This window comes from Kitasatospora sp. NPDC053308 (genome assembly GCF_055585785.1).
In genome coordinates this window covers 1-52,703 of record NZ_JBVJJY010000029.1, presented here as the reverse complement: position 1 = coordinate 52,703, position 52,703 = coordinate 1, and the positions used below count along the sequence as shown (strand labels likewise).

Sequence of the window (52,703 nt, the reverse complement as noted above, 5' to 3'; positions counted from 1 at the left end):
GGCCTGACCCACACCTCCGCGCTGGAGACCAGTCCCCTCCTTCCCCCCCCCCCCCCCCCCCCCACCTCCCCCCCCCCCCCCCCCCCCCCCCTCCCCCCCCTCCCCCCCCCCCCCGCCCCCCCCCCCCCCCCCCCCCCCCCCCCCCCCGCCCGTCCGGCCCTACTCGGGCCGCCCGAGCAGACCGGTCAGGTGCTCCGGCGTCGCCACCGGGCAGGCCTTGTGCACGAAGTCCCGCCGCAGCCCGTGGTACGGCTCGCCCGCCCGGTAGAAGTTGGCGTGCATCCGCCGCAGTTCCTCGGCCCGGTACTCCGCCAGCGGCTTCACCGCCTCGTCGGCGGCGCGGCGGCGCTTCTTGTCCACCAGCCGTCCGGTGAGCTCCGGCGAGGCGGCGATCCCGGCCGCCTCCCGGGCCACCCAGCGGCGGAAATCCGCCGCGTCCCCGCCGAACGCCCGGTCCACCAGGCCGATCCGGCGGGCGTGTTCGGCCCCGACGGGCAGCGCCTCGGTGGTGAGCCGCTCGGCCTGCTCGGCGCCGACCCGCTTCGGCAGGGTGTACGTCCAGTACTCGGAGCCGTACAGGCCCATCAGGCGGTAGTGCGGGTTGAGCACCGCCGAGTCGCGGCACCACACCTCGTCCGCGGCGAGCGCCATCATCAGTCCGCCGGCCGCCGCGTTCCCCGCCAGGGCCGCGACCGTCACCTTGTCCGTCGTGGTCAGGACGGCCTCGACGAAGTCGTCCATCGCGTTGATGTTCTCCCAGGACTCCAGCGCCGGGAAGGCCGAGCCCTCGATGACGTTCAGCTGGATCCCGTTGGAGTAGAAGTCCCGGGGCGCGCCGAGCACCAGCACCGAGGTGGGCCGGTCCGCCGCCTCGCGGTAGGCGGCGAGCAGCCGGCGGCACTGCTCGGTGCTCATCGCCCCGCCTGGGTAGGTGAATTCGAGGTAGCCGACCTCGCCCTCCTCGCGGTAGCGCAGCTCCGACCAGGTCTCGCGACGGGCGGCCGCCGCCGGGCTCACCGGCACCTCGCGGACCCGGTACAGCTCGTCGGCGAGCACCGTGGCGGCCGGCAGCTTGAAGGTGGCCGGTCCGCCCGGGGTGCGGCGCGGGCGCAGCTGCGGGATCCACACCGCGCCGTCCACGGTGGCCCGGCAGATCGCGCCGTCCCGGGTGGCCAGCACCGCGCCGGGGCGCGGGCCGCGCAGCTCGTCCTCGGGGTGGCCGCCGTGCAGGAAGAACTCCCGCCCGTACAGCTCGTCCAGCACCCCGGGCTGGGAGTCGGCGGCGCGCAGCTTGCGCAGCACGGTGGCGGTGTCGTCCTGCTCCCAGTCGATCCGGCGGTTCTCCTGGCGCAGCAGGGGCCGCAGCTCGCCGCGCACGTCCGGCCGGCCGTAGTCCAGCGGTTCGGGGGTGAACAGCCCGCCCTCGTAGCGCCGGACGGCCAGCAGGACGGCCTCCACGGCGGCGTCGGCGACCTCGCCCCGGTACAGCTCGCTCTTGCCGCAGGCGGGGACGGGGAACTCCACGGACGCCCAGACGTCGCCGGCGTCCATCTCCTCGACGGCCTGCAGCACCGTGACGCCCCAGCGCTCCGCGCCCTCGGTGATCGCCCAGTCGAGCGAGGAGGGGCCCCGGTCTCCGACCGGACCGGGGTGCACGATCAGGACGGTCCGGGTGGACCAGATGTCCTCGGGGACGGCCTTGGTGAGCATCGGGCAGATGATCAGCTCGGGATCGGTGCGGGCCACCCCCGCCCGCATCTGCTCGTCACCGAGGGCGAGCTGCACGGCGACCTGGTGGCCGCACTCGCGCAGTTCGGTGTGGACGCGCTGGGTCAGGCTGTTGAACGCACTGGCGATCAGGAGAATGCGCAAGGGGGCCTCCGGCGGTACAGGGGTCGCGCGGAGGCGATGAAACCACGGCATGGACACGTAACGATTACGTTCCGTACCTCGACGCCCTACCCTCACGCACCCCGCACACCTGTGGTCCCGGCGTGGTCCCCCTTCGCCCGATCTCCCCAGCTGTTTCCCACAGTTGGGCTGGCGCGGCGGGCCCGGAGACCCTACCCGCCGCCGCGGGGCCTACCGGGGGAACGCCCGCCGGGCCCGCCAGGTGGTGTGCTCGCGGGAGACGGCGTCCTCCGCGTCGGCGGCCAGCCGGGCCCAGCGCGCCTCGGCGTCCGGCGCCCTGACGTCCAGGTCGGAGAGCTGGTTGCCGACGTTCTCCAGCTCGCGCGCGGCCAGCTGGTACGCGGCGGCCAGCGGACGGAGCTGCTTGAGCTGCGTCCAGGCGATGATCGACGCGGCCGCGGCCGAGCTGGCGCCGAAGACGTGCACCTGCAGCGCACCGGTGGCCTGGGCGACGGCGGCCGCCGCGCCGAGGATGATCAGCGCCGCGATGCCGAGCCCCCAGGAGACCGCCTGCGAGTCGCAGGCCTCCGCCCGGGAGCGGTACCAGGTGCGCTGCCCCTCGACCCGGGTGCGCAGGTAGAGGGTGCGCCGGGCGGTCAGGCTCTCGGCCCGCAGCCGCCGCATCTCCGGCGTGATCTCGGCGACCGTCTCGGGCGGCACGATCTCCGGGTCCTCGAAGGCCCGCAGCACGTCCTCGACCTGCAGCAGGTAGCCGCGGTCCACGTCCGCCGACTCCGCCTCGCCGTCGAACGGGCGGGCCCGGACGGTGTACTTCCAGGCCAGCGTCTTGACCGACTCGGCCGCCGCCCGGGCCTCGTACCAGCGGCCCTGCGGGTTGCTGCGGCGCAGCCGGGACCAGAAGTAGCCGGCCACCAGGAAGGCGGCCACCGAGAACAGCGGCCAGACGTCGAAGTCGCCGTCGTGGTCCGGACCGGGGAACGACCCGATCACCGCGGCGATCACCAGCATCGCGATCAGGCCGCGGTACCAGCGCAGCGTCTCGCGCTGGCCGTCCAGCGAGGCCTTGTCCGCCGTCCGGAACAGCTCCGGGAGCAGCTGCGCCTCGACGCCCCCGGGCGGATCCTGTTGCACCATCGGTCGAGTCCCCTCCCCCTTCTCCGTCCAGCCAGTATTCCCACCGTCAACTGGCCTACACGGGCGCCTTTTTGACACCTTCCGACCGCGGCCGATTGCCCGACGATCCGGCAACCGGTAGAACCGGTTACATGCCGCTGCACTGGAAGCTCGTCATCGACTGCGCCGACCCGCACCGCCAGGCCGCCTTCTGGGCCGCCGCCCTGGAGTACGCGCTGGAGGACCACGGCCCGCTGGTCGCCCGCCTGCTCGCGGCCGGCGCGATCGGCCCGGAGGCCACCGCCGAGGTGGCCGGCCGCCCCGTCTGGCGCACCCTGGCGGCCGTCCGCCACCCCGAGGACCCGTTCGACCCCGCCTCGGACACCGGCCTCGGCCGCCGGATCCTCTTCCAGGCCGTCCCCGAGCCCAAGCGGGACAAGAACCGGCTGCACCTGGACCTCCACCCCGGCCCGGAGGCCCGCGCGGCCACCGTCGCCCGCCTGGAAGCCCTCGGCGCCACTGTCCTGCGCGAGGTCGACGAACCGGGCGGCCGGTGGACCACCATGGCCGACCCCGAGGGCAACGAGTTCGACGTCCAGTGACCGGGCGCCCGGCCCCCGGAAGCCACTGAAAGCACCGGAGAGCACCGAGAAGCCCCGCGGCCCCGCACCCGGGTGGGTGCGGGGCCGCGGGGGCCGGGCGGGGTCAGAGCAGGCCGAAGGCCGGCATCAGGTAGTAGAAGGCGAACACCGCGGCCACCGCGTACAGCGGGGCGGGCACGCCGCGGCCACGGCCGGCGGCCAGGCGCAGGACGCAGAAGGCGATGAAGCCGAAGCCGATGCCGTTGGTGATGCTGTAGGTGAACGGCATCATCACGATGGTCAGGAAGGCCGGGATCGCGATGGTGTAGTCGGCCCAGTCGATCTCCTTGACCGAGTTGGCCAGGATCAGGAAGCCGACCGTGACCAGGGCCGGGGTGGCGGCCTGGGCGGGGACCATGGTGGCGAGCGGGGTCAGGAACAGCGCCACCACGAAGAGCAGGCCGGTGACGATCGACGCGAAGCCGGTCCGGGCGCCCTCGCCGACACCGGCGGTGGACTCGACGAAGCAGGTGTTGGCGGAGGCGGAGGTGGCGCCGCCGGCCGCGGTGGCGATGCCGTCGACCATCAGGACCCGGTTGATGCCGGGCAGGTCGCCCTTGGCGTCCAGCAGGTGGGCCTCGTCGGCCACGCCGAGGATGGTGCCCATCGCGTCGAAGAAGCACGACATCAGCACGGTGAAGACGAACAGCACGCCGGTCAGCACGCCGACCTTCTCGAAGCCGCCGAACAGGCTGACCTTGCCGACCAGCCCGAAGTCCGGTGCGGCGACCGGGTTGCCCGGCCAGGTCGGGACGGTCAGGCCCCACTTGGCCGCCGGGACGTCGGCCACCTTGTCGAGCACCACGGCGAGCGCGGTGGAGATCGCGATGCTGATCAGGATCGCGCCGGGCACCTTGCGGATCACCAGGACCAGGGTGAGCAGCAGGCCGACGACGAAGACCAGCACCGGGAAGCCGAGCAGGTGCCCGTTGCCGCCGAGCTGCAGCGGGACGGTGGTGTGCGCGGCGTCCGGGATGCGGCTGACGAAGCCGGAGTCGACCAGGCCGACCAAGGTGATGAACAGACCGATACCGATCGCGATGGCCTTGCGCAGACCGAGCGGCACGGCGTTCATGACCCGCTCGCGCAGGCCGGTGGCCACCAGCAGCATGATCGCGAAACCGGCCAGCACGACCATGCCCATGGCGTCCGGCCAGGTCATCCTGGGCGCGAGCTGGAGCGCCACGATGGTGTTGACGCCGAGGCCGGCCGCCAGGCCGATCGGGACGTTGCCGACCACGCCCATCAGCAGGGTGGTGAGACCCGCGGTGAGGGCGGTGGCGGTGACCAGCTGGGCGCTGTCCAGGTGGGCCCCGGTCATGTCCGTGGCGCTCGCCAGGATGATCGGGTTCAGCACCAGGATGTACGCCATGGTGAAGAAGGTGGCGACACCGCCGCGGATCTCCCGCGGCAGGGTGGAGCCGCGCTCGCTGATCCGGAAGAAGCGGTCGACCGCGCCCACGGGGGGCTTGGGCGCGGCGTCGGCGGGTTCGGGCGACTCGGTGGCCGGCTGGACCACAGGCATGCGTGCGTCCTCTGTGGGGGAGCTGAGGAGGGGGAGTTGACACCCGGGGCGACGGTGGCCGGGCTCAGAGCCTTCAGTATGGTTTCCGCATCGCACACGCGCTATCTTCGCGCGTAGAGCCCGGCCGGGGCCCACGCAACCGCGACCGGCCCCCGCCGCACCGTACGCTAGTCCCCATGCCCAAGACGCCGCTGCACCCCTCCCCCCCTCCGTTGGAGGCCAATGACGTCGCCATCGTCGGCGGCGGCACGGTGGTGTGGTTCGTCGCCTTCCTGGTGCTGCTCCCCTTCCAGGGCACGCTCTCCGACCACGGCCACGGCACCTGGCCGTGGATCTGCCTCTCCGGCGGCCTGCTCGGTCTGATCGGCCTCTGGTACTGCCGCGCCCGGCGGGACGCGATCGCCCGCGGCCGCGCCGCCGAGGCGGCCGAACGCGTGACGGACGGCGACGGTCAGGACCCGGCCACCCGGTCGGACTGAAGAGTCCGTCAGCAGCACGCATCGAACATGAGGCGCCCGTAGAGTCGGTGCCATGACGCAGCCTGCGCAGCCAGCGGAAGAGCGGCCGACCGACGGGGACCGTCCGGACGGGGCCCACCCCCTCGGGCTGCTGCCCGGGCGGCGCGGCGGCCTGACCGCCGCCGAGGTGGCCGAGCGCGTCGCGAAGGGGCAGGTCAACGACGTCCCGGTGCGCTCCAGCCGCTCCACCCGCGAGATCGTCCGGGCCAACGTCTTCACCCGCTTCAACGCGATCATCGGCGTGATGTTCGGGATCATCCTGGTCGTCGGGCCGATCCAGGACGGCCTGTTCGGTCTGGTCATCGTGGCCAACACGGCGATCGGCATCATCCAGGAGCTGCGCGCCAAGAAGACCCTGGACAGCCTGGCCCTGATCGGCGAGGCCCGCCCGCAGGTCCGCCGGGACGGCGGCGTCCGGCCGATCGGCGTCTCCGAGATCGTCCTCGACGACACCGTGCTGCTCGGCATCGGCGACAAGGTGATCGTGGACGGCGAGGTCACCGAGGCGGACGGTCTGGAGATCGACGAGTCGCTGCTCACCGGCGAGCCCGACCCCGTCCTCAAGCAGCCCGGCGACCAGGTGATGTCCGGCAGCTTCGTGGTGGCGGGCGCGGGCGCGTTCACCGCCACCAAGGTCGGCCGCGAGGCCTACGCGGCGCAGCTCGCCGAGGAGGCCAGCAAGTTCACCCTGGTGAAGTCGGAGCTGCGCAGCGGCATCGACAGCATCCTGCGGTTCATCACCTACCTGCTGATCCCCACCGCGATCGGCCTGATCATCAGCCAGCTGGCCGTCGAGGGGCGGGACTGGCGCGAGGCCGTACGGCGGATGGTGGCCGGCATCGTCCCGATGGTCCCCGAGGGCCTGGTGCTGCTGACCTCGGTGGCCTTCGCGATCGGCGTGATCCGGCTCGGCCGCAAGCAGTGCCTGGTCCAGGAGCTCCCGGCGATCGAGGGCCTGGCCCGGGTGGACACCGTCTGCCTGGACAAGACCGGCACCCTCACCGAGGGCGGCATGGACGTGATCGACCTGCGGGTGCTCTCCGACGGGGAGCCCGCCGCCGTCGGCCCGGACACCGTCCGGCACGCGCTCGCCGTGATGGCCGGCGCCGACGCCCGCCCCAACCCGTCCATGCAGGCCGTCATCGACGCGTACGGGCGCGGCGACGACGCGCGCGAGCGGGACGGCTGGCGGGTGATCGAGGCGATGCCCTTCTCCTCCGCCCGCAAGTGGAGCGGCGTGCAGCTGCTGGAGCCGCAGGGCGGCGAGGCCAGCTGGCTGCTCGGCGCCCCCGACGTGCTGCTGCCCGCCGGGCACCCGGCGCTGGCCGAGGTGGACGAGCTGGGCGCGCGCGGCCTGCGGGTGCTGCTGCTCGGCCGGACGCCCGTCCCGCTGGACTCCCCCGACCCGGCCGCCGACCTCACCCCGCTCGCGCTGGTGGTGCTGCAGCAGCGGCTGCGCGGCGACGCCGCCGAGACGCTGCGGTACTTCGAGGGGCAGCGGGTCCGGGCCAAGGTCATCTCGGGCGACGCGGCGGTCTCGGTCGGCGCGGTGGCCGGCCACCTGGGCCTGCCCGGCGCCGACCACCCGCTGGACGCCCGCACCCTGCCCACCGACCCCGAGGAGCTCGCCGAGACCGCCGACGCGACCAGCGTCTTCGGCCGGGTCACCCCGCAGCAGAAGCGCCTGCTGGTCGGGGCGCTGCAGTCGCGCGGCCACACCGTGGCGATGACCGGCGACGGCGTCAACGACGTGCTGGCGCTCAAGGACGCCGACATCGGGGTGGCGATGGGCACCGGCTCGGACGCGACCAAGGCGGTCGCCCAGATCGTGCTGCTCGACGACTCCTTCGCGACGCTGCCGTCGGTGGTCGCCGAGGGCCGCCGGGTGATCGGCAACATCGAGCGGGTCGCCTCGCTGTTCCTGGTGAAGACGGTCTACTCGGTGCTGCTGGCGCTACTGGTGATCTTCACCCATTCGCCGTACCCGTTCCTGCCCCGGCACTCGACCGTGCTGTCCTCGCTGACCATCGGCGTGCCGGCCTTCTTCCTCGCGCTCGCCCCCAACAACGAGCGGGCCCGCACCGGCTTCGTGAAGCGGGTGCTGCGGCTGGCCATCCCCGGCGGCGCCATCGCCGGGACGGGCACCTTCGTGGCCTACGCGCTCGCCCGCGCCAACCACGCGACCGACCTCAAGGCCGACACCAGCGTGGCCACCCTGACGCTCTTCCTGATCGCCATCTGGGTCCTCGCCATCGTCGCCCGGCCGTACAGCTGGTGGCGGCTGCTGCTGATCGGCACCATGGGCGGCGCGTTCGCCCTGGTCCTGCTGATCCCCCCGCTGAAGGAGTTCTTCCAGCTCTCCCTGGTCGGCTTCCGCGATCCGCTGATCGGCGTCGCCATCGCGGTGGTCTGCGGCATCGCCCTGGAGATCACCTGGCGCTACCTGAAGCGCCGCGGCCTGGAGTGAGCGGTCCGGAGCGAAGGAGCGCCGAACGGCCGTGACACGCGCCGCCGGATGAGTGACACCGCCGCGCCGACGTCCGATGATGACCCCCGGAAAGGGGGTGCCGAATGGCGCGCAGGGGTGGGGAGCCGGAGGCGTTCGTCGCCTTCCTGGGCGGACTGCTGGCGGTCGGGCTGACCGCCCTGGCGATGGCCGGCGTCGGCCTGACGATCAGGCCGACGCCCGCGCTGCGGGCCGCCGCGCTGGTGACCCTGGGCGCGGTCTGGCTGACCGTCGCCGGCACCGTCTACGGCCGCCTGCGGGCGGGCACCGACTGAGCCCGGGCGCGCACCGGCCGGGGCCGGCCGACGCGCGCCCGCCGGGCTCAGCCCTCGAAGTCCCGGGCCGCCGACAGCTCGTACGCCCGGTCCGGCTCGCTGAGCGCGGCCAGCACCTCGAAGCGCCGGTGCCACTGCCCGACCGACCAGGCGAGGCCGGCCGCGAGGCCCTCCGGGGTGGCCGCGTGCAGCAGGCCGGGCACCGGCGGCACCTCGAACTCGTCGTCCTCGTCCTCCGCCTCGGCGAGCTCCGGGTCGTACGGCGGCTCCGGGGCGTCCGCCCCGGGGTCCCAGCGCCAGTCCACCGCGGCCTCGCCGCCGTCCGGGCCGACGACCAGCAGCTCCTCGTGCTCCTCGTAGGCGACCGGGCAGCCGGGCAGCAACTCCCGCACCACCGCCGGGACCCGGTGCAGCACGCCCTCCGACAGCACCCGGCCGCCGGCCACCTCGCTGGCCAGCGACACGTGCAGCCGCTCGGCGAGGTCGGCCGCGAGCGCCGGGGCGACCGGCAGCAGCGGGTACGGGTGCAGCAGCTGGACCAGGTCGGGGGCGTCGGCGACGACCGCCTCGGCGGCGTCCACCACCACCGTGTGGGCCGGCCGGCGGCCGGTGGCCGGGTCCAGCGGCGGCAGCGCCCGCACCACGTCCAGCGGCTCGATCCGCTCGCGGTCCACCCGGGCCAACGCGCTGTGCAGGCCGTGCAGTTGACGGTGGCCGACGACCACGGCCGGGTCGGTCATCCGGTCCAGCACCTCGTCCGGCCCGTGCGGCTCGGCGAGCAGCGCGGCCAGCGTGGTGCGCACCCCGAGCGCGTGCAGGAACTGCTCGTCCAGGGTGGTGCGCGCCTCGTCGTACAGTCCGCGCAGCAGCGGGTCCGCCCCGGCGGCACGCAGCCCGGCGGGCTCCCGGCCGTCCAGCACCGGGTGGTCGCGCAGCCACCAGGCGGTGTACGGCGGCAGGTCGGCGTACGAGCCGTCCGGCAGCAGGGTGCGCACCGGGTTGACCACGGCGTCCCGGTACGGCGGGCGGGCCAGCGCGGCGAGCGCCTCCGGCCAGGCGTCGTCGTCCACCAGGTCCAGGTCGCGCACCGCCAGCAGCTCGGCGGCCACCGGCGGGACGCCGACCGCCTCGTCCGCCTGCAGCGCCTCCAGCACGTCCTCGGCCCAGTCGGCGAGCCCGTCCGGCGCCTCGTCCAGCAGGCCCGTGGGGTGGCCGCCGGCCGCCCGGTCGGCGGGCACGGTGGGGTCGAGCCGATCCAGGTCGTCCGGGTCGAGGACCACGTCCTCGGCCCGCACCAGCACGAAGCCGGCCAGCACGCCGACGGCCGCGAGGACCTCGGGCCCCCAGCGCTCCAGCAGCTCGTCGTCCACCCAGCCGGCGTCCTCCTCACGGGCGAGCGCGGCGAACGGGCTGCCGGGCAGCACGAGTTCGCCCGCGCGGGCCGGCTCGCCCTCGTCGTCGAGCAACGCCAGCCGGGCCAGCCAGGGGTGCTCGCCCGGCCCGGCGGCCGCGGCCTTCACCAACGCCAGGACGGCGTCGGCGAGTTCGAGCGCCGCGTCGAGGTCGTCCTCGGCCACCTCGTAGGAGCGGGCGACGGCGGCCCGCACCTCGGGGGTCTCCAGCACCCCGGCCGGGGTGGCGGTGCCCGCGCCGAGCTTCGCCAGCAGGGGGTGGGCGGCCTCGGGGTGGGCCAGGCGCAGGTCGAGCGCGGCCAGCGCGTCGGCCAGCGTCTCGGGGTAGCCCGGGAAGGCCGCCCAGTCGGCGTCCTCGGAGGGCAGCAGCACGCGCCGCGGCCCGGTCACCGTCCGCCCGTCCGCGAGCGGTACGGGCAGCGCGCCGAGCGCCTCCGGATCGGCCCCGCCGAGTGCCGCGTACAGGCTGCGCCACCAGCCGGGCTCGCGGTCCAGGCCGCCGAGCTGGTCGACCACCTCGGCCAGCGGCACCCGGCGCACGTTCAGCACCCGCAGCTCGGTGCGGCGCTCCAGGCCGGCCGGCAGCAGTCCCGGGAAGATCGGCGCGAGCGCCTCGACCACCGAGCCGTCCGCGCCCTCCAGCAGCGTCGCGTCCCTGGGCCGCAGCGCGGGCGTGCCCTCCTCGACCGGCGTCGGGTGCGGCAGGAACGGCGTGCCGGGCAGCCGGGAGAGCACCGCCGCGCGCAGCGCGTTGTCCAGCGCGCCCTGGCCCAGCGGACCGGGCACCAGGCCGAGCGAGCCGAGGTCGGCGCCGCGGGCGCGCAGCAGGTCGGCGTAGCTGTCGGCGGCGCGCTCGGTGAGGAAGTCCGCCAGCGGGCCGGGCGCGACGTGCCGGCGGGTGGAGTCCAGCGGGTACGAGGCGATCAGCAGCGCGGGCAGGCCGATCGGCTCGTCGCTGGGGGTCGGGGCGTGCAGCACGGGCGCGATGTCGGGCCGCTGCGGGGCGCCGTCCGCGTCGACCGGGACGGCCCAGGTCACCGTCCAGTACGGGCGGGCGCGCTCCTCGGTGGGCCGGTCGACCAGCAGCTCGGCGTCCAGCCGGCCGGAGGCGCCGGCGGTCTGCCAGACCGTCCGCCGCAGCCGCCCGCCCCCGTCATCGGTCACCGTGACCTCGGTGACGCCGTCCGGACGGGTCTCGGCGGCGGCCCGGGTGAGCGTCCGGGTGCCCTCCGGGGTCTCCACCACGACCTCGGCGAGGCCGGGCAGGGTGAGCAGCAGCGCGTCGTCGATCCCGGCCAGCAGACGGCGGGTCAGGTCCTCGGCGGCGGCGTCCCGCATCGGCAGCACGACCACCGTGTCGTACCCCTCGGGGGCCGGCCCCTCGGCCGCGAACGGCAGCCGCAGCAGGGGCACGTGGCCGTCCCGGCGGCGCAGCTCGTCGGCCAGCGCGGGCTGCGCCTCGGCCAGCGACCTGGCCTCACCGAGCGACCAGCGCACCCCGCCGGCGGTGCTGAGCACGGCGGGCTCGTCGGAGACCGCGAGTACCGCGGCGAAGCCGACCCCGAAACGGCCGACGGCCGGCTGCTCGCCGCGCTTGGACGACGCCCGCAGGGTGGACAGCGACTCGACGGCCGCCGCGTCCAGCGGGGCGCCGGTGTTGGCGGCGGCGAGCACGCCGTCGGCGAGGGTCAGCCGCAACCGCCCGGGTCCGCGCCCGGCCCGGACCGCCGCGTCGGCCGCGTTCTGCGCCAACTCGACCACCAGCCGGTCCCGGTAGCCGCCGAGCGCCAGCTCCTCCTCGGCGTTGGCGTCCTCCCGGAACCGGGCCGGCGAGGCGGCCCAGGCGTCCAGCACCCGCCGCCGCAGCGCGGCGCTCCCGAAGGGGTCCGCGAGGTGCTCGTCCGTGCCGCTGCCGATGATCCGAGGTTCCACTGGACCTGCCGCCTTCCGCCGCCCTGTACTTCGTACGGGGGGCATTCTCCCCCGCCCGGGCACCCCCGGCGGACCAGGGGCGCCCGCTGCCTATGCTGAGGCCCCTGTTCCGATTGGCGAGGGGGAAACGGCATGGTCTCCGACGGGTCCTGGTACGTCCTGATCGAACGTGACCGGCGGATCGACGCGGACGGCGCCCACCGGTGGCAGCTGGTCCCGCCCCAGGAGGCCCCGCTGGGCCGGGACCAGGCGGTCGGGATGGCGGAGGAGGCGGCCCGGACGTACCTCCCCCGCGAGGATTCCGAGCCGTCCCGTCCGCCGACGCGCCGGATCTTCAAGATGCCCGACGGCGGCTTCCTGGTCGAGCTCACCCACAGCGGCTGGAAGCGCCACTTCCGGGTCTCGGTCGCCGAACTGCTCCACAGCGGGCAGGACGCCCCGCCGCCGCGCCCGACGGCTCCGCCGCAGGACGCCGCCCCGCCCGAGCGCGGTCTTTTCGGCCGCCGCTGAGTCCGACGGACCGGGGCCGGGAACGCCGGCGGCCCGCGTCACTCGTGGAGTGGGCGGGCCGCCGGGGGTACGCGCTCAGGAGTGGCCGAGCTCCTCGGCCGGGGCGTCGGGCTCCACGGAGCCGGAGGCGCGGTCCGGGTGGAGCTGCAGCGGCTCGACCACCAGCTCGTCCAGGATCAGCTCGGACGGCGCCGGCGGGGCCGGGATGACGGCGGCCTCGGAGTGCCCGCCGCAGCCGTACGCGAAGGAGACGATCTGGCCGTCGGCCGGGCCGAACTCGTTGCCGCACACACCGAAGGCCTGGCCCAGCGAGCCGCCGATCGGGATCAGGAAGCCGCAGCTGTTGCACGAGGCCGGCGCGGCCTGGGCCATCGGGGTCTGCGGGCCGTGGGCCTTCTCCCAGCGGTCGGCGGCCAGGTGCAGGCCGAGCCGGGAGAGCACCCGGCTGCGGCCCAGGCCGAGTTCGGCGGCGACGGCGTCGATCCGGGCCCGGGCCGGGGCGGGCTGCACGTGCGGGTCGGTGACGACGAGGTCCTCGTCGTCGGCGAGGGCGACCGCGGGGCTCGGCGCGGGCTCGTCCTCGCCGATCCAGCCGGGCTCCAGCCGCAGGTCGTCGGCGCCGGTCGGCAGCAGGTCGCCGGGGCCCATGTCCCCCGGGCGCAGCCGCTCGCTCCACGGCACCCACTCGGGGGCGAGGACGGCGTCGGGGCCGGGCAGCAGCACGACCTCGTCCAGGGTGACGTTCTTGGCGCGCGGGGCGCGGGCGACGGTGACCGCCCAGTGCCAGCCGCGGTAGGCGGCGTCCAGGCACTCGAAGGTGTGGGTGACGACGCGGTCGGCGTCCGCCTGGACGCCGAGGTGCGCCCCGACGGCCGCCGCTCCGACGGCCTCCTCGGCTGCCTGGCGGGCGAGTTCGACGGCCTCGGCACAGAGCCGGTCGGGGGTACGGCTTCGCATCGCAGCACTCACGGCGTCGATTCTCTCCCAGTTCTTCTGTCGCCCACGGCGTGTTGCCTGTTCCGTCGCGGCTCGGTAGTCCCTCGTCCATTCTGCGCGACCGGAGGCCCCCTCGGGTACCGACCGCGCCGCTCGACCGGCCTGCCGGCGCCCCGGCGCCCCGGCGGGCGGACCTTGGGGCAGGCTACCCGCCGGTCGGGGCCCCGGCACAGTCCGGGGCGGACGCAGCCGTTCCACGACCGCGCCGAGCCGGGCACAATCCCGCGTCGGCGCGGCGATTCTGGGGCAGGATGGGCTTGTGGCGGACGACGACCCGTCGCAGCACGCACTGCGCGCCTCGCAGGCCGGCAGCCCCGACGAGGCGGACGCCGTGCCGCGACAGCAGCCGGTCCCCGACGCGGGCGAACCGCGGTCGGCGGACGGCACCGGGGCGCCCGCCCGGGCCGTGAGCCTGGTCAAGCCCGCCGCACACGGTGCACCCGGCGCCACCGACGCACCGGCCGGTCCCGAGCCTGCCGAGGACCCGGAAGGCCGGGAGGACCGGGACGAGGACCTGGACGAGGAGGTCCCCGAGCCGCGCCGGCACTTCCTGGTCCGTACCGCCTCCGCCGCCGGCTCCCGCGCCGGCAAGCTGGTGCACGGCACCGGCCGCCGGATCCGCCGCGCGACCGCCGCCGAGGGCGCCGGCGAGTCCGGCCTCGCCAAGCTGATCGAGCTGCACGCGCTCAACTCCTTCGGCGACATGCTGATCACCGTCGCGCTGGCCTCCACCATCTTCTTCTCGGTGCCCACCGGAGAGGCCCGCGGCCGGGTGGCGCTCTACCTGCTGATCACGATGGCCCCCTTCGCCGTCCTGGCCCCGGTGATCGGCCCGCTCCTGGACCGCCTGCCGCACGGCCGCCGGGCGGCCATGGCGATGGCCATGCTGGCCCGGGCGGTGCTGGCCTGGACGATGGCCGGGGTGATCTCCGGCGGCGGCCTCGCGCTCTACCCGGAGGCCCTCGGCGTGCTGGTCGCGTCGAAGGCGTACGGGGTGGTGCGCAGCGTCGTGGTGCCCCGGCTGCTGCCGAGCCGCCTCTCCCTGGTGAAGGCGAACTCCCGGGTCACCCTCGCCGGGCTGCTGGCCACGGGTGTGGCGGCTGCGGTGGGCGGGCTGCTGCACCTGATCGGCCCGGGCTGGCCCCTGCGCGGCGCCTTCCTGGTCTTCGTGATCGGCACCCTGATGGCCTTCCACCTGCCGCACGAGGTGGACTCGGCCAAGGGCGAGCAGCGCGCCGTCCTGCACGCCGAGGTGCACGGCGAGGGCTCGCACCTGATCCACCACAAGCCGCCGCCGGTCAAGGCCTCGCTGCGCACCGTCGGGCCGTCGGTGATCCTGGCGCTGCGGGCGATGTCGGCGATGAAGTGGCTGGTCGGCTTCCTGGTGATGTTCCTGGCCTTCCTGCTGCGCGAGGAACCGATCGGCGGACTGCGGCCGACGCTCGCGCTGGGCCTGGTGGCTCTGGCCGCGGGCACCGGCAACGCGCTCGGCTCGGTGCTCGGCTCCTGGCTGCGCACCCGCGGCCCGGAGGCGACGGTCACCGCGATGCTGCTGCTGGCCACCTGCGTGACGGCCGCGGCCGCGCTCTGGTACGGCGTGGTGACGGTGATCCTGGTCGCGGGCACCGCCGGGATGGCGGCCTCGCTGGGCAAGCTGGCGCTGGACGCGCTGATCCAGCGGGACGTCCCGGAGGCGGTGCGGACCTCGGCCTTCGCCCGGTCCGAGACGCTGATGCAGCTGTCCTGGGTGGCCGGCGGCGCGGTGGGCATCCTGCTGCCGCTGAACGGGGTGCTGGGCCTGTCGGTCGCCGCCGCGGTGGTGGGCCTGGTGCTGCTGTGGACGCTCCGCTCGCTCGCCCGGGTCGGCCTGCGGCGGCACCCGACGGCGCCCCGGGTGGCCTGACCGACGGTGCGGCAACACGCGGTGGCGGACCCCCGCGTAGCGTGATCGGCCAGGCCCGGTAGATTCTGATCCCATGAGCCTCAATTCCCGTGCCATCGCCGCCCTCGGCGCCGTCGTCGTGGTCGGCGCCGCCACGGTGGGCACCTCCGTCGCCATCGCGTCCGACCAGACCGAGCACATCTCGCACCGTGCCACCCTCACGGTCGGCAACTCCTCGATCGCCGCGGACCCGCTGTGCTGGAACAACGGCAGCCCGATCACCGAGGACCTCCAGGACAAGTGCCAGGAGGACGCCAACAACGCCCTGAAGAACGGCACCCTGCCCACCTCGGACGTGCTGGCGAGCGACCGGGTCGGCATCGGTGTCTCCCCGAACGTGGCCGACTCGGGCTGGTGGGCCTTCAGCAACGGTGGCTCGACCTCCTCCGGCGGACGCACCAGCATCGCTTCGTACGCCAAGGGCCCGACCTGGTCCGGCGCCCAGCAGGCGAACAAGATCCTCAACGCCAGCGGCAAGACGCTGATCACCGTGGTCGAGGGCGACAAGAACTCGGACAACCCGATCGCCGTCTGGTACTTCCAGCTGAACACCCAGGACAGCTGACGTTCCTGCGATGACCGCGCACGACGCCGGAAACGGCGAGCACGAGCAGTCGGGCCCCGGGCGGGCCCGGCTGCTCGTCGTCGTCGCGGTAAGCGCCGAGGCCGAGGCCGTGCTGCGCGGCCTGACCGGCGGGGCCGTCGCCCTGCCGCTGCCCGGTGGCACCCTGCACCGCTCCGGGGGCGCCCCGGTGGACGTGCTGGCCGCCGGGGTCGGCCCGGCCGCCGCCGCGGCCGCCGCCTCCGCCGCGCTGGCCGCCCGCCCGTACACCCTCGCCGTCTCGGCCGGGATCGCCGGAGGCTTCGCCCCGCACGCCCCGGTCGGTGCCACCGTGGTGGCCGACGCGATCGTGGCCGCGGACCTCGGCGCGGAGACCCCCGAGGGCTTCGCCGACGTCACCGAGCTGGGCTTCGGCACCGTCCGGCACACCCCTCCCGCGGCGCTCGTCGGGCTCGTCGGGCGGGCGCTGGCCGACCGGGGCGCCGTCATCGGCCCGGTGCTGACCGTCTCCACCGTCACCGGCAGCGCCCGGCGGGCCGCCGAGCTGGCCGCCCGCCACCCGGGTGCGGCCGCCGAGGCGATGGAGGGCTTCGGCGTGGCCGAGGCCGCCGCCCGGTACGGCGTGCCGGCCCTCGAACTGCGCACCGTGTCCAACCCGGTGGGCCCGCGGGACCGGGCCGCCTGGCGGATCGGCGAGGCGCTGGCCGCCCTGGAGCGGGCCTTCGCCGCGCTGCCCGTCCACGAACTGGCCGCACGGCGGGCACCGGAGAGGGCCGCGCGGCACCGACCGATCGAGGAGGCCGGCCGTGGCTGAACGGCTGAGCATCGCGTACTCGCCCTGTCCGAACGACACCTTCGTCTTCCACGCCTGGGCGCACGGCCTGGTGCCCGGGGCGGACGCCCCCGAGGTGACCTTCGCCGACATCGACGTCACCAACGGCATGGCCGAGCGCGGCGAGCTGGACGTCCTGAAGATCAGCTACGGCGCGTTGCCGTGGGTCCTGGACGAGTACACCCTGCTGCCCTGCGGCGGCGCGCTCGGGCGCGGCTGCGGCCCGCTGGTGCTCACCCTGCCGGGCGTGGAGTCCCCGGCGGACCTCGCCGGGAAGACCGTCGCGGTGCCCTCCGAGCGCTCCACCGCCTACCTGCTGTTCCGGCTCTGGGCGGCGAAGGCGGTCCCGGGAGGCTTCGGCGAGATCGTCGTCCTGCCGTTCCACGAGATCATGCCGGCCGTCCGGGACGGCCGGGTGGACGCCGGCCTGGTGATCCACGAGGCCCGCTTCACCTACCGGCAGTACGGGCTGCACAGCCTGGCCGACATGGGCGAGGCCTGGGAGCGGGAGACCGGACTGCCGATCCCGCTGGGCGCGATCATCGCCAAGCGCTCGCTCGGCGCCGAGCGGTTGCGGGCGATCGCCGACGCCGTCCGCGCCTCCGTCCGGCAGGCCTGGGCCGATCCGGCGGCCGGCCAGGAGTATGTGCTGGCGCACGCCCAGGAGATGGACCCGGACGTCGCGAAGCAGCACATCGAGCTGTACGTCACCGAGTTCACCGAGGACCTCGGCGAGGAGGGCCACGCGGCCGTCCGCGCGCTGCTCACCCGGGCCGCCGCGGAGGGGTTGGTGCCCCCGCTCGACCCGGGTGCGCTGGCGTTCCAGGGCTTGTCGGACGCGCCGTAGGGCACGCCGGACAAGCCGCGGCTCCGCGCTTGCGGCGCCCTGGGCCGGTCAGACGTCGAACTGGTCGGCCACCGCGCGCAGCAGGCCGGCCAGCTTCTGACCGGTCGGCTTGGCCGGGTAGCGCCCGCGCTGGAGGCCGGGCAGCACCGCGTCCAGGGTGGTGATCAGGTCCTGGACGATCGGGGCCATGTCGTCCGCGCTGCGGCGCTGGGCGGCGGCCACCGAGGGCAGCGCCTCCAGCAGCTGCACGGCCATCGCCTGGTCGCCGCGGTGGCCCGCCACCACGCCGAACTCGACCCGCTGACCCGGCTTCAGCGCGGTGACACCGGCGGGCAGCGCCTTGGTGTGGACGAAGACGTCGCCGCCGTCGTCGCGCGACAGGAAGCCGAAGCCCTTCGTCTCGTTGAACCACTTGACCTGGCCGGTGGGCATCTCGAACAGTCCTCGAATGGGTGTGAGGGATCCCGGCCCTGGCCGGGGATCACTGGGTGGTGGAAGAAGGCGGCCGACCTCGGCTCGGCGCCCTTCGGCGCTCATGGTCGGCACGCGGTCAGGAGCAGACTAACGGTCCGTGACTGCCTCATTCGTGTTCCGCGAAGGATCCGCGCTCCGGGGACCGCTCGGGGTGGCGGGGCGCGGGGATCTCGCGGTCACGGGCGACCCGGTACTGGCACGGCCGGGTCGCGTCGCTGCGCTGTCCATCGGCTCACACCCCCGGGTCTGAGGACACGGGACGCACCTGTAGCGCCCCTCGGCACCCCCTGCATACCCCCGCTCAACAGGGATCAAAACGTTGAGCTGCCGGGAAACTGCGCAACGTGACCGGGCCGCTCCGGTGGGCCTTGCCGACCGCCGCTCTGCCACACTGGGGGCGGTCCGGCCCCGCCCCGAGGAGTGAACAGACGTGAGCAGCCAGAGCGCCGAGCCCGGCGACGTGTACGTCAAGGCCGGGGCGATCGTCTTCGGCATCGGCGCCCTCGCCACCCTGGTCACCTTCGTCCCGCTGTTCCTGCACCTCACGCCGCTGCCGACGGCCGCGTACTGGCTGAGCATGCTGATGCCGGCGGGCTTCCTGTCCGCGCTGACCGGGCTCTTCCTGAACGCCCGGGCCCAGCGCCGCCGCGTCCGGCCGTAGGTCGGCCCCCGCGCCCCGGGCGGCCGGGGCAGGCGGCCCTAGGCGGCCAGGTGGGCGGCGAGCCAGGCCGGGAACTCGGTGAGGTCCGCCAGCACCACGTCCGCGCCCGCCTCGCGCAGCTCGTCGGCGCCGTACGGGCCGGTGGGGACGCAGACGGCGAGGGCGTCCGCGTACCGGGCGCCGCGGATGTCCCCGAGGTGGTCGCCGACGTAGATGCTCGCGCCGTGGTCGCGCAGCGCGTCGCCCTTGGTCTCCGCCCAGAGGTCGCCGATCAGCACGTCCGCGGGCAGCCCGGCGTGCTCCAGGTGGAGGCGGGCGTTCGGCTCGTACTTGCCGGTGATCACGGCGACCCGGCCGCCGTGCGCGCGGACCGCCTCGACGGCGGCGTGCGCGCCCGGCAGGGCGACGGTCGGGGCGAAGGCGTGGTCGCGGTACAGCTCGCGGTAGCGGGTGGCGGCCCGCTCCACCTCCTCCTCCGGGAACCAGTTGCGGATCTCGTCCAGCAGCGGCGGGCCGAGCCGGGTGACCACGAGGTCGGCGTCGATGGGGGTGCCGGTCTCGGCGGAGAGCGCCAGGTAGGTCGCGCGGATACCCGGCCGGGTGTCCAGCAGCGTCATGTCGAGGTCGAAGCCGACGGTGAGCGGGGCCTGTGAGGTCGCGGGCATGCCGCCAGGCTATCCAACGGGCGGCCCGGGCCACGAGGGGATTTGCCCCGGCTTCACGGCGGAACTTAGGTTTGCCTGAGTTGTCTGCGGAGGGGGCCCATGACCCACGACACCACGGCGCCGCCGGGCGCGCCGCGCACGCCGGACCGCGCGCAGCGGCGCCGAATACCGTGGTTCGCCGCCGCGCTGGCCGTGCTGGCCGCCGCGGTGCTGCTGAGCCTGGCGATCGGCAGCCGGACCGTTCCGCTCGGCGACACCGTCGACGCCCTGCTGCACGGCGGCGACACCGCGAACGCCGTGGTGATCCGCGAGCTGCGGGTGCCCCGTACGGTCGTCGGGCTGGCCGTCGGCGCGGCGCTCGGGCTGGCCGGGGCCGTCATGCAGGGCCTGACCCGCAACCCGATCGCCGATCCCGGCATCCTCGGTGTCTCGCAGGGCGCGGCGGCCGGAGTGGTGGTCGCCATCTCCGGCTTCGGCGTCTCCACCCTCACCGGGTACGTCTGGTTCGGCTTCGCGGGCGCGGTGCTGGCCACCGTGCTGGTCTACGGCCTCGCCGGGCGGGGCCGGGGCGGGGCGACGCCGGTCAAGCTGGCGCTGGCCGGTTCGGCGATGTCCGCCTTCATCGCCTCGCTCAACACCCTGGTGCTGACCACGGACGCGGCCACCATGGACCGGTTCCGCTTCTGGCACGTCGGCTCGCTCTCCGGCCGTACCGCCGACGTGGCCTGGCAGCTGCTGCCCTTCCTGGCGGTCGGCACCGTGCTGGTCGCGTCGGTGGCGCGCGGGCTGGACGCGCTGGCGCTCGGCGACGACACCGCGAAGGGCCTGGGCGCGCGGACCGGCCTGGTCCGGGCGGTCGGCGCGCTGGGCGCGACCGTCCTCACCGGCTCGGCGGTCGCGGCGGCCGGCCCGGTCGCCTTCGTCGGCCTCGCCGTCCCGCACACGGCCCGCGCCGTCGCGGGCGCCGACCACCGCTGGATCCTCGCCTTCTCCGCCGTCCTCGGCCCGGCCCTCCTGCTGCTGGCCGACACCCTCGGCCGGGTGCTGTTCCCGCCGTCCGAGGTCCCGGCGGGCGTGATGACGGCCCTGGTCGGCGTCCCGGTGCTGGTAGCCCTGGTGCGCCGCCGGAAGGTGGTGGCGGCATGAGCGGGGTGTCCCTCCCCGGGTACTCCGTGCTGCGGGCCGGCCGGGCCTCCGTGCTGCTGCACCGGCGCTCGGCCCTCGTCGCGGCCGGGCTGCTGGCGGCGCTCGCCGCGACGGCGGTGGCCTCGCTGTGCCTGGGCGAGTCCACCGTGTCGCCGGCCGAGGTGGTGAAGGTGGTGCTCGGGCGGCCGAGCCCGGACGAGCTGGTGGTCGGCGAGTTCCGACTGCCCCGGGTGGTCGTCGGGCTGCTGGTCGGGGCGGCGCTCGGGCTGGCCGGGGCGCTGATCCAGACCGTCGCCCGCAATCCGCTGGCCAGCCCCGACGTGGTCGGCGTGACGTGGGGCGCCACCGCGACCGTGGTCGGCCTGACGGCGTACGGCGTGGTCGGCTCGACCGGCCAGGCCCCGTACGCCGCGGTGGCCGGCGGCCTGGTGGCCGGGCTGCTGGTGTACGCGCTGGCCTGGCGGCGCGGACTGCACGCGCAGCGCTTCGTGCTGATCGGCATCGGGATCAGCGTCGCGCTGTCCTCGCTCACCTCGGTCTTCCTCACCAAGGGCGACGGCTTCCAGGCCCAGGCCGCCAAGGTCTGGATGACCGGCAGCCTGAACGGCTCCGGCTACGACCAGGCCGGCCCGCTGGCCTGGGTGCTGCTCGCCGCCGTGCCGGTGGCACTGTGGGCGGCCCGCGCCCAGCGGTCGATCTCCTTCGACGACGCCACCGCGGTAGGCCTCGGGCTGCGGCTGGACCGGATCCGGCTGGGCATGGCGCTGCTGGGCATCGTGCTGGCCTCCTGCGCGGCCGGGGCCGCCGGGCCGGTGGACTTCGTCGCGCTGATGGCCCCGCAGATCGCTCTGCGGCTGGCCCGCTCGGCGCAGGTCCCGCTGTTCTGCTCGGCGCTGACCGGCGCGCTGGTGGTCGTCCTCGCCGACCTGATCGCCCGGCGGCTGCTGGCGCCGACCGAACTGCCGGTGGGCGTGGTGACCGGCATGGTCGGCGCGCCGTACCTGATGTGGCTGCTGATCCGATCCCGCCGTGGAGGTTCCTGATGTCCGCACACCAGCCGTCCGGGCACCGCCTGGAGGCCCGGGGCCTCACCCTGGCGTACGAGGCGCGCACGGTCGTGGAGGGCCTGGACGTCGCCATCCCGGACGGACGGGTGACGGTGATCGTCGGCCCGAACGCCTGCGGCAAGTCGACCCTGCTGCGGGCCCTCGGCCGACTGCTGAAGCCGGCCCGGGGCGCGGTGCTGCTGGACGGCGAGGAGCTGGCGCGGATCCCGACCAAGCGGATCGCCCGGCGGCTCGGCCTGCTGCCGCAGTCGCCCACCGCCCCCGAGGGCATCTCGGTGGCGGACCTGGTCTCGCGCGGCCGCCAGCCGCACCAGAGCTGGTGGCAGCAGTGGTCGCCGGAGGACGAGGCCGCCGTCTCGGAGGCCCTGGAACGCACCTCCACCGCGGACCTGGCCGAGCGCAGCGTGGACGAACTGTCGGGCGGCCAGCGCCAGCGCGCCTGGATCGCCATGGCGCTCGCCCAGGGCACCGACATCCTGCTGCTGGACGAGCCGACCACCTACCTGGACATCGCGCACCAGGTGGAGGTGCTGGACCTGGTCCGCCGGCTGAACGTGGAGCGCGGACGGACGGTCGTGGCCGTGCTGCACGACCTCAACCAGGCGGCCCGGTACGCCGACCACCTGGTGGCGATGCGGGAGGGCCGGGTGGTGGCGCAGGGCCCGCCCGCGCAGGTGGTGACGGCGGAGCTGGTGCGGGAGGTGTTCGGGCTGGACTCGGTGGTGGTGCCGGACCCGGTGACCGGCACGCCCCTGGTCGTCCCGGGCGCCCCGTGGGCGGCCGAGACGGCGGCGGTGGACGCCTGACGGCACGCTTGACGGCACATTGGGCGCCATTTCGGACATAATCGACGGCGCCCCGACCCCCGCCTCACCTCCCGAGGACCGCCGATGCGCCCGATCGCCCGCCGCACCCTCCTCACCGGCCTCGGCGGGGCCGCGCTCGCGGCGTGCACCGGCGGCAGCCGGCACCCGTCCCCGGCCACCGCCGACGGCCTCGACGCGAGCACCTCGCCGTCCGCCGCCCCGGTGCCGCCGGTGACCGTGGACACCGCCACCGGTCCGGTGCAGGTGCCGGGCCGGCCGATGCGGGTCGTCGTCCTGGACACCGACGTGCTCGACTCCGCGCTGACCCTCGGCATCACCCCGGTCGGCGCCGCGCTCCCGGCCCGCGACACCAGCTACCCCGACTACTGGCCGTCCCCCCGGACGGCCGGGATCCGGCTGGTCGGCCCGGCGGGCTCGCCCGACCTGCCGACCGTACGGGCGCTGCGGCCGGACCTGATCCTCTCCAACCAGGCCCGCGACGGCGACCGCTACGACCAACTGCGCGAACTCGCCCCGACCGTGCTCACCCAGACCACCGGCGCGCCGTGGAAGGCCAACTTCCAGCTGCACGCCCAGGCGTTGAGCCGGGAGGCGGCCGCGGCGGCCTTCGTCGGCGCGTACCAGAAGCACGCCGGGCAGGTCGCCCAGGCGCTGTCGGCGGCGAAGCTGTCCGGACGCAAGGTGAGCCTGGTGCGGTTCGTGGAGGGCGGCGGGATCCGGCTGTACGGCCGGCAGAGCTTCCCCGGGACGGTGCTCGCCGACGCCCAGGTCGGACGGCCGGACGCGCAGAACGTCGACCAGTCGGACGTCGAGGTCCCGCCTGACCAGATCGGGAAGGCCGACGGCGACCTGCTGCTCTACGCGACGTACGGCGATCCGGAGCGGGCGGGCACCAACGCCACGCTGGCGAGCCCGGGTTGGCAGGCGCTGAGCGCCGTCCGGGCGCACCGGGCGTTCCCGGTGGACGACCAGCTGTGGTTCCAGGGGGTCGGCTACACCGGGGCCAACTACGTGCTGGACGAACTGCAGCGCTTCCTCGGCGCGTGAGCACCGGCCCCCGGGACGCGGGCCGCGCCCGCTCCGGGGCGTGAGCGCGCGCCCCCGGGGCGTGAGCGCGCGCCCCCAGGGCGTGAGCGCGCGCCCCCAGGGCGTGAGCACCGGCCCGCTCGGGCACGATCGATCACGATTCGGTTCAGCCGTTATGCGCGTGACCTGCTGGTCCGTCAGAATGATCCGGAAAAATCACGGCTCATCACCTCGGGGGACAACACAGTGTCAACTTCCGCAGCTCCGCAGGCTCCTGCCCGCAAGGGCGGTGCCGCCGCCCTCGGCTGGCTGATCAGCATCGGCTTCAACGTCGTCGCGCCGATCCTGATCTACAACCAGCTCCGCGACCACGGCTACAGCGAGTCCACCGCCATCCTGCTCTCCGGCCTGGGGCCGGTGGTCGACACCCTGATCTACCTCGTCTGGCACCGCCGGATCGACGAGTTCGCCATCGTCTCCCTGGTCTTCGTCGGCCTGACGCTGGTCGTCTCGCTGGTCGGGCCCACCGACCCGAAGATGCTGCTGGCCAAGGACTCCTTCGTCTCCGGCCTGCTCGGCGTGCTCTACCTGGTCTCGCTCGCCGCGCCGAAGCCGATCATGTTCTACTTCGGCCGCAAGTTCGCCACCGACGGCACGCCGGAGATGGTCGCCTGGTGGAACTCCATGTGGCAGTACCCGGGCTTCCGCCGCGTGCAGCGCAACCTGACCATCGTCTGGGGCGTGGCCTTCGTCCTGGAGGCCGTGCTGCGGATCGTGCTGGTCTACACCCTCGCGCACGGGACCGTGGTGACGGTCAACAGCATCCTTCCGTACGCGGTGCTGGGCGGGCTGGTGTACTTCACCATCACCTACGCCAAGCGGGCCAGCGCCAAGGGCCGGGCCGCCGCCGAGGCGGCCGCTGCCGCCGAGGCCGCTCAGCCCGCCGCCGCGTAACGGGCCGGCGGCCCGCCGACCGCCGCGGTGAAGTCGCGGGTCAGGTGCGCCTGGTCGGCGTAGCCCAGCTCGGCGGCGAGTGCGGCCAGGTCCAACTCGCCGCCGGCGGCCGCCCGTTCGGCCGCCTCGTGGAGTCGGGCGCGGCGCAGCACCCACTTCGGCGAAGCGCCGACGTACTCGGCGAACAACCGCTGCAGTCGCCGCACACCGAGGCCGAACTCCTCCGCCAGGTCGTCCACCCGGCGGAGGTCCGGGGTGCCGGTGATCCGGTCCACCATCGCGGCGACCCGCTCGGCGACCGGGTCCGGCTCCGGCAGCCGGGACCGCAGGAAGGCGTCCGCCAGGGCGGCGGGATCGCCGTGGTCGCCGCTCAGCAGCACCGGGTTGAGCCGGTCGACGGCCGGGCCGAAGTAGTCGGCGGCGGGGACGGACCGGTCGGCCAGGGCGCTCACCGGTCGGCCCGCGAACGGACGGAAGGCGCCCGCCCGGAACCGTACGCCCAGCACGTGCCCGGCCCCCTCCAGGCGGCGGACGAACAGCGAGCGGTCCACGCCGTAGACCCGGGGCCGCGGGGCCTCGAAGACCAGGTGGACGTTGGGGTGGGCGAGCACCTTCTGCTCGTACGGGGGCAGGCCGCGCAGGTCCCAGCGCACCAGCCAGTAGTACTCGACGAACCGCGCCACCCCGGGCTCGGGCACCAGCCGCTCCACGCTGATCAGCTCGGCCGCCCGGGCCGGGTGCAGCACGCCGCGGCCGAGATCGGGAGAGTCCATGGCGGCCAGGCTACGTCGCGTTTCTTCAAGACCGCGGGGCGCCGGGCGGCGGAGGATCCCGGTATGAGCGTTCACCCGATGCACCCGTTCCTGGCCCGCGCCGCGTCCGTCGCGGCCGCCGTCGCCGCCGCCGTCCCGGCCGAGCACCCGCTGGACGCGCCGACGCCCTGCCCGGACTTCGACACCCGCGCGCTGGTCAACCATTGGGTGCTCTACAGCTCGTACGGCCTGGAGCACCGGGCGCGCCGCACCGAGCTGCCCCCGGAGCTGGTCGACCGCGACTTCACCGCCCGGCCCGACTGGTCCGCCGATTACGCGGCGCAGCTGGAACGCGCCGTCGCCGCCTGGGCCGACCCGGCGGCCTGGGAGGGCGAGGTCGACCTCGGCGGCTCCCCGGTGCCGGCGACGGCCATCGCCCGGATGCTGGTCCTGGAGCTGCTGCTGCACGGCTGGGACGTCGCCCGGGCGACCGGCGGCGCCCTCGTGGTGGACGAGGAACTCGCCTCGCTGACCGAGGAGATCGTGGCGGAGTACGCGGAGATGTACCGGCAGTACGAGGGTTTCGCCGACACCCAGGCCCTCCCGGAGGGCGCCTCGGCCTGGGAGCGGGCGCTGGCCGCCTCCGGCCGCGACCCGCGGTGGAAGGCGTAGGGAGCGCCCTGCGGACCAGCGCGGATCGCCGTGGGCCATCGCCGGGGCCGACAGGACCCACCGGGCACCCCCGCTACGGCGTGTCCGAGGAGTTCCTCATCGCCGCGACGAGCTCGGCCCGCAGCAGCCGCACCGCCGGGGAGTGCTGGTCAGGGCGGGACACCAGGCCGAGCCGGGCGCGGGTGGCCGCGTCGGCGACCGGGACGGTCCGCAGGCCGACCCCCTCGGCGGAGGATTCGCTGAGGACGGCGACCCCGGCGCCGCGCTCGGCGAGGCGCAGGACGGCGAGCGGGGAGCTGGCGTCGATGTCCACGCGCGGTTCGAGGCCGAGCCGGCGGCAGGAGTCCTCGTAGGCGGCCCGCAGGCCGGTGCCCGGGGAGAGGCACAGGATCTTCTCGCCGCGCAGGTCGGCGAGTCGCAGGGAGGCCCGGTCGAGCGGATGGCCGGCCGGGACGACGGCGACGATCCGCTCGTCCACCACGACGTCGACCTCCAGGCCCGGGTCGGCCGCACCGGCGAAGCCGATCAGCGCCAGGTCGAGGTCGCCGGAGCGGACCTGCGCCTGGAGCAGGTCGGAGTGGCCCTCGTGCAGGCTCAGCTCGATGCCGGGATGGGTGCGGCCGAGGTCGGCGACGACGTCCAGGAAGGGCGGGATCGAGCAGCCCATGATCATGCCGAGCCGGACCCGGCCGCGCACCGCGTCGGCGAACTCGGCGGCGGTGTGCCGGATGGCGTCCAGCGTGGCCAGCGCGCCCTTCGCCAGTGGGAGGACCGCCTCGCCGGCCGGCGTGAGCCGGATCCTGCGCCCTGACCGGTCGAGCAGCTGCTGGCCCAACTCGCGCTCCAGCTTGGCCACTTGAGTGCTGATTCCGGACTGGCTGACGTGCAGGCGGGCTGCGGCCGCGGTGAAGGAGCCCTCGTCGACGACGGCGGCGAAGTACCGCAGCTGATGCATCTCCATATCTGATGATGATAGCTGGCATCGAATCCATCTGTTGGACGGATGGATCGGACGGCGGGAACATGGAGGCATGACGACGACGAAGAGCGCACGCGAGCTTGCCGAGACCTACTTCACCGCCTGGGAGGCCGGAGACTTCGAGACCCTCCGGGGACTGCTGGCCGACGACGTGGACTTCGTGGGGGCGCTGGGCACCGCCTCCGGCGCGGAGGAGGCGCTGGCCGGGCTGCGCGGGCTCGGGCGGGTCCTGGAGAAGATCGACGTGAAGGTGCGGGTCGCCGAGGGCGACGAGGTGATCACCTGGTTCGAGCTGAACACCAGCGTCGCGGAGCCGACCCCGACGGTGAACTGGATGCACGTCGAGGACGGGAAGATCGCCCGGATCCGGGTCACCTTCGACCCGCGCGCCCTGCTGGCCGGCTTCGAGAAGCAGAACTGACCACGAGAGCCGAACCGACACCACGAGAGCCGAACCGGACACCACGAGAGCCGTGACCCGCGGGGGGAGTCACGGCACTCCTCACGTCCGGCACCGGCAGCTCACGCCCCCCGGCGCGCCGGCTCCCCCGAACGGATCGGCTCGCCCGAACGGATCGGCTCGCCCGCCCGGTGCAGGTGGGCCAGGATCTCGCGGTACGAACGGAGCAGCCCGACCTCGTAGTACGGGATGCCCTCCTGCGCGCAGAAGTCCCGGGTGATCCGGGCCGCCCGCCCGAGCGCCGGCGTCGGCATGCTGGGGAACAGGTGGTGCTCCACCTGGTAGTTGAGTCCGCCCATCACCGCGTCGACGACCGGCCCGCCGCGCACGTTGCGCGAGGTGAGCACCTGGCGCCGCAGGAAGTCCAGCTTCATGTCCGGCGTCACCATCAGCATGCCCTTGTGGTTGGGGGCGAAGACGCAGCCCAGGTAGACGCCGAGGAGCGCCTGGTGCACCGCGAGGAAGGCGATCGCCTTCCCGGCCGGGAGCGCCGCGAGGACGACGCCGAGGTAGGCCGCGAAGTGGACGACCAGCAGCACGCCCTCCAGCACCGGGCGCTTCATCGCGGGGCCGCGCAGCGCGCGGAAGCTGTTGAAGCTGAGGTTGAGGCCCTCCAGCAGGAGCAGCGGGAAGAACAGGTAGGCCTGCCGGCGGCCGATGAACCGGGCGAGCCCGCTCGCCTGCCGGGCCTGGCGCTTCGACCAGACGACGAGGTCGGGCGAGACGTCCGGGTCCCGCTCCTCGTGGTTCGGGTTGGCGTGGTGGCGGGTGTGCTTGTTCATCCACCAGCCGTAGCTCATGCCCATCAGCAGGTTGGCGGCGATCCGGCCGCCGATCTCGCTCGGCAGCCTCCGGCTGAACACCTGGCGGTGCGCCAGGTCGTGGGAGAGCAGGCCGATCTGGGCGAACACGACGGCCATCGCCGCCGCCAGCCCGAGCTGCCACCAGGTGTCGCCGAGCGCGAACAGGGCCCACCACCCGCCGAGGAAGGCCGCCAGCACCAGGACGGTCCGGACGGCGTAGTAGCCGGGGCGCCGATCGAGCAGGCCCTCGGCGGCCATCCGGCGGCTCAGTCGGGCGAAGTCGCTGCCGGCGCTGCCGCCGCCCGCCCGCGAGGCGGGGGAGGCGGCCGTGGTCAGGGGCTGTGTGGGCATGCCCCGAGTCTGGTTCGCCGGGGTGAGCCGGAGAACGGGGAAAGCACCCTTCCCGTACGGGTGTTAACCCCCGCACCGGCACGGGTGCCGGCCCGCCGTCACCCTGCGGCGGGCGCCGGGCGGAACAGCTCGTCCAGGCGGTACACGAGGACCGCCAGTGCCTCCTCACCAGTGCGCTGACCGCCCAGGACGCTCGACCCGAGGCCGTTGACCATCGCCAGCAGCCCGGCGGCCGTCATCCCGGCGTCCCGGTCCGGGTCGATCTCCCCGGCCTGCTGGGCCGCGCGCAGCTGCTTGGCGAGGAGGAGCGCGGGGGCAACGAGGCGGACGGCCCCACCGCCGGCGGGCACTCCCCCGCGCGGGCGGCCGCCCACCTCAGCCCTGCTGCTGCGGCGGGCGGCGGCGCAGGCCGACCAGCAGCAGGACCACCGCGGAGATCACCGCCGACAGCCGCAGCACGTTCGGGGCCGACGACCAGCCGATCTGCCCCAGCGGCGAGCCCGACTGCAGTCCGCCGCCCTGGGCACCGCCCTGCTTGGCGTGCTGCATGGCGACCAGGGTGGTCGCGCTCATCGTGATCAGCGGGATGCCGAGGATCACGAACTTGCGGGTCAGATCGGAGAGTTGGCGGGAGAGGTAGCCGAGGCCCCAGCCCGCCAGCATCACCGGGAAGAAGCCCGTGACGGCACCGCCGACCAGGAGCGCGCTGGAGAGCAGGATCAGCGGGGACACCTTGCGGGCGCCCGCGCCCTTCCCGGTCCCGCTCCCCGCGCCCTTCGCCGCCCCCTTCCCCGCGCCCTTCGCCGCGCCCTTCGCCGTGCCCTTCGCCCCGCCCGGAGCCCCGGGCGCACCGGCGGCCGGAGCCTCCGGGACCGCCTTCCCCCTGCCCTTCCGCGGCTTCTTCGACTTGCCCAGCGCCTTTGGGTCCACCCCGGGCACCGGCTCCGCGGCGGCCGCGGCCTGCGCGGCCGCCTCCGCCGCGCGCTGCCCGGGAATCGGCCCCGGTGCGGGCTCCGGCCCGTCCGAGAAGTCGAACACCGTCATGGTCCACGGGCCGGTGCTGCTCACCGTCGGCGGCGGGATCGCGGCCGCCCGCGCCTCGGCGTCGACGACGTCCGGCGGGTTCAGCGGCACGGACGGGATCCCGGCCGCACTCGGCGCCGGCGGGTCGTACACGCTGTCGGGATCGAAGGCCGACGACGGCACCACCGGCGGTACGGACGGCGCAGGCGGCACGACCGGGGCGCCCGACGACTCCGACGAGCCCCCCTGGCCCGCACCGCCCCGGCCGGCACCGCCCTGCCCGGCCGAGCCCTCCGCCCCGCCGGCCACCCGCTCGCTCCACGGCCCGCTCTTGCGCCACCACTCGCCGTCCGTCATCACCGACACCCCGCCTCGCCCGACCCGCCCGTGGAGAGCGCGGCCGCCCACCGAACCGCCCTCGGCGTGACGCTACCCACCCCGCCCCCGCGCACGAAAGTCCAGCGACCCGGCACGACCCACTACGGCCCGGCACGACCCGGCACGACCCGCCGGACAGGGCCCAAGCGCCCGCCCCGGTCCGGGCGGGGCGAGCGACACCCCGGCGTCCGCCCGCCCGACTAACCTAGGTCGAATGACCACACAGCAGGGCCCCCAACGCCGGAACAGGTCCGCCGCCGGGCCGCGCACCCTCGCCGAGGAGCTGCGCGCCCGTCCCGACGACGCGCTCGCCGCCCTGCTCCGCTCGCGCCCCGACCTGCTGAACCCCGTCCCCGGGGACCTGACCCAGCTGTCCGCCCGGTTGTCCTCGCGCGCCTCCGCGCTGCGCGCCCTGGAGCGGCTGGACCGCTTCACCCTGCAGGTCGCCGAGGCGCTGGCCACCACCCCGGACGGCACCTCCGCGGCCACCGTCCGCTCCCTGCTCACCGGCCCGGCCAAGGTCAAGCCGCACCCCGGCGCCACCCCGCTCAGCCCGGCCGACCGGTCCGCGGTCGCCTCCGCCCTGCCCCGCGCGCTCGCCACCCTGCGCGACCGGGCGCTGGTCTGGGGCCCGGACAGCGGCCTGCGCCTGGTCCTGGCCGTCCGCGAGGCGCTCGCGCCGACCGCCGCCAACCCCGGCCGCACCGGCCTCGGCCCGACCCTGGCCGAAGCCACCGTCGGGATGTCCCCGGCCCGGCTACAGCAACTGCTCGCCTCGGCCGACCAACCCGCCACCCCGGACCCGGTCACCGCCGTCGCCGCGCTCACCGCCCTGCTCAACGACCGCGCCCGCTGCAGCGCCCTGCTCGACACCGCCCCCGAGCCCGCCCTGCGGCTGCTGGACCGGCTGGTCTGGGGCCCGCCCACCGGCACCGTCCCGGACGCCGCCCGGCCGGTCACCGCCGAGGACGCGCAGAGCCCCGTCGAGTGGCTGCTCGCCCGCGGCCTGCTGCTGCCGACCAGCCCCGGCAGCGTCGTGCTGCCCCGCGAGCTCGCCCTGCACCTGCGCGGCGGCCGCACCCACCGCACCGTCGAGCCGGTCCAGCCGGTGCCCGCCCCCGCAGCCGCCCCGCGCGATCCCCAGGCCGTGGACAGCGCCGCCGCCGGCCAGGCGCTCACCGCCGTCAAGACCGTCGAGGAACTCCTGGACGGCTGGGGCCTCACCCCGCCGCTCACCCTGCGCGCCGGCGGACTCGGCGTCCGGGACCTCAAGCGCGCCGCCCAAGCCCTGGAGACCACCGAGCAGCAGGCCGCGTTCTGGCTCGAACTCGCCTACACCGCGGGCCTGCTGGCCCCCGACGGCGAGGTGGACGAGCGCTGGGCCCCCACCCCCGCCTACGACACCTGGCTCCAGCTGGACACCGCCGAGCGCTGGTCCGTCCTCGCGACCGCCTGGCTCGCCGCCACCCGCGTCCCCGCCCTCGCCGGCACCCCGGACGGCAAGGGCAAGACCCGCGCCGCGCTCGGCCCCGAACTCGACCGCACCCTCGCCCCGTCCGTCCGCCGCGCCACCCTCGCCCTGCTCGCCGAACTCCCGCCCGGCACCGCCGCCACCGCCGACGAACTGCTCCCGACCCTGCGCTGGCAGCGCCCGCTGCGCGGCGGGCCGACCGGCCCGGACGGCCGCGACCTGCGCGACGCGCTCACCGCCTGGACGCTCGACGAGGCCGAACTGCTCGGCGTCACCGGCCGCGGCGCCCTCGCCGCCCCCGCCCGCGCCCTGCTCACCGCCGAGGCCGACCCGGCCGAGGTGCTCGCCCCGCTGCTGCCGCGGCCGCTCGACCACGTGATCCTCCAGCCGGACCTCACCGCGATCGCCCCCGGCCCGCTGCTCACCCCGCTCGCCCACGCCCTCGCCCTGTGCGCCGACATCGAGTCCAAGGGCGGCGCCACCGTCTACCGCTTCACCCCGGCGTCCGTCCGCCGCGCCCTCGACGCCGGCCGCACCGCCGCCGACCTGCGCGCCTTCCTGGAGCAGCACAGCCGTACGCCCGTCCCGCAGCCGCTCACCTACCTGATCGACGACGTCGCCCGCCGGCACGGCATCCTGCGGGTCGGCGCCGCCTCCTCGTACCTGCGCTGCGACGACCCGGCGCTGCTCAACGAGGTGCTCGCCGACCGCCGCGCCGCCGAGCTGCGGCTCCGGCTGCTCGCCCCCACCGTGCTCGCCGCCCAGGCCGCCCCGGACGTCCTGCTCGCCACCCTGCGCACGATGGGCTACGCCCCGGCCGCCGAGTCCGCCGAGGGCGACGTGCTGATCACCCGCCCGGACAGCCACCGCACCCCGCCCCGGACGGCCCCCGTCCCCGTGCCCGACGGCCCGCCCACCCCCGACGACACCCTGCTCGCCGCCGCCATCAAGGCCATCCGGGCCGGCGACCGCGCCGCGACCGCCGCCCGTCGCGAGCCCACCCCCGACCGGCGCCACCTGCCCCGCACCGCCGCCGCCGAGACCCTGGCCGCCCTCCAGACGGCCGTGCTGCTCGGCGAGCGGATGTGGATCGGCTACCTCAACGCCGAGGGCATCGCCAGCCAGCGCATCATCGACCCGGTCAAGGTCGAAGGCGGCTTCGTCACCGCCTTCGACCACCACGCCGACGAACTGCGCACCTTCGCCCTCCACCGCATCACCGGCGTGGCCGAGCTGGACGAGTAGCGGAACCGCACGGCCCCGGGCGGAGCCGGGCGGACCCGGGGCGCGCGAGGGGCCGTCAGTGCCCCTTCGACTCCTTCATCTTCTCCTGGACCGCCTTGTCCGCCAGGCTGCCGATCTCCCCCTGCCCGATCGGCAGGGAGCCGCCGCCGACCTGGTCGGCGATCAGGAATCCGGGCGCCGCGAGCAGCCCGCCGGGCCCCTCCCCGATGCCCGCGAGGGCGTGGGCCGACCCGGCCGAGGAGGCGGTGGCGGCGAAGGCCGTGCCCATCAGGGCGAGGGCGGTGAGAACGCGCTTCGAGGTCTTCATGGCCAGCTCAACGACCGAGTGCGCACGGTGGTCACTCGACGCGTTGCCGGGCTCCCGCGCGCGGGAGCAGGCTGGAGTGGGGGATTGCGGAAGGAGGCATCATGCTCGGCGATCGGATCGCGGAGTTCACGACCACGGAGACCGGCCGACGGGTGCTCGCCACGGTCGGCGGTCCCGCGCTGGAGGTCTCGATGACCGGCACCGGCCAGCTCCTCGGCCACCAGGTCCGGGAGTTCGTCAGCTACGAGTCGGAGCTGCGGCCCGACGGTTCGCTGTTCGGCGAGGGCCAGGGCGTCGGCATGACCGACAAGGGCGAGACGTACAGCTGGCACGGCAGCGGCATCGGGCACTTCACCGAGGGCGGCGCGGTCAGCTGGCGCGGCAGCATCTTCTTCGAGAGCACCGCCGACGCGTTCCTGCGCCTCAACGACCTGGTCGGGCTGTTCGAGTTCGACAACGATCCGCAGGGCAACGGCAAGGCCGTCCTGTTCGAGTGGAAGTAGCCCGTCCCCGTTCCCCGCGGAATGCGCGACACTGGAGGGTCTGCGTCAAACCACCCTGTCAGCCAGTGGAGGGCTTCCCCGCGTGAACGACGGACCGCTCATCGTCCAGAGCGACAAAACTCTTCTCCTGGAGATCGACCACCCCAAGGCCGCCGACTGCCGTCGCGCCATCGCGCCGTTCGCCGAGCTGGAGCGGGCGCCCGAGCACGTGCACACGTACCGGGTGACCCCGCTCGGGCTGTGGAACGCGCGCGCGGCCGGGCACGACGCCGAGCAGGTGGTGGACGCCCTGGTCACGTACTCGCGCTACCCGGTGCCGCACGCGCTGCTGGTGGACATCGCCGACACCATGGGCCGGTACGGCCGGCTCCAGCTGGTCAAGCACCCGACGCACGGGCTGGTGCTCACCACCACCGACCGCCCGGTGCTGGAGGAGGTGCTGCGCTCCAAGAAGATCGCCCCGCTGGTCGGCTCCCGGGTCGACCCGGACACCGTGGTGGTGCACCCCTCAGAGCGCGGGCAGATCAAGCAGGTACTGCTCAAACTCGGCTGGCCCGCCGAGGACTTCGCCGGCTACGTGGACGGCGAGGCGCACCCGATCGACCTGGACGAGGACGGCTGGCAGCTGCGCCCGTACCAGGCGCAGGCCGTGGAGGGCTTCTGGCACGGCGGCTCCGGCGTCGTGGTGCTGCCCTGCGGCGCCGGCAAGACGCTGGTCGGCGCGGCCGCGATGGCGCACGCCAAGTCGACCACGCTGATCCTGGTGACCAACACCGTCTCGGCCCGCCAGTGGAAGCACGAGCTGGTCAGGCGCACCTCGCTCACCGAGGACGAGATCGGCGAGTACAGCGGGACGAAGAAGGAGATCCGCCCGGTCACCATCGCCACCTACCAGGTGATGACCACCAAGCGGAAGGGCGTCTACGCGCACCTGGAGCTGTTCGACGCCCGCAACTGGGGCCTGGTCGTCTACGACGAGGTGCACCTGCTGCCCGCCCCGGTGTTCAAGTTCACCGCCGACCTGCAGGCCCGCCGCCGGCTCGGCCTGACCGCGACGCTGGTGCGCGAGGACGGCCGCGAGGGCGACGTGTTCAGCCTGATCGGCCCCAAGCGCTTCGACGCGCCGTGGAAGGAGATCGAGGCGCAGGGCTACATCGCGCCCGCCGACTGCTGCGAGGTCCGGGTCACCCTGACCGACTCCGAGCGGCTCGCCTACGCGACCGCCGAGCCGGAGGAGCGCTACCGCTTCTGCGCGACCACGGCGACCAAGCGGCGGGTGGTGGAGGCGCTGGTCAAGAAGCACGAGAAGGACCAGACGCTGATCATCGGCCAGTACATCGACCAGCTGGACGAACTCGGCGAGGCCCTGGACGCCCCGGTGATCAAGGGCGAGACCAGCAACGCCCAGCGCGAGAAGCTCTTCGACGCCTTCCGGAACAAGGAGATCGGCGTCCTGGTGGTCTCCAAGGTCGCGAACTTCTCGATCGACCTGCCCGAGGCCACGGTGGCGATCCAGGTCTCCGGGACCTTCGGCTCCCGCCAGGAGGAGGCCCAGCGCCTCGGCCGGGTGCTGCGCCCCAAGGCGGACGGCCACGCGGCCCACTTCTACTCGGTGGTCGCCCGGGACACCGTGGACCAGGACTTCGCGGCCCACCGGCAGCGCTTCCTGGCCGAGCAGGGCTACGCGTACCGGATCATCGACGCGGACGACGTGCTGTGACCGCGGACGACGCGCTGTAACCACGGACGGGTCACCGCGGACGGGTCACCGCGGACCCGCTCGGCGGGAGACGCTCAGTAGCGGACGCCGTCGCGCCCGAGGAAGATCACGCGCGCGGCGGTGTCCAGGGCGATGCCGACATTGCGGACGGCGGTGCTCAGCGGGTTGCGGTGGCGCCCGGGGACGGCGGTGGCGCCGGCCGGGCCGGTTCGGGGGTTGCGGGTCTGGGTGCTCATGTCTTCAACGGTAGGCACCCGAACGCCCGCGGGCATCACTCCAAAGGCCGTATCCGCCGGGACGGAGCTCGTCATCCAGGTGTAGGCGGACCCCCGAGACCCCGCAGGGCGAACCCGGAGAGCCCCCCGGCCCCGCCCTGACCTGCGGGGCTGGAACCCCCGGGCGGAGGGGTCTAAGATCGTCCGCCTGCCCCCTCCCGAACCGTGGTACCTGCTGAAGTCCCGCAGGCAGCCGGGGGAGGCGCCGACCGCACGGCAACCGGTCGGCTGTACCCCACCGTGAGCTCCATCGATCCGCTGCGCCCACTCACCGGGGCAGCCGGGAAGGTTCGCTGTGCCCGCCACCCCCACCCCCGACCCCCTCCAGCGCGAACGCGACCACCTGGCCGCGTCCCGGGCCGCGCTGCGAGCGATGCGCGCGGACGTCGAGTCGCTCGACCTGCGCGACGTGACCGGCACCTGGGTGTCGGCCGTCGTCCTCCAGAACCAGATCGAGGCCCGGATCGCCGCCCTGGCCGACCTCTCCCACACCCCGCTGTTCTTCGGCCGCCTCGACTACCTGCACGCGATCAGCGAGGAGCTGAGCGAGGGCGGAGGGGGCGAGAGCTTCTACATCGGCCGCCGCCACGTCCACGACGCCGACGGCGACCCGATGGTGATCGACTGGCGCGCGCCGGTCTCCCAGCCGTTCTACCGGGCCACCCGTACCGACCCGATGGACGTCGAGCGGCGCCGCCGCTTCGGCTACACCGGCGGCGAGCTCACCGCCTACGAGGACGAGCACCTCACCGACCCCGCCGAGGAGGAGACCTCCTCCGCCCTGCTCGCCGCCGAGATCGAGAAGCCCCGCGTCGGCCCGATGCGCGACATCGTCGCCACCATCCAGCCCGAGCAGGACGAGATCGTCCGCTCCGACATCACGGGCACCATCTGCGTCCAGGGGGCGCCGGGCACCGGGAAGACGGCCGTCGGCCTGCACCGCGTCGCGTACCTGCTGTACGCGCACCGCGAGCGCCTGGCCCGCACCGGCACCCTGGTGATCGGGCCCAACAACGCCTTCCTCTCCTACATCGAGCAGGTGCTCCCGGCGCTCGGCGAGCTGGACGTCGCCCAGGCCACCGTCCAGCAACTCGTCGGGCACGTCGAGGTCCGGGGCGAGGACACCCCGGAGGCGGCCCGGCTGAAGGGCGACGCCCGGATGGCCGAGGTGCTGCGCCGCGCGGTGCGGTCGGGCATCGCCCTGCCGACCGAGCCCTGCGTGGTGGTCCGCGGTTCCCGCCGCTGGCGCGTCCCGGTGCACGAACTCGTCGAGATCATCGAGGAGTTGAAGGGTCGCGAGGTCCGCTACGGCGCCGCCCGGGACGCCCTGCCGCAGCGCATCGCGCACGCCGTGCTGCTGAAGATGGAGCAGTCCGGCGAGGCCCCGGACGACCGGGTGCAGGACGCGGTGGCCCGCAACAGCGCCGTGAAGGCGGTGGTCAAGGAGTGCTGGCCGGCCGTCGACCCGGCGAAGCTGGTGCTGCGGCTGCTCTCCGACCCGGAGTTCCTGGCCGAGTGCGCCGAGGGCGTGCTGACCCCCGAGGAGCAGCGGGCGGTGCTGTGGCCCAAGCCCGGCCGCTCGGTGAGGACCGCCCGCTGGACGTCGGCCGACGCCGTCCTGGTCGACGAGGCGACGGACCTGGTGCAGCGCACCCCCTCGCTCGGCCACGTGGTGCTCGACGAGGCGCAGGACCTCTCGCCGATGCAGTACCGCGCCGTCGGCCGCCGCTGCACGACCGGCTCGGCGACCGTCCTCGGCGACCTCGCCCAGGGCACCACCCCCTGGGCGACGGCGAGTTGGCCGGACGCGCTGCACCACCTGGGCAAGCCGGAGGCGCACATCGAGGAGCTGACCAAGGGCTTCCGGGTGCCGGAGGAGGTCATCGCGTACGCCTCCCGGCTGCTCCCGGCGATCGCCCCGGGCCTGGCCCCGGCGACCTCGGTCCGCGAGGCGCCCGGCTCCCTGACGATCCGCCACGTCCCGGACGGCGAGCAGGTGGAGGCGGTCCTGGAAGCCTGCCGGGAGGCCCTGAAGCGCGAGGGCTCCACCGGCCTGATCGCCGCCGACGCCCGGATCCCGCAGCTCGCCGAGGCGCTGGCCGCGGCCGGCCTGCCGCACCTCTCCCCCGGGACGGAGACCAGCGCCGAGGCCCGGCTCACCCTCGTCCCGGCCTCGCTGGCCAAGGGTCTGGAGTACGACTACGTGGTGCTGGACGAGCCCGCCGCGGTGGTCGCCGGCGAACCGGACGAGCGGACCGGCCTGCGGCGCCTGTACGTGGCGCTGACCCGCGCCGTCTCCGGGCTGGCCGTGGTGCACCACGAGCCGCTGCCCGAGCGGCTGCGGTCGTGACGCGGGAGGGCCGGCCCCCGCCGGGGCCGGCCCTCCCGTACCGCGCTCAGGCGTCGATCATCGCCCGCCACTCGGCGACCCTGGCCGGGTCGACCGGCGTCCGCCAGCCGTCCACCCGCACCGCGCCGCCCACGTGGAAGGCGTCGAAGCCCTCCGCCCGCAGGTCCTTCAGGTGCTCGGCCCGCAGGCCGCCGCCGATCAGGATCCGCTGGCGGTAGCCGGGTTCACCGGCGCGGGCCAGCTCGGCCGACAGCACCGCGCGCCCGGCGTCCACGCCGGCCGCCGAGCCCGAGGTGAGGAAGGTGTCCAGCCCGGGCAGCGCGCCGACGGCGGCCCGCAGGGCGGCCCGGTCGGCGCTGTGGTCGATCGCCCGGTGGAAGGTCCAGCGGCAGCCCGCCACGGCCTCGGCGACGGCCGCGGTGGCGGCCAGGTCGACGGCGCCGTCGGCGTCGAGGAAGCCGAGGACGAACTCCTCGGCGCCCTCGGCCCGCAGGGCGCCGGCCCGGGCGCACAGCTCGTCCAGGTCGCCGGGGGCGAAGCCGTCCCGGATCCGGAGCATGACCCGCAGCGGGATGCCGACGGCGGCCCGGATCCGCCCGAAGTCCTCGACGGACGGGGTGAGCCCGTCGGCGGCCATGTCGGTGACCAGTTCGAGCCGGTCGGCGCCGCCCGACTCGGCGGCCTGGGCGTCCTGGGGCGTCAGCGCGATGACTTCGAGAATTGGTCTAGACATATCAGTAGGTTGCCACATCCGACCGGGCCCGGCGAGACCGCACCCCCGGGCCGGCCGCTCAGGCCGACTGCCGCCGGACCGGGCCCTTCCGGCGGCCCACCACGGCCAGGGCGACCGACGCCACCACCGTCAGGGCCGCCATCGGCAGCAGCCGCCAGGCCCCGCCCTCCTGCTGCCAGAGCGCGTGCAGGTTGACGCTGACCGCCCAGGGCAGCGCCGCGAGCCCCGGCACGGCCACCGGGTACCAGCCGCGCACCGCCGACAGCGCCGCCAACAGCGGCACGACGACCATCAGCGCCCGCCACTGCGGGTCCAACTGGTGCCAGCTGCTGTAGACGTCGTCCCCGTACGCCACGACCGGCGTGAGCACCGCCGCGGCAGCCATCAGGCCCCGCTCGCGCCAGGTCGGCACCGGCAGGGCGTCCTTCGGCGCGGCCAGCAGCACCAGCGCCCACAGCACGAACGGGCCGTCCCACTGGAAGGCGTAGAGGAACTGCCACAGCGGCTGGGCCACCTCCGGTTGGGCCGCCGCCACCCCGAGGTCCGCCACCGCCGCCAGGGCCGCCAGCCCGGCCAGCAGCTTCGCCTCCGTCCACCGCCCGAGCAGCGCCGCCCCCGCGGAGAGCAGCGCCCCCAGCAGGAGGCCCCAGTACGGCAGGAAGTACCGCAGGCCCCACGACGGATCGGGCACGCCGTTCACGCCGCCCGCCAGGTGCTCCAGCAGGGCGTGGCCCCCCTTCAGCCCGGCGGCGGCCCCGACCACCAGCGGCGCGGCCAGGGCGGCCAGCCGGCCGCCCCGCGACGTGGAGGTCAGGCCGGTGCGCATGCGCAGCCCGTACGCCCCCAGGTCGAGCAGTTCCCTGGCCTTGGCGGCCGGACCGGCCTCCGCCGTGGTGTCGGCGAAGACGTCGGCCAGCTCGTCCCCGCGTTCGCGGCGGTACCGGCCCGGGTAGAGCGCCAGCGCCGTCCGGACGGCGACGGTCGATCCGGTCATGCTCATGCGAAGGCCCCCCTGACCCTCGGAGTGACAGCGGCGACGGAGAGCCGCCGCTCAGCCTCGGCGGCCACCGCCCGCAGCCGCTCGGCCTCGGCGGTCAGTGCGCCCCGACCGGCGGCGGTCAGCGCGTAGGTGCGCCGGGCCCGGCCGTCCACCACCTCCTCGGCGGCGACCTCGATCAGGCCCTGGCCCAGCAGCCGGTCGAGCGCGCCGTAGAGCGTGCCGGTGCGCATCTTCACCCGGCCGTCGGAGATCGCGGCGATCTCCTGGATGAGCGCGTAGCCGTGCCTCGGGGCATCGGCCAGCGCGGTGAGCAGAAGCAGCGTCGGCTCCTGCATGGAGCGTTCTGTCATGTGACTACATATATCGCCGACCGGCACATCCCGTCCACCGGAACCACCGGACACAATGGCCCCCATGCCCACGCCGAACGACGACCTGCTCACCGCCTGGACCGCCCTGCTGCACCGCTGCGGCGCCACCCCCGACCCGGAGCCGTACGGCCGGGAGCTGCTGCGCCGCTGGTCCGAGCCGCAGCGCCGCTACCACACCACCGACCACCTGCGCGCGGTCCTGCGGCACGTCGACGACCTCGCCGGACACGCCGCCGACCCGGAGGCCGTCCGGCTCGCGGCCTGGTTCCACGACGCCGTCTACCGCCCCGACCGCACCGAGAACGAGGAGCGCAGCGCCGCCCTGGCCGTCCGCGCGCTGACCGCCGCCGGCCTGCCCGCCGAGCGCGTCGCCGAGGTCGAGCGCCTCGTCCTGCTCACCGTCAGCCACGACCCGGCGCCCGGGGACCGCGACGGCGAGGTGCTCTGCGACGCGGACCTCGCCGTCCTCGGCGGCACCCCCGAGGCGTACGCGCGCTACGCGGCGGCCGTCCGCGAGGAGTACGGCTTCGTCCCCGAGCCGGACTTCCGGGCCGGCCGCGCCGCCGTCCTGCGGCAGCTCCTGGCGCTGCCCGCGCTCTACCGCACCCCCACCGCCCGCGAGCGCTTCACGGCGGCCGCCCGCGCCAACCTGACGGCCGAACTCCACGACCTGACCGTCTAGACCAGCTCCCCCACCGGCGCCACCACCGCGCCCCGCTTGCCGCACACCCAGTGCGGTTCCGGCCCCAACTCCGGCTCCACGCTGAGCGCGTGCGGGTCGCCGTCGGCCGCACAGACGGTGCACAGCGGCCACCGCCCGTACGCCTCCAGCAGCGCGTCCTGGACGTCCTGGGCGACCAGCCCGAGCACGTACTCGGTGCCGTCCGGCCATTGCTCCAGCCACCAGCGCCGGTGGGTGACGGCCTGCTCCACCAGGGAGACGACGGCGGCGTCCGCCACGTCCCGCGCGGTGAGGTCGGCCAGGATCAGTGCCCGTGCGGTGTGCAGGGCGGTCTCGATGTCGTCAGCAGCCATCCGTCCATCCTCCCCGCAACTCCCCCGAACGCCGAAACGCCGCGTGGGCGGCCCCCCGAAGGGAACCGCCCACGCGGACGAGGTCCTGCCGATCCGATCGAAGCGATCAGGATCAGAAGTCCATGTCACCGCCCGGCATGCCGCCGCCGGCGGCCGCGGCGGCCTTCTCCGGCTTGTCGGCGATGACGGCCTCGGTGGTGAGGAACAGCGCCGCGATGGAGGCGGCGTTCTGCAGCGCGGAGCGGGTGACCTTGGCCGGGTCGATGATGCCCGCGGCGACCAGGTCGACGTACTCGTTGGTGGCGGCGTTCAGGCCGTGACCGGCGGGGAGGTTGCGCACCTTCTCCACCACGACGCCACCCTCCAGGCCGGCGTTGGTCGCGATCTGCTTGATCGGGGCCTCCAGCGCGACCTTGACGATGTTGGCACCGGTGGCCTCGTCGCCCTCCAGCTCCAGCTTGTCGAAGGCGACACCGGCCTGCAGCAGGGCGACGCCACCACCGGCGACGATGCCCTCCTCGACGGCGGCCTTGGCGTTGCGGACGGCGTCCTCGATGCGGTGCTTGCGCTCCTTGAGCTCCACCTCGGTGGCCGCGCCGGCCTTGATGACGGCCACGCCGCCGGCCAGCTTGGCGAGGCGCTCCTGCAGCTTCTCGCGGTCGTAGTCCGAGTCGCTGTTCTCGATCTCGGCGCGGATCTGGTTCACGCGGCCCGCGACCTGCTCGCTGTCGCCGCCACCGTCGACGATGGTGGTCTCGTCCTTGGTGATGACCACCTTGCGGGCGGTGCCCAGCAGGTCGATGCCGGCGTTCTCCAGCTTGAGGCCGACCTCCTCGGAGATCACGGTGCCACCGGTGAGGATGGCGATGTCGCCGAGCATGGCCTTGCGGCGGTCGCCGAAGCCCGGGGCCTTGACGGCGACGGACTTGAAGGTGCCGCGGATCTTGTTCACGACCAGGGTCGACAGGGCCTCGCCCTCGACGTCCTCGGCGATGATGACGAGCGGCTTGCCGCTCTGCATGACCTTCTCCAGCAGCGGGAGCAGGTCCTTGACGGCGCCGATCTTGGAGTTGGCGATGAGGATGTACGGGTCCTCGAAGGTCGCCTCCATGCGCTCCAGGTCGGTGGCGAAGTAGGCGGAGATGTAGCCCTTGTCGAAGCGCATGCCCTCGGTGAGCTCGAGCTCCAGGCCGAAGGTGTTGCTCTCCTCGACGGTGATGACGCCTTCCTTGCCGACCTTGTCCATGGCCTCGGCGATCAGCTCGCCGATCTGGGTGTCGGCGGCGGAGATGGAGGCGGTGGAGGCGATCTGCTCCTTGGTCTCCACGTCCTTGGCCTGGGCCAGCAGCTGGTCCGAGACGGCGGCGACGGCCTTCTCGATGCCGCGCTTCAGGGCCATCGGGTTGGCGCCGGCGGCGACGTTGCGCAGACCCTCGCGAACCAGGGCCTGGGCGAGCACGGTGGCGGTGGTGGTGCCGTCACCCGCGACGTCGTCCGTCTTCTTGGCGACCTCCTTGACGAGCTCCGCACCGATCTTCTCGTACGGGTCCTCGAGCTCGATCTCCTTGGCGATGGAGACACCGTCGTTGGTGATCGTGGGGGCGCCCCACTTCTTCTCCAGCACGACGTTGCGACCCTTGGGGCCGAGCGTGACCTTCACTGCGTCGGCGAGCTGGTTCATGCCACGCTCAAGGCCGCGGCGAGCTTCCTCATCAAAGGCGATGATCTTGGCCATCAGAAGTGGTCCTCCGGGACACGGTCGACTGCTCGGACCAAGGGGTGCCCGCGACGGACGGCCCTGGTGCGCGGAGGTCCATTCCCTGCCGCTCCCGGGGGCCTCACCGACCCGGTCCGCTGTCACTCTCACACTGTGAGTGCTAACGCCAATGATTAGCACTCCGGGTGGTCGAGTGCAAGCCCAATGGGCAACCCGCGAGCCGTCCCCGGGGGCGCCCGGGAACGCCGACGGGCCCGTACGACACGTGTCGTACGGGCCCGTCGAGAAGCGAGTGGTCACCAGCCGTAGGGCCGCGCCGAGCTCCTGGGGTCGGAAGGGGTCAGCCCGCGGCGCGGACCATGTCCGCCTGCGGGCCCTTCTGTCCCTGAGAGATCTCGAACTCGACCCGCTGGCCCTCCTCGAGGGTGCGGTAGCCGTCCATCTGGATCGCGCTGTAGTGGACGAAGACGTCCGCACCACCGTCGACCGCGATGAAGCCGTAGCCCTTCTCCGCGTTGAACCACTTGACGGTGCCCTGAGCCATTCCGAACTCCCCTAGTGCTGTGCTGGCCCTTCACGGTCCCGCAGGTCGCGGGCCCGGGTTGGTTTGAAGGCCGGCCCGGGGAACCCCCCCTGGGCGCAGCCGTGCACGCCGCAACCCACCGCGCGGAGCGCCGGGCGGCCTCCGGTGAGCGGGTGATTGCGTCGACCGCCGCTGAATGTATCCGGACCGACGCCCTCTGCAACAGGGTCAACGGCCGGTAATTCCGCCGCCGCAGCAAGGGACAGGACGGGCCGAATCGGGAAGATCTCGGCATTTAACGCCGGACATAGCGGACGAATTACCCAAATCCCCACGGGAATTCTGACACCGGCCTGACAGGTTTCCCGGGCCGGTCTCACCGTCCGGACGCCTTCCGGCGGGACGCGCGCGGGGCCGAGAGGGAACCCCTGTTCCCAACCGAGCGACACTCTACTCCGACTCCACCCGTAAATATTCCCGCCGGAATGCAACGGGCCGCCCGCAGGTACGGAAAACGGAATTCCGTACGCGCGGGCGGCCGAATGGCGGGGAGCGGCTCAGCAGCCTCCGGCCACCGCCGGAATGATCGAGATGCCGGCGCCGTCCTCGATCTCGGTCGCCAGGCCCTCGGCGAAGCGCACGTCGTCGTCGTTCACGTAGACGTTGACGAAGCGGCGCAGCTTGCCGGTGTCGTCCAGGATGCGGGCGGAGATGCCCGCGTGGTTCTTCTCCAGGTCGGCGATGACCTCCGCCAGGGTGGCGCCCTCGGCGGTCACCTCGGCGGCGCCGCCGGTGTAGGTGCGCAGGATGGTCGGGATGCGGACGGTGGCGCTCATGGCTCTCCTTGCGGGGTGGGGGTGGGTCAGGCGGACGCGAGGCCGGCGGCGCGGAAGGAGTCCAGCGTCGGGCGGATGACGGCGCTCATCCCGGCGTCGGCGACGGCGTCCAGGGTCTTCAGGCCGTCGCCGGTGTTGATCGCGACGGTCTCCTTGGCCGGATCCAGCTGCCCGGTCTCGACCAGCTTCTTCAGCACGCCGACCGTCACCCCGCCCGCGGTCTCGGCGAAGATGCCCTCGGTCCGCGCCAGCAGCCGGATCGCCGCCACGACCTCGGCGTCCGTGACGTCCTCCACCGCACCGCCAGTCCGGCGGGCGATGTCCAGCACGTACGGGCCGTCGGCCGGGTTGCCGATGGCCAGCGACTTGGCGATGGTGTCCGGCTTGACCGGCTTGATCACGTCCCGGCCGGCCTTGAAGGCGGCCGAAACCGGCGAGCAGCCCTCGGCCTGGGCGCCGAAGACCCGGTACGGCCGGTCCTCGACCAGTCCGAGCTTGATCAGCTCCTGCAGCCCCTTGTCGATCTTCGTCAGCTGCGAGCCCGAGGCGATCGGGATCACGATCTGCTCGGGGAGCCGCCAGCCGAGCTGCTCGCAGATCTCGTACGCCAGCGTCTTGGAGCCCTCGCCGTAGTACGGCCGCAGGTTGACGTTGACGAAGCCCCAGCCCTCGCCGGCCGGGTCCCCGATCAGCTCCGAGCAGAACCGGTTCACGTCGTCGTAGTTGCCCTCGATGCCGACCAGCTCGCCGCCGTACACCCCGGCCATCACGACCTTGCCCTGCTCCAGGTCGTGCGGGATGAACACGCAGGACCGGAACCCGGCCCGGGCGGCCGCCGCGCCCACCGCACCGGCCAGGTTGCCGGTGGAGGAGCAGGACAGCGTGGTGTAACCGAACGCCCGCGCCGCCTCGATCGCGCACGCGACCACGCGGTCCTTGAAGGAGTGCGTCGGGTTCCCGGAGTCGTCCTTGATGTGCAGCGGCGCGGTGAAGCCGAGCTCCCGGCCCAGGTTGTCCGCCTTCACCAGCGGGGTCCAGCCCGGGTTGAGGTTGGGCTTCGAGGCCACGTCGGCCGGCACCGGCAGCAGCGGCGCGTAGCGCCAGATCGAGGTCGGACCGGCCTCGATCCGCTTGCGCAGCTCCTCGGCGCCCGCGCTGCCGAACTCGTAGGCGATCTCCAGCGGGCCGAAGCACTCCAGGCACGCGAAGCTGGGACCGAGCGGGAATCGGGTTCCGCACTCCCGACAGGACAGGGCGGCGGCCGGGCCGAGGTCCACGGAAACGGGTGCGGCGGTGTCGATAGCCATGATGGCGAGGCCTCTCTCCTCATCTTCCCCGCGGCGCGGTCGCGCCACAGGCCGGAATTGGCACCTGTCCCGCCGGGGCCTGTCGACGACAGCCGCGCGGGAAGGTTGCCGGGACGTCAACGGGCCGTTCCCTCAGTCCCTCTGGATGAGCTTGTGAAATTGTGGTGGTGCTCAACGGTGACCCCGGCGTGCGAAGGTCCGACCGCTGTACGAAGACTGTATCCGAAGGCGTCAATCCTGAACGGGACCGTCCGCCACGCGAGATGAGCCGTCCCACCCGACCCGCCGAGGAGACTTCCGTGCCCGCCCAACCGACCCCCGAGCTCCTCCCGCAGGCGGCGTCCTGGCTGCGCCGGCGCTCCTGGAGCGCGGCCGACCGGCCGGTCCGCACCCTCCTCGCGGCCAAGGAACGCACCGGGCGCACGGTCAGCGTCGTCCTCCCCGCCCTGGACGAGGAGGCCACCGTCGGCGACATCGTCCGCACCGTCCGCCGCGAGCTGATGGAACGCCTCCCGCTGGTCGACGAACTCGTCGTGGTCGACTCCGGCTCCACCGACGCCACCGCCGCCGTCGCCGCCGAGGCCGGCGCCCGGGTCGAGCACCGCGACGCCATCCTGCCCCGGCTGCCCGCCGCCCCCGGCAAGGGCGAGGTGCTCTGGCGCTCGCTGCTGGTCACCCGCGGCGACATCGTCTGCTTCGTCGACGCCGACCTGCGCGAGTTCGACCCCGCCTTCGTCTCCGGGACCATCGGCCCGCTGCTCACCGACGAGTCCATCCAGCTGGTCAAGGCCATGTACGACCGCCCCCTAGAGACCGACTCGGGCGCCGTCGTCCCGGCCGGCGGCGGCCGCGTCACCGAACTCGTCGCCCGACCCCTCCTCAACCTCCACTGGCCGGAGCTCGCCGGTTTCGTCCAGCCCCTCGGCGGTGAGTACGCGGCCCGCCGCTCACTGCTCGAACGGCTGCCCTTCCCCACCGGCTACGGCGTCGAACTCGGCCTGCTGGTCGACGCGCTGGAGCTGGTCGGACTGGACGCCCTGGCCCAGGTCGACGTCGGCGTCCGGCACCACCGCCACCAGGACAGCCAGGCCCTCGGCCGGATGGCCGCCACCATCTACCGCACCGCCCTGGAACGCCTCGACCGCACCCACCGCCTCAAGGCCTCCGCCGACCTCGTCCGCCCCGAGCTCACCCAGTTCACCCGCGACCCCGACACCCGCTCCTTCACCGGCCACACCCACCCCATCACCGCCCTGGAACGCCCCCCCATGCACACCGTCCCCGAATACGCCACCCACCGCTGACGGGTTTGCCACCCCGGAGCCCCGGCAACATCCCAACCATGGGCGATCTCACGACCGAACGTTCGAGTGCGACCGGCACCGCCCCCGTCCTGGTGGCTTCCAACCGGGGACCGGTGTCGTTCAGTACGGCCGACGACGGCACGCTGACCCTGCGACGCGGCGGCGGCGGGCTGGTCTCAGGCCTCTCCGCGATCGACGACCCGAACGCCGTCTGGGTCTGCGCGGCCCTGAACGACGCCGACCGCAGAGCCGCCGCCCAAGCCCCCGACGGCCGCCTGGACCTGGCCGGCCACGACGTCGGCGGGCAGGCCGTCCGCATGCTGGACATCGACGCCGAGACCTTCGCCCGCGCCTACAACGGCGTCGCCAACTCCACCCTGTGGTTCGTCCACCACCTGCTCTACGCGACGCCCACCGCACCCGCCTTCGACGCCGACTTCCGCACCGAATGGGCCGCCTACCAGGCCTACAACCGCGCCTTCGCCGACGCGCTGGCCGCCGAAGCCGCCCCGAACGCCGCCGTCCTGATCCAGGACTACCACCTCTCCCTCACCCCGGCCCTGCTCCGCGAAGCCCGTCCCGACCTGCGGATCGGCCACTTCTCGCACACCCCCTGGGCCCCGCCCGAGTACTACCGGCTGCTCCCGGACGACATCGCCCGCGCCGTCCTCACCGGCATCCTGGGCGCCGACCGGGCCGGCTTCCTCACCGAACGCTGGGCCCGCGCCTTCGCCGCCTGCTGCCAGGACCTCCTGGGCGCCACGGTCGACCACGAGGCGCTCACCGTCACCCTCCCCCGGCCTTCGGCCGGGGGGACCCTCGTCGACCACACCACCCGCCTCGGCGTCCACGCCCTCGGCGCCGACGCCGACTTCCTGCGCGAGCGCGCCCACCGCCCCGACGTGGACGAACGCCTCACCGCCCTGCGCGCCTCCGTCGGCGACCGCCGCACCATCGTCCGGGTCGACCGCACCGAGCTGAGCAAGAACATCGTCCGCGGCCTCCAGGCCTACCGGCACCTGCTCCGCACCCGCCCCGAGTGGCACGACCGGGTGGTCCACATCGCCTTCGCCTACCCGTCCCGTACCGACCTGGCCGAGTACCGGACCTACACGGCCGCCGTCCGGGACCTGGCCGAGGCCATCAACGCCGAGTTCGCCACCCCCACCTGGCAGCCGTTGATCCTGCACGTCAACGACGACTTCCCGCGCTCCCTCGCCGCCTACCGCCTGGCCGACGTCGCCCTCGTGAACCCCATCCGGGACGGCATGAACCTGGTGGCCAAGGAAGTCCCGGTGGTCTCCGACCGCGGCTGCGCCCTGGTCCTCTCCCGCGAGGCCGGCGCCCACACCGAGCTCAAGGACGACGCCCTCACGGTCAACCCCTACGACGTGATCGCCACCGCCGAAGCCCTGCACACCGCCCTCACGATGCCCGAGGAGGAGCGCGCCGACCGCACCAAGCGCCTCGCGGCGGCGGCCACCGCGCTCCCCCCGCAGCAGTGGTTCCTCGACCAGCTCAACGCGCTGGGCCCGCTCAGCTCCCCGTGAGGGCCTCCCCCAGCGCCCTCAACAGCTCCACCACCCCGGCCGGCCCCGCGACCACCAGGTCCGCGCGGTCGGCCAACTCCTTCACCGGCGCGTCCCCCACCGCCCCGCTGCACACCAGCAGCCCGGCCAGCCCCTCGCCCCGCAACTGCTCCACCGCCGCGAAGGCCGCCAGATCGCCCAGGTCGTCCCCCGCGTACAACACCGACCGGGCACCCCGCTCCCGCAGGAACCCGGTCAGCGCCGCCCCCTTGTCCACCCCCGGCGGCCGCAGCTCCAGCACCAGCCGCCCGGGCTCCACCACCAGCCCGTACGCAGCGGCCAGCTCCGCCACCGGCGCCCGCAACGACTCCAACGCCGCCTCCGGCGCCGCCGTACGCCGGGTGTGCACCGCCACCGAGCGCCCCTTGTCCTCCACCCACACCCCGTCGGGCGCCCCCACCCGCGCCAACACCTCCGGCAAGGCCTCCCGCACACCCGCCACCCCCGGATGCACCTCCGGCGCCGTCACCACACCCCCCTCCCACCGCTCCGCCCCGTAGTGCCCCAGCACCACCACCCCCGGCACCCCCGCCAACCCCCCGTACTCCACCGCCAACGCCGCCGGCCGCCCCGTCACCACCACCACGGCCCCCACCGCCGGCGCCAGCACCCGCAACGCCCCCGCCACCCCCGGATGCGCCCTGGCCCGACTCGGATCCGCCACGATCGGCGCCAACGTCCCGTCGAAGTCCAACCCCACCACCGCATCCCGAGGCTCCCGCAGGATCGCCCGCACCCCATCCCGCCCAGCCTCGGTCCCCGGCACCCACACGTCTTCGAATCCCATACCGAACCCCCTACCCCACAGGCCCCCAGCCCCAAAGCCCCCACCCAAAAACAACCCCCACCCCCAGCACCCCCCACCCACCCACTCACATCCACACCCACCCCACCTCCCCCTCACCCGCCCCCGCGAGAGGGACGCGCTGCGGAAGGGGCGGCGCAGGGGGTGGCCCGGAGAGGGGCGTTGCGGGTGATTTTCAGACTGCCAACGGCCCCCACCCCCGCAGAACAGAGTCGGCAGTCTGAAAATCATCCAGCCCCTCGGAGCGGCCACCCCCGGAGCCGCCCCGGCACCCACCCTCCCGAGAGCACCCACCCACACACCACCCCCCGCGCCAGCGGACCCTCATCGAGCCCCCCGCCGCCCCTCCCTCACCCGCCGCAACCGATTCACCAACACCGGCGCATGCGCCAACGCCTCCTCCCGATCCAGCAAGGCGTTCAGCAGCTGGTAGTACCGCGTCGAAGACAGCCCCAGTTCCTCCCGGATCGCCCGCTCCTTCGCCCCCGCCGTCCGCCACTGCCGCCCCTCCAGCGCCAGCACCGCCCGGTCCCGCTCACTCAGTTCACCCACCACACGCACCTCCGCCTGAACACCTCCCCCGAACACACCGCCCACTACGGACTGTCATTCTCCCGCCCGCCCCCGACACAGACTGCTCATCCCACCGCGCCCCCGCCCCCGGCTAACGTCACCCCCATGACCACGCCCACCACCCCCAGCTTCGCCCTGCACATCCCCACCGCCGACCTCGGCCCCGACCCGCTCGACCCGTCCCAGATCGTCTCCGGCACCCCCGAGGTCACCGGCAAGGTCCTCTCCGAGTCCCCCGACGGCCGTCAGCTGCGCGGGATCTGGCAGATCACCCCGGGCGTGGTCACCGACGTCGAGGCCGACGAGATGTTCGTGGTGCTCAGCGGCCGCGCCACCATCGAGGTCGAGGACGGCCCGACCCTGGAGGTGGGCCCGGGCGACTGCGCCGTCCTCCGCGAGGGCGACCGCACCACCTGGACGATCCACGAAACCCTCCGCAAGGCCTACGCCATCACGCTCCCCTGACCCACCCCCCTGACCACCCCCCACCCCCACCCGCACCCGCACCCGCACCCGAGAACGCCGAAGGCCCGGTCCGGGGACTCCCCGGACCGGGCCCACGGAACCCGCGCTACTGCTGCCGAACCCGCGCCGCCTCCTTGACCGCCGCGTCCTGCAACCCGCCGAGCACCAGCTTCGGGTCCGTGGTCACCGCCTGCCCGATCCCCGCCTTGATCTGGTTGCTGACCTGCCCCCAGGCCGGGTCCCCGAACGGGTAGAAGCTCGCGTTGGCGAGCCCGGCCGCGAACTGCTTGAGGGCCGCGTGCTTCGGGTCCGTCGACATCTGGTTGAACGCGTCCTGGGTGACCGGCAGCAGGTTGTACTGCTCGTCGAACTTCAGCTGGTTGTCCTGGCTGTAGACGAACGACAGGAACTTCTTGATCTCGTTCTTGTGCCCGTTCTTCTTGAACGCCATCATCCAGTCGGCGACCCCGAGGCTCCCGGTGCGCCCCAGGCCGTCCTTCTTGGGGATCGGTGCCGTCCCGAAGTCGATGTTCCCGGCGGTGGCCATCCGCAGCAGCGTCGGGTGCCCGTTCAGCATCGCGACCTTCCCGGCCGCGAAGTCCTGGAACACCGGGGTGCGGTTCATCTTCCCCGGGTCCGGGTACGTCAGCCCGGGGCTCACCAGGTTGTTCTTGAGCCAGCTGAAGGTCGCCTGGTTCTGGGGGCTGTCGATGGTGTAGTTGCCGACGTCGTCGGAGAGGCTCCCGCCACCGCTGAGCGTCCACAGCATGGATTCGGCCGGCGCCTCCTCCGGCCCCAGCGGAAGCCCGTACGGGATCACCCCGGGCACCTTGGCCTTGATCTTCTCCGCGTCCTGCTTGAGTTCGCTCCACGTGGTGGGCGGCTGCGCGATCCCGGCCTGCCGGAACACCGCCTTGTTGTAGAAGAGCACCCGCGACGAGGAGACGAACGGGATCCCGTACTGCTTGCCGAGCACCTGACCGGCGTGCGCGAAGGTGTCCAGCATGTTCGCCTGGGTGTCCATCGAGAGGACGTCCGCCGCCGGGTACAGCCGGTCCGCCGCGGCCTGGTCCGCGAAGCCGCCGCTCTGCAGCAGGTCCGGCGAGGCGCCGGCCGCGATCATGTCCTCGACCTTCTTGCCGATCTCGGTCCAGCTGTCGACCTCGACGCTGACCTTGATCCCGGGGTTGGCCGCCTCGAAGGCCTTGGCGACGCCGTCCCAGTAGTGCTTGGAGTTGGTCTCCTGGCTCTCCCCGTAGTCCGCGGCGACCAGTTTGAGGGTGACGGTCCCGTCGCCCTGCCCGCTGCACGCGCCGACCGCGCCGAGTGCCAGTGCTCCGGCCAGCACACTGCCGAGCACACGGGTGGGAACGTGGACGCGCCTGTTCAACGCGGGTACCGCCTTAGGGGAAGAACTGCCGCCGGTACGAGGGAATCCGGCAGGGGAGAGGCGCCACACTGCCAAATCCGCCGACCAGTGGTCCACACCACTGGGCCACCCCGCCCCAGTAGTTACCGAAGTGCCCGGAGTCGTTGCACGATGCGCAACACCCCCGCTCGTCCCGCCCCCGCCCCGGACTCCACCCGGACTCCACCCGGCCCCACCCCGGACGCGCCCCCGAGCGCGGAACCCGCTTCCGCGGCTGCGACAAAGCTCACCCGCATGGACCAGACCAATCCGACAACTGGACTAGACCTCTTCAACCCGCCAGGGGAAACTGTCCTCCGTGAAGCACGTCATCGCACTCGATGTAGGCGGCACCGGCATGAAGGCCGCGCTGCTCGCCCAGGACGGCTCCGTGCTGTTCGAGGCACGCCGACCGACCGGGCGGGAGCACGGCACCGACGCCGTCGTCGCCGCCATCCTCGACTTCGCCACCGACCTGGCGGAGGAGGGCCGCCGCCGCTTCGGCGTCGCCCCGCTCGCGGCCGGCGTCGCCGTCCCCGGCACGATCGACGAGAAGAACGGCGTCGCGGTCTTCTCCGCCAACCTCGGCTGGCGGGACCTCCCGCTGCGCAAGCTCCTCGGCGAGCGCCTGGCCGGCCCTGAGGGCACCGCGATGCCGGTGGCCCTCGGCCACGACGTGCGTTCGGGCGGCCTGGCCGAGGGCCGGCTCGGCGCCGGCCGGGGCGTCGACCGCTTCCTGTTCATCGCCCTCGGCACCGGCATCGCCGGCGCCATCGGCATCGGCGGCCGGATCGAGGCCGGCGCGCACGGCTACGGCGGCGAGATCGGCCACGTCGTGGTCCGCCCGGGCGGCCCGCCGTGCGGCTGCGGCGCCCGCGGCTGCCTGGAGACGCTGGCTTCCGCCTCCGCCGTCTCCCGCGCCTGGGCCGAGGCCAGCGGCGACCCCGACGCCGACGCGGCGTCCTGTGCCGCCGCGGTGGACGCCGGGGACGACCGCGCCCTCGCCGTCTGGCGGCGGGCCGTCGACGCCCTGGCGGACGGCATCATCCTCGCCCAGAGCCTGCTCGACCCGTCCACGGTGATCGTCGGAGGCGGGCTGGCCGAGGCCGGTGACACGCTCTTCGCCCCGCTGCGCACGGCGGTGACCGAGCGTCTGACGTTCCAGATGCCCCCGAAGGTCGTACCCGCCATGCTCAAAGACACCGCCGCGTCCCTGGGCGCGGGCCTGCTCGCCTGGGATCTGCTCTCGATGGAGGTGACCGCGTGACCGCCGCGGACCGTGACCGTACTGCCCTGGCCGGAGCCCGTCTGGTGCTGCCCGGCGGCGTCGTCGAGGGTGACCGCCTGGCCGTCGAGGGCGACCGCATCGCGGCCGTCGCGAGCGGGGCGGCCGAGCCCGGCGACCTCGACCTCACCGGCCACACCGTCGTCCCCGGCTTCGTGGA

At 74.2% G+C, this 52,703-nt stretch carries 51 protein-coding genes, 1 pseudogene and 1 riboswitch; of the genes and pseudogenes, 27 read left to right on the top strand and 25 right to left on the bottom strand.

Translation table 11 applies throughout. The features are described from left to right. Window positions 1–159 precede the first annotated feature (159 nt). Window positions 160–1,872, bottom strand: coding sequence for a hydrogenase maturation protein (locus tag ACZ6Y7_RS35560; RefSeq protein WP_465762089.1), 1,713 nt, complete (start codon window positions 1,870–1,872; stop codon window positions 160–162). A 210-nt stretch (window positions 1,873–2,082) separates the two neighbouring features. Next, the gene (locus tag ACZ6Y7_RS35555) at window positions 2,083–3,006 is read right to left on the bottom strand and encodes a DUF4231 domain-containing protein (RefSeq protein ID WP_465762088.1); all 924 of its coding nucleotides are present in this window, start codon (window positions 3,004–3,006) and stop codon (window positions 2,083–2,085) included. 131 nt (window positions 3,007–3,137) lie between these two features. Here ACZ6Y7_RS35555 and ACZ6Y7_RS35550 point away from each other — a divergent pair, with 131 nt between their 5' ends. Next, on the top strand, window positions 3,138–3,587 hold the full coding sequence (locus ACZ6Y7_RS35550) for a VOC family protein (protein ID WP_465762087.1): 450 nt from the start codon (window positions 3,138–3,140) through the stop codon (window positions 3,585–3,587). A 103-nt stretch (window positions 3,588–3,690) separates the two neighbouring features. On the opposite strand, the gene ACZ6Y7_RS35545 is transcribed toward ACZ6Y7_RS35550, so the two are convergent. Continuing rightward, a complete protein-coding gene (locus ACZ6Y7_RS35545; RefSeq protein ID WP_465762086.1) occupies window positions 3,691–5,151 on the bottom strand; it encodes an NCS2 family permease in 1,461 nt (486 codons plus the stop codon). Window positions 5,152–5,327: 176 nt separating this feature from the next. Between ACZ6Y7_RS35545 and ACZ6Y7_RS35540 the strand changes: the two genes are divergently transcribed. The 3 genes from ACZ6Y7_RS35540 to ACZ6Y7_RS35530 all read left to right on the top strand — a co-directional run bounded on the left by ACZ6Y7_RS35540 (window position 5,328) and on the right by ACZ6Y7_RS35530 (window position 8,450). Next, window positions 5,328–5,630, top strand: coding sequence for a DUF2530 domain-containing protein (locus ACZ6Y7_RS35540; RefSeq protein ID WP_465762085.1), 303 nt, complete (start codon window positions 5,328–5,330; stop codon window positions 5,628–5,630). A 52-nt stretch (window positions 5,631–5,682) separates the two neighbouring features. Then, window positions 5,683–8,136 (top strand): HAD-IC family P-type ATPase, encoded by a 2,454-nt coding sequence (locus tag ACZ6Y7_RS35535; protein ID WP_465762084.1) that lies wholly within the window; start codon window positions 5,683–5,685, stop codon window positions 8,134–8,136. Window positions 8,137–8,240: 104 nt separating this feature from the next. Then, window positions 8,241–8,450 (top strand): hypothetical protein, encoded by a 210-nt coding sequence (locus tag ACZ6Y7_RS35530; RefSeq protein WP_465762083.1) that lies wholly within the window; start codon window positions 8,241–8,243, stop codon window positions 8,448–8,450. A 47-nt stretch (window positions 8,451–8,497) separates the two neighbouring features. On the opposite strand, the gene ACZ6Y7_RS35525 is transcribed toward ACZ6Y7_RS35530, so the two are convergent. Continuing rightward, the gene (locus ACZ6Y7_RS35525; RefSeq protein ID WP_465762082.1) at window positions 8,498–11,794 is read right to left on the bottom strand and encodes a sacsin N-terminal ATP-binding-like domain-containing protein; all 3,297 of its coding nucleotides are present in this window, start codon (window positions 11,792–11,794) and stop codon (window positions 8,498–8,500) included. A 132-nt stretch (window positions 11,795–11,926) separates the two neighbouring features. Between ACZ6Y7_RS35525 and ACZ6Y7_RS35520 the strand changes: the two genes are divergently transcribed. Continuing rightward, window positions 11,927–12,304 (top strand): hypothetical protein, encoded by a 378-nt coding sequence (locus ACZ6Y7_RS35520; protein ID WP_465762081.1) that lies wholly within the window; start codon window positions 11,927–11,929, stop codon window positions 12,302–12,304. A gap of 75 nt (window positions 12,305–12,379) precedes the next feature. Here ACZ6Y7_RS35520 and ACZ6Y7_RS35515 read toward each other — a convergent pair whose 3' ends face one another. After that, complete coding sequence (locus ACZ6Y7_RS35515; RefSeq protein ID WP_465762091.1) at window positions 12,380–13,261, bottom strand: DUF3027 domain-containing protein; 882 nt, start codon at window positions 13,259–13,261, stop codon at window positions 12,380–12,382. A gap of 589 nt (window positions 13,262–13,850) precedes the next feature. Here ACZ6Y7_RS35515 and ACZ6Y7_RS35510 point away from each other — a divergent pair. The 4 genes from ACZ6Y7_RS35510 (at window position 13,851) to ACZ6Y7_RS35495 (ending at window position 17,483) form a co-directional block, all read left to right on the top strand. Then, complete coding sequence (locus ACZ6Y7_RS35510; protein ID WP_465762090.1) at window positions 13,851–15,203, top strand: MFS transporter; 1,353 nt, start codon at window positions 13,851–13,853, stop codon at window positions 15,201–15,203. Window positions 15,204–15,276: 73 nt separating this feature from the next. Further along, a complete protein-coding gene (locus ACZ6Y7_RS35505) occupies window positions 15,277–15,807 on the top strand; it encodes a hypothetical protein (RefSeq protein WP_465762080.1) in 531 nt (176 codons plus the stop codon). Between the two features lie 10 nt (window positions 15,808–15,817). Then, window positions 15,818–16,618 (top strand): futalosine hydrolase, encoded by an 801-nt coding sequence (locus tag ACZ6Y7_RS35500; protein ID WP_465762079.1) that lies wholly within the window; start codon window positions 15,818–15,820, stop codon window positions 16,616–16,618. Further along, window positions 16,611–17,483: a 1,4-dihydroxy-6-naphthoate synthase gene (locus ACZ6Y7_RS35495; RefSeq protein WP_465762078.1), complete on the top strand. Its 873-nt coding sequence runs from the start codon at window positions 16,611–16,613 to the stop codon at window positions 17,481–17,483. The genes ACZ6Y7_RS35500 and ACZ6Y7_RS35495 overlap by 8 nt, the downstream gene beginning before the upstream one ends. Before the next feature lie 48 nt (window positions 17,484–17,531). Here ACZ6Y7_RS35495 and ACZ6Y7_RS35490 read toward each other — a convergent pair whose 3' ends face one another. Then, window positions 17,532–17,915, bottom strand: a complete 384-nt coding sequence (locus ACZ6Y7_RS35490; protein ID WP_402225251.1) for a cold-shock protein — start codon at window positions 17,913–17,915, stop codon at window positions 17,532–17,534. 472 nt (window positions 17,916–18,387) lie between these two features. Here ACZ6Y7_RS35490 and ACZ6Y7_RS35485 point away from each other — a divergent pair, with 472 nt between their 5' ends. Beyond that, the gene (locus ACZ6Y7_RS35485; RefSeq protein ID WP_465762077.1) at window positions 18,388–18,618 is read left to right on the top strand and encodes a hypothetical protein; all 231 of its coding nucleotides are present in this window, start codon (window positions 18,388–18,390) and stop codon (window positions 18,616–18,618) included. Window positions 18,619–18,656: 38 nt separating this feature from the next. Here ACZ6Y7_RS35485 and ACZ6Y7_RS35480 read toward each other — a convergent pair whose 3' ends face one another. Next, a complete protein-coding gene (locus ACZ6Y7_RS35480; RefSeq protein ID WP_465762076.1) occupies window positions 18,657–19,283 on the bottom strand; it encodes an HAD family hydrolase in 627 nt (208 codons plus the stop codon). A 99-nt stretch (window positions 19,284–19,382) separates the two neighbouring features. Here ACZ6Y7_RS35480 and ACZ6Y7_RS35475 point away from each other — a divergent pair, with 99 nt between their 5' ends. From ACZ6Y7_RS35475 to ACZ6Y7_RS35455, 5 genes are all read left to right on the top strand, one after another. Beyond that, entirely contained in the window at window positions 19,383–20,429 is a 1,047-nt protein-coding gene (locus ACZ6Y7_RS35475) for a FecCD family ABC transporter permease (protein ID WP_465762075.1), read from the top strand. Further along, entirely contained in the window at window positions 20,426–21,472 is a 1,047-nt protein-coding gene (locus ACZ6Y7_RS35470) for a FecCD family ABC transporter permease (RefSeq protein ID WP_465762074.1), read from the top strand. The genes ACZ6Y7_RS35475 and ACZ6Y7_RS35470 overlap by 4 nt, the downstream gene beginning before the upstream one ends. After that, a complete protein-coding gene (locus ACZ6Y7_RS35465; RefSeq protein ID WP_465762073.1) occupies window positions 21,472–22,302 on the top strand; it encodes an ABC transporter ATP-binding protein in 831 nt (276 codons plus the stop codon). Before ACZ6Y7_RS35470 ends, ACZ6Y7_RS35465 begins: the two co-directional genes overlap by 1 nt. An 84-nt stretch (window positions 22,303–22,386) precedes the next feature. Further along, window positions 22,387–23,370, top strand: a complete 984-nt coding sequence (locus tag ACZ6Y7_RS35460) for an ABC transporter substrate-binding protein (RefSeq protein ID WP_465762072.1) — start codon at window positions 22,387–22,389, stop codon at window positions 23,368–23,370. A 225-nt stretch (window positions 23,371–23,595) separates the two neighbouring features. Further along, window positions 23,596–24,303, top strand: coding sequence for a VC0807 family protein (locus tag ACZ6Y7_RS35455; protein ID WP_465762071.1), 708 nt, complete (start codon window positions 23,596–23,598; stop codon window positions 24,301–24,303). Here ACZ6Y7_RS35455 and ACZ6Y7_RS35450 read toward each other — a convergent pair. After that, on the bottom strand, window positions 24,285–25,076 hold the full coding sequence (locus ACZ6Y7_RS35450) for an AraC family transcriptional regulator (RefSeq protein ID WP_465762070.1): 792 nt from the start codon (window positions 25,074–25,076) through the stop codon (window positions 24,285–24,287). The two genes, ACZ6Y7_RS35455 and ACZ6Y7_RS35450, sit on opposite strands and share 19 nt — an antisense overlap. Window positions 25,077–25,139: 63 nt before the next feature. Here ACZ6Y7_RS35450 and ACZ6Y7_RS35445 point away from each other — a divergent pair, with 63 nt between their 5' ends. Then, window positions 25,140–25,727, top strand: coding sequence for a TIGR03086 family metal-binding protein (locus tag ACZ6Y7_RS35445; RefSeq protein ID WP_465762069.1), 588 nt, complete (start codon window positions 25,140–25,142; stop codon window positions 25,725–25,727). A 73-nt stretch (window positions 25,728–25,800) separates the two neighbouring features. Here ACZ6Y7_RS35445 and ACZ6Y7_RS35440 read toward each other — a convergent pair whose 3' ends face one another. After that, window positions 25,801–26,688, bottom strand: a complete 888-nt coding sequence (locus ACZ6Y7_RS35440) for a LysR family transcriptional regulator (RefSeq protein ID WP_465762068.1) — start codon at window positions 26,686–26,688, stop codon at window positions 25,801–25,803. A 70-nt stretch (window positions 26,689–26,758) separates the two neighbouring features. Between ACZ6Y7_RS35440 and ACZ6Y7_RS35435 the strand changes: the two genes are divergently transcribed. After that, on the top strand, window positions 26,759–27,127 hold the full coding sequence (locus ACZ6Y7_RS35435; protein WP_465762067.1) for a nuclear transport factor 2 family protein: 369 nt from the start codon (window positions 26,759–26,761) through the stop codon (window positions 27,125–27,127). A 101-nt stretch (window positions 27,128–27,228) separates the two neighbouring features. Here the strand turns inward: ACZ6Y7_RS35435 and ACZ6Y7_RS35430 are convergent, their stop codons facing one another. The 3 genes from ACZ6Y7_RS35430 to ACZ6Y7_RS35420 form a co-directional block, all read right to left on the bottom strand. Next, window positions 27,229–28,320: a fatty acid desaturase family protein gene (locus ACZ6Y7_RS35430; RefSeq protein ID WP_465762066.1), complete on the bottom strand. Its 1,092-nt coding sequence runs from the start codon at window positions 28,318–28,320 to the stop codon at window positions 27,229–27,231. Window positions 28,321–28,418: 98 nt separating this feature from the next. Then, window positions 28,419–28,694, bottom strand: coding sequence for a hypothetical protein (locus tag ACZ6Y7_RS35425; protein WP_465762065.1), 276 nt, complete (start codon window positions 28,692–28,694; stop codon window positions 28,419–28,421). 1 nt (window position 28,695) lies between these two features. Further along, on the bottom strand, window positions 28,696–29,700 hold the full coding sequence (locus ACZ6Y7_RS35420; RefSeq protein ID WP_465762064.1) for a hypothetical protein: 1,005 nt from the start codon (window positions 29,698–29,700) through the stop codon (window positions 28,696–28,698). Between the two features lie 235 nt (window positions 29,701–29,935). On the opposite strand from ACZ6Y7_RS35420, the gene ACZ6Y7_RS35415 reads away from it, so the two are divergent. After that, window positions 29,936–32,437 (top strand): helicase-associated domain-containing protein, encoded by a 2,502-nt coding sequence (locus ACZ6Y7_RS35415; protein WP_465762063.1) that lies wholly within the window; start codon window positions 29,936–29,938, stop codon window positions 32,435–32,437. A 55-nt stretch (window positions 32,438–32,492) separates the two neighbouring features. Here ACZ6Y7_RS35415 and ACZ6Y7_RS35410 read toward each other — a convergent pair whose 3' ends face one another. Further along, complete coding sequence (locus ACZ6Y7_RS35410) at window positions 32,493–32,744, bottom strand: hypothetical protein (RefSeq protein ID WP_465762062.1); 252 nt, start codon at window positions 32,742–32,744, stop codon at window positions 32,493–32,495. 101 nt (window positions 32,745–32,845) lie between these two features. On the opposite strand from ACZ6Y7_RS35410, the gene ACZ6Y7_RS35405 reads away from it, so the two are divergent. Both ACZ6Y7_RS35405 and ACZ6Y7_RS35400 read left to right on the top strand, forming a co-directional pair. Beyond that, window positions 32,846–33,247 carry a hypothetical protein gene (locus ACZ6Y7_RS35405; protein ID WP_465762061.1) on the top strand — a complete coding sequence of 134 codons (402 nt, stop codon included), beginning with the start codon at window positions 32,846–32,848 and terminating at the stop codon, window positions 33,245–33,247. Between the two features lie 82 nt (window positions 33,248–33,329). Then, entirely contained in the window at window positions 33,330–34,967 is a 1,638-nt protein-coding gene (locus ACZ6Y7_RS35400; protein WP_465762060.1) for a DNA repair helicase XPB, read from the top strand. A gap of 74 nt (window positions 34,968–35,041) precedes the next feature. Here the strand turns inward: ACZ6Y7_RS35400 and ACZ6Y7_RS35395 are convergent, their stop codons facing one another. After that, the gene (locus ACZ6Y7_RS35395; protein ID WP_465762059.1) at window positions 35,042–35,203 is read right to left on the bottom strand and encodes a hypothetical protein; all 162 of its coding nucleotides are present in this window, start codon (window positions 35,201–35,203) and stop codon (window positions 35,042–35,044) included. Window positions 35,204–35,537: 334 nt separating this feature from the next. Between ACZ6Y7_RS35395 and ACZ6Y7_RS35390 the strand changes: the two genes are divergently transcribed. Then, a complete protein-coding gene (locus ACZ6Y7_RS35390) occupies window positions 35,538–37,592 on the top strand; it encodes a HelD family protein (protein ID WP_465762058.1) in 2,055 nt (684 codons plus the stop codon). 46 nt (window positions 37,593–37,638) lie between these two features. On the opposite strand, the gene ACZ6Y7_RS35385 is transcribed toward ACZ6Y7_RS35390, so the two are convergent. From ACZ6Y7_RS35385 to ACZ6Y7_RS35375, 3 genes are read right to left on the bottom strand one after another with little or no spacing between them, the layout of a single operon-like run. Further along, on the bottom strand, window positions 37,639–38,325 hold the full coding sequence (locus ACZ6Y7_RS35385) for a copper homeostasis protein CutC (protein ID WP_465762057.1): 687 nt from the start codon (window positions 38,323–38,325) through the stop codon (window positions 37,639–37,641). Between the two features lie 58 nt (window positions 38,326–38,383). Then, window positions 38,384–39,325 carry a hypothetical protein gene (locus ACZ6Y7_RS35380; RefSeq protein ID WP_465762056.1) on the bottom strand — a complete coding sequence of 314 codons (942 nt, stop codon included), beginning with the start codon at window positions 39,323–39,325 and terminating at the stop codon, window positions 38,384–38,386. Beyond that, window positions 39,322–39,675, bottom strand: coding sequence for a PadR family transcriptional regulator (locus tag ACZ6Y7_RS35375; protein WP_465762055.1), 354 nt, complete (start codon window positions 39,673–39,675; stop codon window positions 39,322–39,324). The genes ACZ6Y7_RS35380 and ACZ6Y7_RS35375 overlap by 4 nt, the downstream gene beginning before the upstream one ends. A 64-nt stretch (window positions 39,676–39,739) precedes the next feature. Here ACZ6Y7_RS35375 and ACZ6Y7_RS35370 point away from each other — a divergent pair, with 64 nt between their 5' ends. After that, on the top strand, window positions 39,740–40,378 hold the full coding sequence (locus ACZ6Y7_RS35370; RefSeq protein ID WP_465762054.1) for an HD domain-containing protein: 639 nt from the start codon (window positions 39,740–39,742) through the stop codon (window positions 40,376–40,378). Here ACZ6Y7_RS35370 and ACZ6Y7_RS35365 read toward each other — a convergent pair. The 5 genes from ACZ6Y7_RS35365 to thrC form a co-directional block, all read right to left on the bottom strand. Then, window positions 40,375–40,731: a hypothetical protein gene (locus ACZ6Y7_RS35365; RefSeq protein ID WP_465762053.1), complete on the bottom strand. Its 357-nt coding sequence runs from the start codon at window positions 40,729–40,731 to the stop codon at window positions 40,375–40,377. The two genes, ACZ6Y7_RS35370 and ACZ6Y7_RS35365, sit on opposite strands and share 4 nt — an antisense overlap. Window positions 40,732–40,843: 112 nt before the next feature. Further along, entirely contained in the window at window positions 40,844–42,466 is a 1,623-nt protein-coding gene (gene groL / locus ACZ6Y7_RS35360; protein ID WP_465762052.1) for a chaperonin GroEL, read from the bottom strand. Between the two features lie 322 nt (window positions 42,467–42,788). Continuing rightward, window positions 42,789–42,992: a cold-shock protein gene (locus tag ACZ6Y7_RS35355; RefSeq protein ID WP_030057071.1), complete on the bottom strand. Its 204-nt coding sequence runs from the start codon at window positions 42,990–42,992 to the stop codon at window positions 42,789–42,791. A 536-nt stretch (window positions 42,993–43,528) separates the two neighbouring features. After that, the gene (locus tag ACZ6Y7_RS35350; RefSeq protein WP_465762051.1) at window positions 43,529–43,807 is read right to left on the bottom strand and encodes a MoaD/ThiS family protein; all 279 of its coding nucleotides are present in this window, start codon (window positions 43,805–43,807) and stop codon (window positions 43,529–43,531) included. 26 nt (window positions 43,808–43,833) lie between these two features. Next, entirely contained in the window at window positions 43,834–45,114 is a 1,281-nt protein-coding gene (thrC, locus tag ACZ6Y7_RS35345) for a threonine synthase (RefSeq protein ID WP_465762050.1), read from the bottom strand. 16 nt (window positions 45,115–45,130) lie between these two features. Next, a riboswitch (SAM riboswitch) is annotated at window positions 45,131–45,266 on the bottom strand. A gap of 147 nt (window positions 45,267–45,413) precedes the next feature. On the opposite strand from thrC, the gene ACZ6Y7_RS35340 reads away from it, so the two are divergent. Both ACZ6Y7_RS35340 and ACZ6Y7_RS35335 read left to right on the top strand, forming a co-directional pair. Beyond that, window positions 45,414–46,418, top strand: a complete 1,005-nt coding sequence (locus tag ACZ6Y7_RS35340; protein ID WP_465762049.1) for a glucosyl-3-phosphoglycerate synthase — start codon at window positions 45,414–45,416, stop codon at window positions 46,416–46,418. Between the two features lie 38 nt (window positions 46,419–46,456). Continuing rightward, entirely contained in the window at window positions 46,457–47,968 is a 1,512-nt protein-coding gene (locus ACZ6Y7_RS35335; RefSeq protein WP_465762048.1) for an alpha,alpha-trehalose-phosphate synthase (UDP-forming), read from the top strand. Here ACZ6Y7_RS35335 and otsB read toward each other — a convergent pair. Both otsB and ACZ6Y7_RS35325 read right to left on the bottom strand, forming a co-directional pair. After that, complete coding sequence (gene otsB / locus ACZ6Y7_RS35330; RefSeq protein ID WP_465762047.1) at window positions 47,955–48,794, bottom strand: trehalose-phosphatase; 840 nt, start codon at window positions 48,792–48,794, stop codon at window positions 47,955–47,957. The two genes, ACZ6Y7_RS35335 and otsB, sit on opposite strands and share 14 nt — an antisense overlap. Window positions 48,795–49,136: 342 nt before the next feature. Next, window positions 49,137–49,364, bottom strand: a complete 228-nt coding sequence (locus ACZ6Y7_RS35325; protein WP_402227064.1) for a DUF3263 domain-containing protein — start codon at window positions 49,362–49,364, stop codon at window positions 49,137–49,139. A 126-nt stretch (window positions 49,365–49,490) separates the two neighbouring features. On the opposite strand from ACZ6Y7_RS35325, the gene ACZ6Y7_RS35320 reads away from it, so the two are divergent. Next, on the top strand, window positions 49,491–49,850 hold the full coding sequence (locus ACZ6Y7_RS35320; RefSeq protein WP_465762046.1) for a cupin domain-containing protein: 360 nt from the start codon (window positions 49,491–49,493) through the stop codon (window positions 49,848–49,850). A gap of 106 nt (window positions 49,851–49,956) precedes the next feature. On the opposite strand, the gene ACZ6Y7_RS35315 is transcribed toward ACZ6Y7_RS35320, so the two are convergent. Next, complete coding sequence (locus ACZ6Y7_RS35315; protein WP_465762045.1) at window positions 49,957–51,240, bottom strand: extracellular solute-binding protein; 1,284 nt, start codon at window positions 51,238–51,240, stop codon at window positions 49,957–49,959. A 337-nt stretch (window positions 51,241–51,577) separates the two neighbouring features. Between ACZ6Y7_RS35315 and ACZ6Y7_RS35310 the strand changes: the two genes are divergently transcribed. Next, entirely contained in the window at window positions 51,578–52,525 is a 948-nt protein-coding gene (locus ACZ6Y7_RS35310) for an ROK family protein (protein ID WP_465762044.1), read from the top strand. Next, a pseudogene (locus tag ACZ6Y7_RS35305) lies at window positions 52,522–52,703 on the top strand (N-acetylglucosamine-6-phosphate deacetylase); the annotation flags it as partial. The gene ACZ6Y7_RS35310 and the pseudogene ACZ6Y7_RS35305, both read left to right, overlap by 4 nt.

Excerpts from the sequence above, each read along its gene's own strand:
- ACZ6Y7_RS35465 (WP_465762073.1), top strand. The coding sequence starts at position 21,472 with ATGTCCGCACACCAGCCGTCCGGGCACCGCCTGGAGGCCCGGGGCCTC.
- ACZ6Y7_RS35435 (WP_465762067.1), top strand. The coding sequence starts at position 26,759 with ATGACGACGACGAAGAGCGCACGCGAGCTTGCCGAGACCTACTTCACC.
- thrC (WP_465762050.1), bottom strand. The coding sequence starts at position 45,114 with ATGGCTATCGACACCGCCGCACCCGTTTCCGTGGACCTCGGCCCGGCC.
- ACZ6Y7_RS35545 (WP_465762086.1), bottom strand. The coding sequence starts at position 5,151 with ATGCCTGTGGTCCAGCCGGCCACCGAGTCGCCCGAACCCGCCGACGCC.
- ACZ6Y7_RS35375 (WP_465762055.1), bottom strand. The coding sequence starts at position 39,675 with ATGACAGAACGCTCCATGCAGGAGCCGACGCTGCTTCTGCTCACCGCG.
- ACZ6Y7_RS35540 (WP_465762085.1), top strand. The coding sequence starts at position 5,328 with ATGCCCAAGACGCCGCTGCACCCCTCCCCCCCTCCGTTGGAGGCCAAT.
- ACZ6Y7_RS35350 (WP_465762051.1), bottom strand. The coding sequence starts at position 43,807 with ATGAGCGCCACCGTCCGCATCCCGACCATCCTGCGCACCTACACCGGC.
- ACZ6Y7_RS35550 (WP_465762087.1), top strand. The coding sequence starts at position 3,138 with ATGCCGCTGCACTGGAAGCTCGTCATCGACTGCGCCGACCCGCACCGC.
- ACZ6Y7_RS35470 (WP_465762074.1), top strand. The coding sequence starts at position 20,426 with ATGAGCGGGGTGTCCCTCCCCGGGTACTCCGTGCTGCGGGCCGGCCGG.
- ACZ6Y7_RS35380 (WP_465762056.1), bottom strand. The coding sequence starts at position 39,325 with ATGAGCATGACCGGATCGACCGTCGCCGTCCGGACGGCGCTGGCGCTC.
- ACZ6Y7_RS35410 (WP_465762062.1), bottom strand. The coding sequence starts at position 32,744 with ATGAAGACCTCGAAGCGCGTTCTCACCGCCCTCGCCCTGATGGGCACG.
- ACZ6Y7_RS35445 (WP_465762069.1), top strand. The coding sequence starts at position 25,140 with ATGAGCGTTCACCCGATGCACCCGTTCCTGGCCCGCGCCGCGTCCGTC.
- ACZ6Y7_RS35370 (WP_465762054.1), top strand. The coding sequence starts at position 39,740 with ATGCCCACGCCGAACGACGACCTGCTCACCGCCTGGACCGCCCTGCTG.
- otsB (WP_465762047.1), bottom strand. The coding sequence starts at position 48,794 with ATGGGATTCGAAGACGTGTGGGTGCCGGGGACCGAGGCTGGGCGGGAT.
- ACZ6Y7_RS35335 (WP_465762048.1), top strand. The coding sequence starts at position 46,457 with ATGGGCGATCTCACGACCGAACGTTCGAGTGCGACCGGCACCGCCCCC.
- ACZ6Y7_RS35395 (WP_465762059.1), bottom strand. The coding sequence starts at position 35,203 with ATGAGCACCCAGACCCGCAACCCCCGAACCGGCCCGGCCGGCGCCACC.
- groL (WP_465762052.1), bottom strand. The coding sequence starts at position 42,466 with ATGGCCAAGATCATCGCCTTTGATGAGGAAGCTCGCCGCGGCCTTGAG.
- ACZ6Y7_RS35535 (WP_465762084.1), top strand. The coding sequence starts at position 5,683 with ATGACGCAGCCTGCGCAGCCAGCGGAAGAGCGGCCGACCGACGGGGAC.
- ACZ6Y7_RS35505 (WP_465762080.1), top strand. The coding sequence starts at position 15,277 with ATGAGCCTCAATTCCCGTGCCATCGCCGCCCTCGGCGCCGTCGTCGTG.
- ACZ6Y7_RS35500 (WP_465762079.1), top strand. The coding sequence starts at position 15,818 with ATGACCGCGCACGACGCCGGAAACGGCGAGCACGAGCAGTCGGGCCCC.
- ACZ6Y7_RS35440 (WP_465762068.1), bottom strand. The coding sequence starts at position 26,688 with ATGGAGATGCATCAGCTGCGGTACTTCGCCGCCGTCGTCGACGAGGGC.
- ACZ6Y7_RS35530 (WP_465762083.1), top strand. The coding sequence starts at position 8,241 with ATGGCGCGCAGGGGTGGGGAGCCGGAGGCGTTCGTCGCCTTCCTGGGC.
- ACZ6Y7_RS35385 (WP_465762057.1), bottom strand. The coding sequence starts at position 38,325 with ATGTCTAGACCAATTCTCGAAGTCATCGCGCTGACGCCCCAGGACGCC.
- ACZ6Y7_RS35365 (WP_465762053.1), bottom strand. The coding sequence starts at position 40,731 with ATGGCTGCTGACGACATCGAGACCGCCCTGCACACCGCACGGGCACTG.
- ACZ6Y7_RS35480 (WP_465762076.1), bottom strand. The coding sequence starts at position 19,283 with ATGCCCGCGACCTCACAGGCCCCGCTCACCGTCGGCTTCGACCTCGAC.
- ACZ6Y7_RS35520 (WP_465762081.1), top strand. The coding sequence starts at position 11,927 with ATGGTCTCCGACGGGTCCTGGTACGTCCTGATCGAACGTGACCGGCGG.
- ACZ6Y7_RS35475 (WP_465762075.1), top strand. The coding sequence starts at position 19,383 with ATGACCCACGACACCACGGCGCCGCCGGGCGCGCCGCGCACGCCGGAC.
- ACZ6Y7_RS35355 (WP_030057071.1), bottom strand. The coding sequence starts at position 42,992 with ATGGCTCAGGGCACCGTCAAGTGGTTCAACGCGGAGAAGGGCTACGGC.
- ACZ6Y7_RS35320 (WP_465762046.1), top strand. The coding sequence starts at position 49,491 with ATGACCACGCCCACCACCCCCAGCTTCGCCCTGCACATCCCCACCGCC.
- ACZ6Y7_RS35490 (WP_402225251.1), bottom strand. The coding sequence starts at position 17,915 with ATGCCCACCGGCCAGGTCAAGTGGTTCAACGAGACGAAGGGCTTCGGC.
- ACZ6Y7_RS35515 (WP_465762091.1), bottom strand. The coding sequence starts at position 13,261 with ATGCGAAGCCGTACCCCCGACCGGCTCTGTGCCGAGGCCGTCGAACTC.
- ACZ6Y7_RS35450 (WP_465762070.1), bottom strand. The coding sequence starts at position 25,076 with ATGGACTCTCCCGATCTCGGCCGCGGCGTGCTGCACCCGGCCCGGGCG.
- ACZ6Y7_RS35430 (WP_465762066.1), bottom strand. The coding sequence starts at position 28,320 with ATGCCCACACAGCCCCTGACCACGGCCGCCTCCCCCGCCTCGCGGGCG.
- ACZ6Y7_RS35405 (WP_465762061.1), top strand. The coding sequence starts at position 32,846 with ATGCTCGGCGATCGGATCGCGGAGTTCACGACCACGGAGACCGGCCGA.
- ACZ6Y7_RS35420 (WP_465762064.1), bottom strand. The coding sequence starts at position 29,700 with ATGACGGACGGCGAGTGGTGGCGCAAGAGCGGGCCGTGGAGCGAGCGG.
- ACZ6Y7_RS35415 (WP_465762063.1), top strand. The coding sequence starts at position 29,936 with ATGACCACACAGCAGGGCCCCCAACGCCGGAACAGGTCCGCCGCCGGG.
- ACZ6Y7_RS35555 (WP_465762088.1), bottom strand. The coding sequence starts at position 3,006 with ATGGTGCAACAGGATCCGCCCGGGGGCGTCGAGGCGCAGCTGCTCCCG.
- ACZ6Y7_RS35460 (WP_465762072.1), top strand. The coding sequence starts at position 22,387 with ATGCGCCCGATCGCCCGCCGCACCCTCCTCACCGGCCTCGGCGGGGCC.